Origin of the sequence: Pseudokineococcus lusitanus (assembly GCF_003751265.1) — a bacterium.
Classification (GTDB): Bacteria; Actinomycetota; Actinomycetes; order Actinomycetales; family Quadrisphaeraceae; genus Pseudokineococcus; species Pseudokineococcus lusitanus.
Window position 1 is genome coordinate 228620 of sequence record NZ_RJKN01000001.1, and the last position, 56439, is coordinate 285058.

The following is a 56439-nucleotide window of genomic DNA, read 5'->3' on the forward strand; positions in this document are numbered from 1 at the left end:
ACGGGCGAGCTGGCCGGCGGCACCGCGGCGGTGCTGCAGGTGGACGACCGCTACGTCGTCGTCGGCGAGGGCCTCGAGGACCTGCCGGCCGACCGCGTGTACCAGCTGTGGGCGGTCTCCGGGCCCGACGCCGCCCCCGTACCCGCCGGCTTCCTCGCCCCCGCCGAGGGCGGCGGCCTGTCCGCCGACCTCGAGGACTGGCGCGCCGGCGACACCCTCGCCGTCACGGAGGAGCCCACCGGGGGCTCTCCCGCCCCCACCGGCGAGATCCTCACCACCGTCGCCACCTGACCCCGCGGGCCCGCCGCCCGCCGCCCGTCCGCGTGACCCCCGTGACCCGCCGTGGTCACGGGGGTCTCGTGCGTCCGGCCCCGGGGGGTTGACGGCGACCCTGGTCCCCTGGTTCATTAGTCGAGTAATGAACCAAGGAGGCATCGTGCTCGACGACGGCAGCCCGCTGTTCCAGCAGATCGCCCGCCAGGTGTCCGACGGCGTCCTCGTCGGCACCTTCCCCGAGGGCACGCAGGTGCCCTCGACCACCGAGCTCGCCGCCCTCCACCGCATCAACCCGGCGACCGTCGGCAAGGGGCTCGCGCTCCTCGTCGCCGAGGAGGTGCTCCACAAGCGCCGCGGCCTCGGCATGTTCGTCAGCGACGGCGCCCGGGAACGCCTCGTCGAGCGCCGGCGCGGGGAGCTGGCCACGACGTACGTGCGCCCGCTCGTCGCCGAGGCGCGGTCCCTGGGCCTCGCCGCCGACGACGTCCTCGCGCTCGTCGCGCAGCAGCTCCGCGACGACGGGCCCGCCCCGACCACCCGCCGCCCGCCCGTGCCGACGCCGGCACGGACCACCCCGGAAGGAGCCCGATGACCACCACCGCTCCCGCGGTCAGCGCCCGGGGCGTCGGCCGACGCCTCGGCAGCACGCAGGCCCTGCAGGACGTCTCGTTCGACCTCCCCACCGGCGCCGTGTGCGGCCTCCTCGGCCGCAACGGGGCCGGCAAGACCACGCTCATGGCGATGGTCGCCGGCCACGACCGCCCCGACGCCGGCGAGATCGCCGTGCACGGCGAGCGGCCCTTCGAGAACCCCGCGGCCGCAGGACTCGTGAGCATGGTGCGGGACAACCAGCGCTACCCCGACGACCTGCACCTCGCGCACCTGCTGCGGGTCGGCCCGCTGTTCCACGCGGGCTGGGACGCCGACCTCGCCGCCGAGGTCGTGGACGCCTTCCGGCTCCCGTCGAAGCCGCAGCTGCGCAAGCTGTCCCGCGGCCAGTCCTCGGCCGTGGCGATCCTCGTCGGACTTGCGTCCCGGGCGCCCGTCACCGTCCTCGACGAGCCGACGCTGGGCCTCGACGCGACGTCGCGGCAGGTCTTCGCCGACCTCCTCGTGCGCGACCTCGCCGCCGCGCCCCGCACCGTCCTGCTGTCGACGCACCTCGTCGACGAGCTCGAGGGCCTCCTCGACCACGTCCTCGTCCTCGACGGCGGCCGGCTCGTCCGCGACGCCGCGCTCGAGGACCTGCACGGCAGCGCCTCCGTCGTGCTCGGCCCGGCCGACGCCGTCGAGCGCGCCACCGCGGACGTCGCCGTCCTCGCCTCGCGCCGGGTCGGCGGCTTCCTCGAGCGGGTCGTCGAGGAGCCGGGGGGCTCTGCCCGGGCCGCCGGGGACCCCGCTCTGCAGGTCCGTCCGGCGGGCCTGCAGGAGCTCGTCGCCGCCCTCGGCGCCGGCGACGACGGGGACCGCGCGACCGCCGCCCGTCCCGGCTCCCTCACGGAGGTCTCCCGATGAGCACCGTCCTGCCCTCCTCGACGCCGCGGACCTCAGGGACGTCGCCGGCCCCCGGCGCCCGCCCGTCCCCCGTCCTGGCTGTCCTGCGGCTGCAGTCCGTCAAGCGCTTCGAGACCTGGGCCACGCCCCTCGTCGTGCTGCTGCTCGGGCTCGTCTTCACCGTCCTGCTCGTCCTCGTCGTCTGGCGCGCCACGGGCGAGGGCCCGGGCAGCACCACGCTGGCCGACGTGAGCCGCGGGACCCAGGTGGCGCTGCCGTGGCTGGCCGGCTACCTCGTCTACAACGGCGTCCAGTCCGTCGGCACGACCTTCCCCCTCGCCCTGTCGCTCGGGACGACGCGGCGGGCCTTCGCGCTCGGGACCCTCGTGCACCACGGGCGGGTGGCGGCGTGGGTGGCGGTCGCCGTCCTCGCGCTGCGGGGGCTCGAGGTCCTCACCGGCGGGTGGTTCGCCGGCCTGCCCCTCCTCGCGGGGACGGCGCTCGGCGGCGGCGACCCGGTCCGCCTCGTCGTCACGGTCCTGCTCGTCTCGCTCGTCGCGATGTCCGTCGGCGGCGCCTTCGCCGCGATCTGGCTACGGGGGGGCGCCCGCGCGGCGGGCGCCGCCGGCGTGGTGCTCGGCCTCCTCGTGGGCGCCGCGGCCCTGCTGCTCGTGCCCGCCCTCGCCGACCTCGCCGGCGCCTTCCGGGTCTGGTGGCTCGCGGTCGCCGCCCTCGTCGTCGTCGCGGTCGGCGCGGCCGTCCAGGTCGTCGCCCTCCGCGGGGCGTCCGTCCGCTGACCCCGCTGACGCCACGGGCGCGACGCGGCCCCCGTCCCGGGAGGGACGGGGGCCGCGTCGTGCGGAGGCCGGAGGCCCGAGGGGCCCGGCCGGGCTCAGAGCCCGGCGAGCTCCTCCACCGGCGGGCACGAGCACACGAGGTTGCGGTCGCCGTAGGCGCCGTCGATCCGGCGCACCGGCGGCCAGTACTTGCGCTGCGGCGTCACGCCCGCGGGGTAGACGGCCCGCGCGCGGTCGTAGGCGCGGTCCCACTCCCCCACGAGCATCGCCGCGGTGTGGGGCGCGCCGCGCAGCGGCGAGTCCTCGACCGACCAGCGGCCGTCCTCGACCTCGGCGACCTCGGCCCGGATGGCGACCATCGCGTCGCAGAAGCGGTCGAGCTCGGCGAGGTCCTCGCTCTCCGTCGGCTCGACCATGAGCGTCCCCGCGACGGGGAACGACATCGTCGGCGCGTGGAACCCGAAGTCCACGAGCCGCTTCGCGACGTCCTCGACGGTGACGCCGGTGGACGCGGTGAGCGGCCGGAGGTCGAGCACGCACTCGTGGGCGACGAGGCCGCCCTCGCCCGTGTAGAGGACGGGGAAGTGGTCGCGCAGCCGCGCCGCGACGTAGTTGGCGGTGAGCAGCGCCGCCTGGGTCGCGCGGAGCAGCCCGTCCGGGCCCATGAGGGCCAGGTAGGTCCACGAGATCGGGAGGATGCCGGCGGAGCCGAAGGGCGCCCCCGACACGGGGCCGACCCCGTCGGGCCCGGTGCCCCCCGCGGTGGTGCGCCCGGCGTCGGGACCGCCGGCGACCTCGGCCGACGGCAGGAACGGCGCGAGGTGCGCCCGCGCCGCGACGGGCCCGACGCCGGGGCCGCCGCCGCCGTGCGGGATGCAGAAGGTCTTGTGCAGGTTGAGGTGCGAGACGTCGGCGCCGAACTCGCCGGGCTTGGCGATGCCCACGAGCGCGTTGAGGTTCGCGCCGTCGACGTAGACCTGGCCGCCCGCCGCGTGGACGGTCTCGCACAGCCGCGTGATGCCGGCCTCGAAGACGCCGTGCGTCGAGGGGTAGGTGACCATGACGGCCGCCAGGCGCTCGCCGTGCTGCGCCACCTTCGCGTCGAGGTCGTCGAGGTCGACGTCGCCCGTGGCCGTCGTCGCGACGGTGACGACGCGCAGGCCGGCCATGACGGCGCTGGCGGCGTTCGTGCCGTGCGCGGACGTGGGGATGAGGCAGATGTCGCGCGCCTCGTCGCCGCGGCTGCGGTGGTAGGCGCGGATCGCGAGCAGCCCCGCGAGCTCGCCCTGGCTGCCGGCGTTGGGCTGCAGGCTGACGGCGTCGTAGCCGGTGACCTCGGCCAGCTGGGCCTCCAGCTCCGCGACGAGGGCGCGCGTGCCCGCCTGGTCCTCGGCCGGCGCGAAGGGGTGCACGTCGGCGAAGGCGGGCCAGCTGATGGGCTCCATCTCCGCGGTCGCGTTGAGCTTCATCGTGCAGGAGCCGAGCGGGATCATGCCGCGGTCGAGCGCGTAGTCGGCGTCGGACAGCCGCTTGAGGTAGCGCAGCATCGACGTCTCGCTGCGGTGCAGCGCGAAGACGGGGTGGGTGAGGAACGCGCTCGTGCGCGCGAGCGCCGCGGGCAGGCCGACGGGGGCGCCGTCCACCGCGGCCCCGGCCTCCGGGAAGCACCCGGCCACCCGGTCCACGTCGGCGGGCGTCGTCGTCTCGTCGCACGCGACACCGACGACGTCGCCGTCCACCCGGCGCAGCCAGTACCCCGCCTCGCGCGCCGCGGCGACGACCTCGTCCGCCCGGCCGGGCACCCGCACGAGGACGGTGTCGAAGACGTCCTCGTGGACGACCTCCAGCCCCCGGTCGCGGACCGCGCCCGCGAGCGACGACGCCCGGTCGGCGACGGCGGAGGCGATGCGGCGCAGCCCGTCCGGGCCGTGGTGGACGGCGTACATGCTGGCGATGACGGCGAGCAGCACCTGGGCGGTGCAGATGTTGCTCGTGGCCTTCTCGCGGCGGATGTGCTGCTCGCGCGTCTGCAGCGCGAGGCGGTAGGCGGGGTTGCCGTCGGCGTCCTTGCTGACGCCCACGAGCCGCCCCGGCAGGGTGCGCTGCAGGCCGTCCCGGACGGCGAGGTAGCCGGCGTGCGGGCCGCCGCCGCCGAGCGGGACGCCGAAGCGCTGGCTCGTGCCGAGCGCCACGTCGACGCCGATCTCGCCCGGCGGGCGCAGCAGCGTCAGCGCCAGGAGGTCGGCGGCCACCGCGACGAGGGCGCCGCGGTCGTGGGCCGCCCGGACGAGCGCGGCGTCGTCGCGCACGAGGCCCGAGGCGCCGGGGTACTGCAGGAGGAGGCCGAAGAGGTCTCCCTCGGGCAGCCCCTGCCGGGTGTCGTGGACGACGACGGGCAGGCCGATGGCCTCGGCCCGGGTCCGGACGACCGCGAGGGTCTGCGGAAGGACGTCGGCGTCGACGACGAAGGCGGCGTCGGCCGGCGCCTTGCTGCTGCGCCGCAGGAGCGTCATCGCCTCGGCGGCGGCGGTGGCCTCGTCGAGCATCGAGGCGTTGGCGAGCGCCAGGCCCGTCAGCTCGGCGACGACCGTCTGGAAGTTGAGGAGCGCCTCGAGCCGGCCCTGGCTGATCTCCGGCTGGTAGGGCGTGTACGCCGTGTACCAGGAGGGGTCCTCGAGGACGTTGCGGCGGATCACCGGCGGGGTCACGGTGCCGGAGTAGCCGAGGCCGATCATCGACCGGCGGACCGTGTTGCGGTCCGCGAGCGCGCGGAGCCGGGCGGTCACCCCGGTCTCGCTGCCCGCGGCGGGGAGGTCCAGCGGGCCGTCCGTGCGGATGGCGGCGGGGACGGCGGCGTCGACGAGCGCCTCGAGCGAGGGCTGCCCGACGACGGCCAGCATCCGCGCGACGTCGTCGGCGGACGGGCCCACGTGGCGGTCGGCGAAGGCGACGGCGCCCGTGGTGCCGGCGGGCACGAGGCCCTCGGCGGGCGTGGCGACCGGGTGCTGCGGCGCGGCGGGAGGACGGCTCAACGACGGCTCCGGGGTGGCGGGCGGCGCCCGGTGGGCGCCACGACGGCGTGACCCCGCGGCCGCGGGGCTCCCCCTCTGTCGCCCTCGGCTCCAGAGATGCCTCACCCGCGCGGTCCTGGCGCCTGAGAGGTTCCGGGGAGGTTGCCCCTTCGGCGCCCCACCTCCGCCGGCGGGCCGGCGGTGCGGGGGCTCTCCCGCGCGGGGTCGATCAGCGGCCCCAGGGTAACCCCGGCGGGGGCGCCGTCCGTGGCGCCGTCTCAGGGCGCGGCCACGGCGCGCCGCTCCCCCGCCGCCCCGTCGGCCCTCTCCCCGCCCGCGTCCCCCCGGTCCGGGCCGGGGTCGACCCGGGCCGGCCACCAGAAGCGGCGCCCGAGGAGGAAGGCCGCCGCGGGCACGAGCAGCGTGCGCACGACGAGGGTGTCGAGGAGCACGCCGATCCCGACGAGGACGCCGATCTGCGTCAGCGTGACGACGGGCAGCACGCCGAGGACGGCGAAGACGGCCGCGAGGAGCACGCCCGCGCTCGTGATGACCCCGCCCGTCGCCCGCAGCGCGGCGAGCATGCCGGGGCCGGTGCCCCGGACCACGGCCTCCTCCCGCGCCCGGGTCGTGAGGAAGATGCTGTAGTCGACGCCCAGCGCGACGAGGAAGACGAAGCCGAGCAGCAGCACCGTGCCGTCGAGGGCGGGCTGGCCCAGCGGCCCGGTGAGGACGAGCCAGCCGGCGCCGACGGCCGCGCCGTAGGTGGCCACGACGGCGAGCAGCAGCAGCAGGGGCGCCACGAGCGCGCGCAGGAGCAGCACGAGGACGAGCAGCACCGCGCCGAGGATGACGGGGACGACGACGGCACGGTCGTGCGCCTGCGCGTCCGCCACGTCCGCCGCGCTCGCGACGGTGCCGCCGAGCACCGTCGTCGGGCCGCCGGCGTCCGGCGCCCGCACCGCCGCGCGGACGTCCTCGAGCAGGTCGAGGGAGCGCTGCGAGGTCGGCACGGCGTCGAGGACGACGTCCACCTCCGCGGTGGTGGCACCGGTGCGGACGACGTCGGCGCCCAGCACGCCGTCGACCGCCCGCGCCGCGGCCGCGACGTCGTCGGCCGCCGCCGCGGGGGCGAGGACCTCGACCGGCTCGCGGGCGCCGGCGGGGAAGCCCCGCGCCAGCGTCTCGGCGCCGAGGACCGCCTCGGGCGTCTCCCGGAACTGCTCGGGCTGCGACAGGCCGGTGCGCAGGCCGAGCGCCGGCGCCGCCAGCAGCGCGAGGACGGCGACGCCGGCACCGGCGACGAGCCACGGCCGTCGGGCGGCCCCGGACCCGAGGCGGTGCCACACCCGGCCCTCGCGCCCCACGCTGCCGAGGCGCGGCACGAACGGCCAGAAGGCGGCCCGTCCGAGGAGGACGAGGGCGCACGGCAGGACGACGAGGCCCGCGAGCATCGCGACGACGACGCCGACGGCCGCGGAGACGCCGAGGGACTGCGTGCCCTCGACGTCCGAGAGCGTGAGCGCCAGCACGGCGAGGACGACGGTGCTCCCGCTCGCGAGCACGGCGGAGCCGGCCCGGCGCACCGCCGTGCGCATGGCGTCCGCCGGCCGGGCCTCGACGCGGAGCTGCTCGCGGTAGCGCGCGACGAGCAGCAGCGCGTAGTTCGTGGCCGCGCCGAAGACGAGGACGCTCGTGATGCCGGCGCCGCTCGGGTCGAGCGCGAGCCCGACGCGGGGGACGACCTGCTCGACGAGCGCGAGCACCGTCTGCTCGGCGGCCCCGACGACGAGGAGCGGCACGACGACGAGGAGCGGGCTGCGGTAGGTGACCAGCAGGAGCACCGCGACGACCGACGCCGTGAAGGCCAGGATCGTCACGTCGAGGCCGGCGAAGACCGCGGCGAGGTCGGCGGTGAAGGCCAGCCCGCCGGTCACCTCGACGACGAGCCCGTCCGCGGTGCCCGCCAGCGCGTCGCGCAGCTGCTGCACGAGGTCGCCCTCGTCGGCGGCGTCCGGCCCGGTCGGCAGGGGGACCGGCAGGAGCGCGACGGTGCCGTCCTCGGACGGCTGGGCGGGCGGCGTCGGCCCGGCGGCGACGCCGGCCGCGGCGACCCGCTCCCCCACGGCGGCGAGCTCCTCCGCGCCGAGCGCCCCGCCGTCGGCGCGGCTGACGACGACGAGGGCCACCGGCGCGTCCTCCGTCCCCAGCTCCGCGTCCAGCGCGGCCGCCGCCCGCTCGGCGGCGACCGAGCCGTAGGCGGCCCCGAGGCCCGTCGACGAGCGCGCCTCGAGGGGGGCGGGCGCGGGCGCGAGGGCGGCCGCGGCGACGCCGAGCGCGGCGAGGACGAGGACGAGCGCGGCGGTCCACGCGCGGGCGGGCAGGGCGGCGACGACGCGCACGAGGTCTCCTCAGATCGCTAAGCAGGTGAGGAGACTAGGGCGACGGGCGGCGCGGCGCCACCGGGCCGCGAGGGCGGTGCCGGCGGGGTCGGTGGGATGCTCCCGCCATGAGCGAGCCGCCCCCGGAGCCTCCGGCCACCGGTGCGGGCGGGACGCCGGACCCGCTCGCGGTGGCGATGCGCGAGCTCCTCACCCTCACCGCCCTCGCCCGGACGGTGATGGCCCGGCGGCTCGGGATGTCCGTCCACGACCTCGAGGCGGTGGAGCACGTGATGCTCTCGCCGGAGCCGGTGGGGCCCGCCGACCTGTCCCGCCTGCTGGGGGTCAGCACGGCGGCGGCGACGCAGTCCGTGCACCGCCTGCAGGCCGCCGGCCACATGGAGCGCGAGCCCCACCCCGTGGACGGGCGCCGCAAGGTGCTGCGGGTCACGAGCAGCGGCGCGGACCACGTGGTCGCCGAGCTCCGCCCGCTCCTGCGCCTCACGGCCGCCGCGGCCGACGGCCTCGACGAGCGCGACCGCCGGGCCGTCGCCCGGTACCTCGGCGGCATCAACGACGCCTACCGCACCTTCCTCGGGGACGGGCCCGCCGAGCCGCCCACCTGACCTCCCCGGGCTCTCGGGGCAGCCCGGCGGGCACCGGCATGGTCGGCGCCGCCACGGCGTTGTGACCGCGCCCGTCCCGTCCGCCCGGACGGCGGGCCGGCACGCGCGACGCGAGGAGGGCCCCGTGGCCCAGCACGGACCACCCGCCGGACCGGTCGGCGACCCGCCCGCGGCGCCGGTGGTCGCCCCGCTGGCCCTCGGCACGCCGCGGGCCCGGTGGGTCCTCCTGGCCACGGTCCTCGCCTCCGCCATGGCCTTCCTCGACGCGTCCGCCGTCAACGTGGCCCTCCCGACGCTCGGGACGGACCTCGGTGCCTCCCTGCAGGGGCTGCAGTGGGTGGTCACCGGCTACACGCTCGCGCTGGCCGCGCTCGTGCTCCTCGGCGGGTCGCTGGGCGACCGGTACGGGCGCCGACGCGTGTTCCTCGTCGGCGTCGTCTGGTTCGCCGCGGCGTCGCTGCTGTGCGGGCTGGCGCCGTCGACGGGGCTGCTCGTCGCCGCCCGGGTCCTCCAGGGCGTGGGGGGCGCGCTCCTCACCCCCGGCTCCCTGGCGATCCTCCAGTCCTCCTTCCGCCCCGGCGACCGCGCCCGCGCCATCGGGCTCTGGTCGGGGCTCGGCGGCGTCGCCGGGCTCGGCGGGCCCTTCCTCGGCGGGTTCCTCGTCGACGCCGCGAGCTGGCGCTGGGTCTTCCTCGTCAACGTCCCGGTCGCGGCGGCGGTCGTCGCCGTCACGCTCCGGCACGTCCCCGAGAGCCGCGACCCCGCCGCGCACGGCCGCTTCGACGTCGCCGGGGCCGTTCTCGCGGCCGTGGCGCTCGGCGCGACGACGTACGCCCTCGTCGACGCGGGCGGGGCGGGCACCTGGCCCGCCGCGGCCGTGGGGCTCGCGGCCGGCGTCGGCTTCGTCCTGCGGGAGCGGCGGGCCCGCGACCCCCTCCTGCCGCTCGCCGTCTTCGCCGACCGCACCTTCAGCGGCGCCAACCTCACGACCCTCGCCGTCTACGGCGCGCTGGGCGGCTTCTCCTTCTTCCTCGTCCTGCAGCTGCAGACGGTCCTCGGGTACGGCGCGCTGCAGGCGGGCGCCGCGAGCGTGCCGCCGGTCCTCGTCATCTCGCTGCTGTCGGCGCGCGCCGGCGCGCTGGCCACCCGGGTCGGGCCTCGGGTGCCGATGACCGTCGGCCCCCTCGTCGCGGCGGCGGGGGTGCTGCACCTGTCGGCCGCCGACGCCGGCGACCGCTTCGTCACCGCCGTGCTCCCCGGCTCGCTCGTCTTCGGGCTGGGCATGGCCCTCACCGTCGCGCCGCTGACGGCCGCCGTGCTGGCGGCCGCCCCCGACCACCTCGCCGGCGTCGCGAGCGGCGTCAACAACGCCCTCGCGCGGGCGGGGCAGCTGCTCGCCGTCGCGGCCCTGCCCGTCGCCGTCGGCCTCTCCGGCGACGACTACGCGCGCCCCGACGCCCTCTCCGACGGCTTCGCCTCCGCGCTGCGGGTCTGCGCGGGCCTGCTCGCGGCCGGTGGGGTCGTCGCCTGGCTGACGGTGCGTGGCGACGTCGTCGCGTCGTCGACGTCGGAGCGTCCGGCCTGACGGCCTGACGGCTGACGGCCCACCGGGCGCGACGGCGGAAAGCCCTGGCCGGGGGACGTGGCGGTGGTCCACCCTCCGCGGGTGCCCCCCGCCACCGCCCCGCGCGTCACCGTCGTCCACCTGCCCCCCGCCGCGCTCGACGCGCTGGCGGCCGGCGACCTCGCCGCGGCCTCGGCCGTCAGCCCGGTGCCGCTGCCCCCCGCCGTCGGCGCGCCCGACCTCCGGTGGCTGTGGCGCCTGCGCAGCGAGCAGGTCCGGGCCGACCCGGCCGCCGCGGCGTGGGTGACGGGGGTGCTGCGCGCCGGCGACCTCGGCCTGGTCGTGGGCCACGCCGGCTTCCACGGACCGCCGGACGAGCACGGCACGGTCGAGGTGGGTTACGCCGTCGCCCCCGAGCACCGACGTCGGGGGTACGCGCGGGCGGCGCTGGGCGCGCTGCTGCGGCGCGCGGCGGAGGAGCCGGACGTCCGGACGGTCCGCGCCACGGTCTCGCCGGACAACGTCGCCTCGCGGGCGCTCGTCGACAGCTGCGGCTTCGTGGCCGTGGGCGAGCAGTGGGACGAGGTGGACGGCCTCGAGGTGGTGCTGGAACGAGCCGTCTGAGGTCTGGCGGGGGACGGGCTGCGGTCAGCCGGTCTTGCGGGCGGCGCGCCGGGCGGACAGCTCGTCGGCGGCGTCGGGCGCCGGCGGTCCGGCGCTCTCGCCCTCGTCGGCCCGCTCCCCCGGCAGGGCGGCGAGCGTGCCCTCGACCTCGCGCCAGACGCGGCCGACGGCGATGCCGAAGACGCCCTGGCCGCCCTGCACGAGGTCGATGACCTCGTCGGCGGACGTGCACTCGTAGACGCTGGCGCCGTCGCTCATGAGGGTGATCTGGGCCAGGTCCTCGACGCCCCGCTCGCGCAGGGCGGCGACGGCGGTCCGGATCTGCTGGAGCGAGACGCCGGTGTCGAGCAACCGCTTGACGACCTTGAGGACGAGGACGTCTCGGAAGCCGTAGAGGCGCTGGGTGCCCGAGCCGGTGGCCGGGCGCACGCTCGGCTCGACGAGCCCGGTGCGGGCCCAGTAGTCGAGCTGGCGGTAGGTGATACCGGCGGCGCGGCACGCGGTGACGCCGCGGTAGCCGACCTCCTCGTCGAGGACGGGCAGGTCCTCCGTGAACAGCACGCCCTGGGCGGGCTGCGCCGGGGCACGGCGCGGGGCGGCCCCGCCGGTGTCACCCGTGCTGCTCATGGAGACCTCCATCGGGTCCGCGGGCCCCGCGGGTCGCGGGGCGGTGCTCCGGGCGTCGGGGTGGAGCCGTGCCCGCCGCTGACCTCGTCGTCCGGGGTCGTGCGCGAACGTACGGCCGGCTCCCAGCCGGGTCAACGACCACGGCCCCGGACGGCTCCGGGCGTGTCGCGGACCTCGGCGTCATCGCCACCCCGCCCCTCGGTCTCGACCTGAGGTCGAGGGTCGAGGGTCGGTCACGGCCTCGGCTCGGCCGGCCCCCCGGGCGGGGTCCCGTCGTCGCCCGTGGGCTCGAAGTCCTCGGCGCTGACCTGGTCGAGGAACTCGCGGAAGCGCTCGACCTCGTCCTCGGCCTCGCCCTCCTCCTCGGGGACGCCCACCGCGCTCGCGTCGAGCACCTCCTCGGCGCCGAGGATGCTGCAGCCGACGCGCAGGGCGAGGGCGATCGCGTCGGACGACCGCGCGCTGACGACAACGCCGCCGTCGAGCACCAGCTCGGCGTAGAAGACGTCGTCCCGCACGGCGACGATCCGCACCTGCTCGAGCGTCCGCCCCAGGGCACCGATGACGTCGGTCATGAGGTCGTGCGTGAGGGGCCGGGGCGGCACGACGCCCTGCTGGGCGAAGGCGATGGCGCTGGCCTCCGGGGCGCCGACCCAGATCGGCAGGTAGCGCTCGCTGCCCGTCTCGCGCAGCAGCACGATCGGCTGGTTGGACGGCATCTCGACCCGGACTCCGACGACCTCGAGCTCACGCACGTCCTCACGGTAGCCCCGTCGGCCGGGACGGGGCTCCCCCGACGCCCCCCGCGTCCGCGGGCGGGCGGCCGGAGGGGTCGCTCACCCGAGGCGGTCGAGGCCCGCCCGCACGAGGGAGGTGTGCAGGCGCAGGCAGAGCGCGGCGATCTCCGACGCGGCGTCGGCCGCGCGGGCCGGCGCCCCGGGCGACGGGTGGTGCCGCAGCGGGCTGACGACCTGGTCGACGAGGCCGACCTCGCGCTCGGCGGCGGTCCGGAAGGCCCGCAGGTGGCGGGCGCCGATGCCGTAGGCCGCGAGCTCCCCCGCCGCGCGGGCGACCTCGAGGTCCTCCGCGCCGAAGTGGCCGTCCTGCGCCGCGACGAGCCCGAAGCCCTCGAGGTCGGACAGCAGCTGCTCGTCGACGCCGGCGGCCTCGCGCAGCTCCGAGCGGCGCAGCCGCAGACGCGCCGGGGCCGCGAGGCGGACCGGCGCCGGCTCGGCCGCCGCCTGGGGCACGAGGACGGGCCGCCCGGGGGCGCGGCGCTCCTCGAGGCCGCGGTCCATCGCGTCGAGGTGCTCGGCGATGGCCTTGAGCGGCATGTAGTGGTCGCGCTGCAGCTGGAGGACGGTGCGCAGGCGCTCGACGTCCGCCGGGGTGAACTTCCGGTAGCCCGCCGGGGTGCGCTGGGGCTCCACGAGCCCGCGCTCCTCGAGGAAGCGGATCTTGGAGTGGCTGATCTCGGGGAAGTCGCCGACGAGCTCCCCGAGGACCTCGCCGATGCTCAGCAGCCGCCCCGGGGGCTGGCCGCCGGGCCGCTCCCCCGGGCGCGCGACGGCGCTCACGCGCCGTCCCCGGCGTCGACGGGCGACGGCGAGAAGACGAGCCGGTACTTGCCCACCTGGACCTCGTCGCCGGCCGAGAGGCGGACCTCCTCGACCCGGTCGCGGTTGACGTAGGTGCCGTTGAGGCTGCCGGCGTCGCGGACGCTGAAGGCGGTGGCCGGGCCGGTGCCCTCGCGGAGGAACTCCGCGTGCCGGCGGGAGACCGTCACGTCGTCGAGGAAGATGTCGCTGTCCGGGTTGCGCCCGGCCGTGGTGCGGCCCGCGTCGAGGAGGAAGCGAGCCCCCTGGTTGGGGCCCCGCTGGACGACGAGCAGCGCCGTCCCCGGCGGCAGCGCCCGGACGGCCGCCTGCTCCTCGGTGCTCAGCAGGGACGCCGCACCGGCGGCGTCGGGCACGTCCACGGCGGGCCGGGAGGTGGTGCGGTCGACCTCGGGCAGCGCGTGGCTCGAGGTGGTCAGGTCGCGACCGGTGCCCTCCGGGGCGGGGCCGCCGGCCGACGCCCCCGGGTCCTGCGTGCTCATCGGTTCCTCCTCCTGACGTCGCCTACCGACCACTGCGAGCCACCGCTCGCCGCGGAGCGTGGCAACCCTAGTGCTGCACCGGGGCAGCGTTCCCCCGTCGACCGCGACCGGTGCACCGGTCGCGTCCGGGACGCGCGACCGCTGCCGGCCGCCGCGGTCAGGACGTCGTCGCGCGGTAGCCGTCGGCGTCGAGGAGCGCCTCGACGGCGGCGGGGTCCACGCCCTCGAGCTCGAACATCCACCCCTCGCCGTACGGGTCCGAGTTGACGAGCTCGGGCGAGGCCTCGAGGGCCTCGTTCACCGCGCTGACCGTGCCGCCGAGCGGGGCGTAGACCTCGCTGACGCTCTTCGTCGACTCCACCTCGCCGATGCTGTCGCCCGAGGTGACCGCGGCCCCCGCGTCGGGGAGCTGGACGAAGACGACGTCGCCGAGGGCGTCCTGCGCGAAGTCGGTGATCCCGACGCGCACCGCGCCGTCCGGGCCGGCCGGGCGGACCCACTCGTGCTCGGCGGTGTAGCGCAGGTCGGCGGGGAGGGCGTGCTCGGCCACGGTGCTCCAGGGGTCGGGCGCGCTGGTGCGCGACTGGGAGGGCGGCCGCCGGCGACCGGCGGCCACGGCGGTGGGCAGATCATGCCAGCCGGCGACCGTCCCGGGCAGCACGGGGACGAGGGCCGGGGACGGCGGGACGACCCGCCGGTCAGCCGCCGTCGGACGGGGCGTCGTCGCGACGGGCGACGCCGTCCTCGGGCAGCTCCGCCAGGGCGTCGACGCGGACCTCCTGGCTGGCGCGCACGGTGACCGCGGCGCCCCGGTTCTCCAGCAGGTCGAGCACCCCGCCGGGGATGCCGGCCGTCGCCTCGAGGCGGCTCGGGTCCCCGATCGCCAGCACCGAGAAGGACGGCCCCAGCGCCGTGCCGTCGACCTCGACAGTGCCGTCGGCGTCGACGAAGGCGGACGACGCGACGACCCGGACGTCGCCGACGGAGATGACCTCGGCCCCGGCGTCGCGCAGCTCCTGGACGGCGCCCAGCACGTCGCGCGCCATGACGTCGGACGCCTCGTCGACGCGCAGCTCGACGCCGGGCCCGACCGCCGGCTCGGTGCCCGCGAGCAGCGCCAGCGAGCGCTCGCGCTCCCGGGCCGAGGCCAGGGCCTCCGCCCGGCTGGCGCCCTCGGACTCCAGGGCCCGGCGGGACTGCTCGAGCTCGGCCAGCTCGGACTGCAGCCGCTGGCGCTGGTCCCCCAGGTCGTCGACCGCCCGGACGAGGTCGGCCTCGCGGAGCTGGCCGAGGCCGGACTCCTGCGTCGAGCGGAGCTGGACGACGAGGGCGAAGCCGAGCGCCAGGCACAGCAGCCCCGCGAGCACCTGCCCCCGCGTGGCGCGCGGCAGGAGCGCCGTCGCGAGCCGCCGCCAGGGCGACGTCCCGTCGTGCCGCCGCGGTGCGCCCGGCGGCGTCGACGTCCCGGGCTCGCCGGCCCCGTCGTCGGGGCGCTCGACGGCCGGCCGGTCGGGCTCCCCGGGACGGGCGTGCCGCGGGCGCGGCGAGGTCTCGTCGGCCACGGTCAGGCCTTGAAGAGGTGCCGGCGGATGGCGGCGGCGTTGGAGAAGATCCGGATGCCGAGGACGACGACGACGCCGGTGGACAGCTGCGCGCCGACCCCGAGCTGGTCGCCGAGGTAGACGACGAGCGCGGCGACCACGACGTTCGAGAGGAACGAGACGACGAAGACGCGGTCGTCGAAGACGCCGTCGAGGACCGCCCGCAGGCCGCCGAAGACGGCGTCGAGCGCGGCGACGACGGCGATCGGCAGGTACGGCTGGACGGCCGGCGGCACGGTCGGCTGGAGGACGAGGCCGAGGACGACGCCGGCCACGAGGCCGAGGACGGCGATCACGGCGCGTCCGTCGCGGCGTCGTCGGGGACCCGGGCGAGCTCGGGGCGCAGGCCGGCGGCGGCGGGCAGGTGCAGCTCGTCCTCCTCGGTCGTCGTGACGCGGATGCCGTAGTCGGCGAGGCCGGCGGCGTACCGGCCGCCGGCCGAGAGGGCGAAGCCGGTGGCGAGGTCCGCCGGGTCCCCGACGGCCTCGACGGTGTAGGGCGGCGCGAGCGGCTGGTAGCCGACGAGCACGGCCTCCCCGGCGCCGCGGACGGCGGTGCGGGCGGTCAGCCGCTGCCCGCCCACGGAGACGGCCTCGGCCCCGGCCACCCAGAGGCCGTTGACGACGGTCTGGAGGTCGCGGTCGCGCACGCGGCCGGCGTCGGCGGCCTCGTCGGTGCGGGGCGAGCCGGAGGCGTCGGCGGCCGCGGAGGGCGCGTCGGCGACGACGACCCGCAGCCCGGGTCCCGTGACGGGCAGGTCGCCGGTGAGGACGCCGAGGCGCTCGGTCCGCTCGGACGTGGCGGCGGCTCCCGGCCCCAGGGCCGCCTCCTCGGCCGCCGCCACGGCGGCGCGGCTCTCCTCGACGGACGCGGCGAGCCCGTCGACCTGGGCCTGCCGGTCCTCGACCTCGGCGCGCAGCGCCCCCGTCGTGCCGGCGGCGGCGGGCGCCCGGAGCGCCACGACGCCGACGGTGGCCACGAGCCCGGCGGTGGCGGCCAGCGCCAGCGTGAGGACGAGCCGGCGGCGGCGCGGGCCGGGTGCCGTGCCGTCCGCGCGGGCCCGGGCGGCGGCGGCGTAGCCCGGGTCGAGCGGCCGCTCCATGACCTCGCGCAGGAGCGTCATGGAGGCGTCGGGCCGCGGCCGGGCGGGGGTGCTCACGCGGTCCCCGGGGGGCTCGCCGCCGTCGCCGCGTCGCGCCCGCGGCCGGCGGCCCGGTCCTCCTGCACGAGGCGGCGGACCTGGTGCACGTAGAGCAGCCCGGCCCACCAGTACAGGCCGGTCCCCCACCACGCGAAGGCCCAGCCGAGCGGCTCGGCCACGACGCCGACGGACTCGCCCACCTGCGCGAGGAGGATGAGCGGGAAGGCGTAGAGCAGGCAGAAGGTCGCGGCCTTGCCGAGGTAGTGGACCTCGAGCGTCCCGTAGCCGTGCCGCTGCAGCACGGGCACGGTGGCGGTCAGGACGACGTCGCGCAGCGCGATGAGGACCACGAGCCACCACGGCACGATGTCGCGCCACGCGAGCCCGACGAGCGTGACGGCGATGTAGAGCCGGTCGGCCGCGGGGTCGAGCACGCGCCCGAGCCGGGAGGTCTGGTGCCACCGGCGGGCGAGGTAGCCGTCGACGTAGTCCGAGATGCCGGAGACGAAGAGGACGACGAGGGCGGCCAGGTCCCGCTCGGTGACGATGAGGACGGCGAAGACGGGGACCAGCAGCAGCCGGGCGGCGCTGATGGCGTTGGGGATGGTGAGGACCTCGTCGGTGTCCATCTCGTCCGCCGTCGAGCCGACCGGCCGGCCGACGAGGGTGTCCTCGCGCCGGGCTGCCCCCGGCGCTCGCTCGGGCCGTTGCGGCACGGCGGGCCCTCCTCCACGACGACGTCCGGTCGGGCACGGGAGGACCCGGCCCACGCGCCGCAGCGTACGGGGCGGGGCCGACGGCGGAGGGCGCCCCGGGGCGCCGGGCGGGTCCCGCGAGGGGGTGGTGGCCGGACACGGCCGGGACGAGACGGGGACGAGACCGGGACGACGCCGGAACGGGGCCGCAGACGACGAGAGGCCCCGGTGGGTCTCCCCACCGAGGCCTCGTGCGTCGGGATGACAGGATTTGAACCTGCGACCCCTTGACCCCCAGTCAAGTGCGCTACCAAGCTGCGCCACATCCCGAGCTGCTGCCGTCCTCGGCCCGACGACCCCGGCAGGGGCCGCGCACCGATCACCGCAGCGGGAGGAACCCTACCGCAGCGCGGGCGGGCCCCGCCCCCGCCTCGGCGGTCAGCGCTTGCGGCGCTCGCGCACGCGGACGCTGACCTCGACGGGCGAGCCCGTGAAGCCGAACTCCTCACGCAGCCGGCGCTCGAGGAACCGGCGGTAGCCCGCCTCGAGGAACCCGGACGCGAAGAGCACGAAGCGCGGCGGCTGCGTGGACGGCTGGGTGCCGAAGAGGATGCGCGGCTGCTTCCCGCCGCGGACGGGGTGCGGGTGCTCGGCGACGACCTGGCCGAGGAAGCTGTTGAGCCGCCCCGTCGGCACGCGGGTGTCCCACGACTCGAGGGCGACGTCGAGGGCGGGGACGAGTCGCTCGAGGTGCCGGCCCGTCAGCGCCGAGACGTTGACGCGCGGCGCCCACGTCACCTGGACGAGCTCCTTCTCGAGCTCGCGCTCGAGGTAGTGGCGGCGCTCCTCGTCGAGGAGGTCCCACTTGTTGATCGCGAGGACGAGCGCGCGGCCGGCCTCGACGACGGAGGTGATGACGCGGACGTCCTGCTCGGCGAGCGGCTCCGAGCCGTCGACGAGCACCACCGCGACCTCGGCCTTCTCCAGCGCCGCCTGCGTGCGCAGGGAGGCGTAGAAGTCGGCGCCGGACGTCTGGTGCACCCGGCGGCGGATGCCGGCGGTGTCGACGAAGCGCCACTCGCGCCCGCCGAGCTCGACGACCTCGTCGACGGGGTCGCGCGTCGTCCCCGCCGTCGCGTCGACGACGACGCGGTCGGAGCCGGTCAGCTTGTTGAGCATGCTCGACTTGCCGACGTTCGGGCGGCCCAGCAGCGCCACGCGGCGCATGCCGGGGGCGTGCTCCTCGTCGCCGAGGAGCTTCTCCGGGACGGCCGCCATGACGGCGTCGAGCAGGTCGCCGGAGCCCCGGCCGTGGACCGAGGAGACCGGGTAGGGCTCCCCGAGGCCGAGCGACCAGAGCATCGCCGCGTCGGCCTCGCCGCGCTGGTCGTCGACCTTGTTGGCGGCCAGGACGACCGGCTTGCCGGAGCGCCGCAGGAGCCGGACGACCGCCTCGTCGGTGCCCGTGGCGCCGACCGTCGCGTCGACGACGAAGACGACGACGTCGGCGAGCTGGACGGCCACCTCGGCCTGCGCGGCCACGCGGGCGTCGAGGCCGGCGGCGTCCTTCTCCCAGCCGCCGGTGTCGACGACCATGAAGCGGCGCCCGGCCCAGTCGGCGGGGTAGGCCACGCGGTCGCGCGTGATGCCGGGCACGTCCTGGACGACCGCCTCGCGGCGGCCGAGGATGCGGTTGACGAGGCTCGACTTGCCGACGTTGGGCCGCCCGACGACGGCGACGACGGGCAGCACCTCCGCCGGCTCGACCGGGGCACCGGTCTCGTCGACGTCGAGGAGGGCGTAGTCCTCCGGCGACAGCTCGTAGTCCTCGAGGCCGGCGCGCAGCGCCGTCTCGCGGTCCGGGCCGCCGAGGTCGTCGTCGAGGACGTCGTCGTCGTCCTCGGGCGCCTCCTCGACGTCGTCCACGTCGTCGCCGAGGGCGGGCGCCGGCTCGAGGTCGCGGACCTCCTCGGCGGCCGCGACGTCGTCCGTCGGGTCGTCGGCGGGTCGGGGGGCGGTGGGCTCGCTCACGGGTGGGACCTCCCGGCGCCCGGGGCGCCGTCGTCGGTGGTGCGCTCGGCGTCGGCGCGCTCGGCCGCCTCGGCGGCGACCTCGCGGCCCTCCTCGGCGGAGCCGGGGCCCGCGTCGGGCAGGGGCATGCCCGTGAGGGCGACGGCGGCGAGCACGTGCTCGGTCATGGCCACGCGCAGGTCCTCGGTGGCCTGCGCCAGGGCGGTGCGGCGCGGGACGCCCGCGGGCGCCGTGAGGTGCACGGGCGCGCCGAGGACGACGTGGACGTGCTGGCGGAAGCGCGGCAGGGACGACGTCGAGCGCCCCGCCGGCCGGGTCCCCAGCAGCGCGACGGGCACGACCGGCGCACCGGTCTGCAGCGCGAGCCAGGTGACGCCGGACTGGAGGGACGCGACGTCGCCGCGGCCGCGCGTGCCCTCGGGGAAGACGCCGACGGACCCGCCGCGCCGCAGCACCTGGACGGCCGTGACGAGCGCGCCCCGGTCGCCGGTGCGGTCCACGGGGATCTGCCCGCAGCCGCGCAGGACGGCGCCCAGCCAGCCCCGGAACATCTCCTTCTTCACGAGGAAGTGGGTGCCCCGCGGCGCCATCCCCATGAGGAGCGGCCCGTCGAGGAAGCCGAGGTGGTTGCTCGCGAGCAGCACGGGGCCCTCGGCGGGCACGTGCTCGGCGCCGTGGCGCGTCACCGACCACAGCCCCTTGGACAGGACCCAGCCGACGGGCTTGCCCCATTTGGGCCCGAAGGTGCCGGGCACCTCGCGCGACGGCGCGGCCTTCTGCGGCGCCGCCGCCCCGGGGAGGCGGCGGGCCAGCGGGCCGGGCAGCGCCTCCCGCAGCCGGCTCACGGAGCCACCGCCTGCGCCGCCCGGTCGGCGACCGACGTCGGCGGCTCGGCGCCGGGCGGCAGCGCCTCCGGGACGGCGCGCAGGACGAGGGCGAGGACGGCGTCGACCGTCTCCTCCAGCGTCAGCGCGGAGGAGTCGACGGTGACGACGCCGTCGGCGGCCACGGAGAACTCCGACACGGTCGAGTCGTCGCGGTCCCGGCGGACCACCTCGTCGCGGGTCCGCTCGCGCGCCGCGGCGTCGTCGGTGCCGTGGACGTCGCGGGCGCGACGGCGCAGGCGTGCGTCCTCGTCGGCGACGAGGAGGACGCGCACGTCGGCGTCGGGCGTGACGACCGTCGTCGTGTCCCGCCCCTCGAGGACGACGCCCCGGCCCCCGCGGGCGGCGTCGACGACCTCGCGCTGGCGGCGGCGCAGCTCGGCGCGGACGTCGAGGTTGGTGGCGACGGCGCTGACGGCGGACGAGACGCGGCTCGTGCGCAGCTCCTCGGCGACGAGGCGCCCCTGCACGCGGACGGTGGGGCCCGTCGGGTCGGTGCCGAGCTCCAGGTCGAGCTGCCGCGCGGCCTCGGCGACGGCGGGGCGGTCCTCGAGGTCGACGTCGTTCTCGAGGCACCACCAGCACACCGCGCGGAAGGTCGCGCCGGTGTCGAGGTACTCGGCGCCGAGGCGGGCCGCGACGGCCCGGCTGACGCTCGACTTGCCGGAGCCGGAGGGACCGTCCACGGCGACGACGACCGGGCGGTGAGCGGGCATGACGGTCCCCCGTACGGCTGAGGATGGAGGCGGTCTGCCGTGGCAGGCCGCCGGGTGCGGCGGCCACGCGGGCGCCGGCCGTCCGGCCCGCGGCGTCGTGGCCGGGGGCCAGGGTAGTCGCCCGGCCCCCCGGGCCCCGCCGCCCGCGCCGGGACCCTCGCTGCCGACGACGATCCCTGAGGCCCCCCTCCACGACTTCGCTGCCGAAGACGATCCCCGATGCCCCCTCTCGCCGACTTCGCTGCCGAAGGCGATCCCCGAGGGCCCCTCTCGCCGACTTCGCTGCCGAAGGCGATCCCTGAGGGCCCCTTTCCACGACGTCGCTGCCGACGTGGGCGCTCGGGACCCGTTCTCCACGACGTCGCCGCCGACGTCGCCCCGCGACGGCCCCCCGCGTCGTCAGCCGGCGACGCGCCACCCGCGGCGCGGCAGCTCGGCCTCGAGGCGGGGGCGCTCGGCCGGCAGGACGGAGATCTCCGCGAGGCCGACGGGGCGGCCCTGGGCGTGCTCGAGGACGAGGTCCTCGAGGTTGACGCCGATGTCACCCACGTCGTGGAGGAGCTGCGCGAGGCGGCCCGGCTCGTCCGGGACGAGGACGACGACGACCTCGTAGGGCACCGGCGCCCGGCCGTGCTTGCCGGGCACGCGCGCCACGCCCGCTCCCCCGGCGTCGATGGCCCGGGCCACGCGGGCACGGGCGCCCACCGCGCCGTCGACCGGCCCGGCCGGCGCGACGTCGGCCGTGGCGGGCGTGTCCGCGGCGAGGGCGTCGAGGGCGCCGAGCACCTCGTCGAGGTCGTCGCGCAGGGCGTGCAGCGCCCGCGCGACGGGCGCCGCGTTCGCCCCGAGGATCTGCACCCACAGCCGCGGGTCGCTCGCGGCGATGCGCGTGACGTCCCGGAGGCCCTGGCCGGCGAGGGCGACGGCCTCGTCGCGCGCGTCGAGCAGCCGGGCGGCGACGAGGCTCGCGGCCACCTGCGGCACGTGGGAGACGACGGCGACGGCCTCGTCGTGCTCGTCGGCCGCCATGACGACGGGCACGCCGCGGCAGTCGTCGACGAGCGCGCGCACGCGCTCGAGGGGGTCCGGGCCGCCGTCCGCCCGGGCCCCCGCGGCCGGCGGCACGAGCACCCACGGGCGGCCGACGAAGAGGTCGGGGCGGGCGCTCGTCGCGCCGGAGCGCTCCCGGCCGGCCATCGGGTGCCCGCCGACGTACCGCCGGGCCTCGGCCGGGTCGGCCCCGGCCCGCTCGAGCGCCGTCGCGACGCCCTGCAGGACAGCGCCCTTGACGCTGGCGACGTCCGTGACGACCGCGCGGGGGTGGGCGAGCAGCCGCGCGGCGACGACGTCGGCCGTCACGTCCGGGGGCGCGGCGACGAGGACGAGGTCGGGGTCCTCGTCCGGGCCGGCGAGACGGCCGGCGCCGACGTCACGGGCGAGGGCCCGGGCGGTGGGCGAGGGGTCGTCGAGGGCCACGTCGACGCCGCGCGCCCGCAGCGCGAGCCCGGCGCTGGCGCCGAGGAGGCCCGCGCCGACGACGAGGACGGTGCCGCGCGTCCGGGCGGGGGCGGCGGCGTCCGGGACGGCGCTCACTGGGCGATGTCGCGCCGCAGCGCCACGGCCCCGCGGAGGTAGACGTGGCGCACGTCGGCGCGCGGCACGTCCAGCTCGGCGTGCGCCATGAGCCGCACGACCCGCGGCATGGCGCCGGGGACGTCGATCTCGGTGCAGCACAGCAGGGGCACGTCGCCGAGCCCGAGCTCGCGGGCGGCCACGGCGGGGAACTCCGACCGGAGGTCGGGGGTCACGGTGAAGACCACGGAGATGAGGTCCTCGGGGCCCATGGGGTTGGCGTCGAGGACGGCCTGCACGAGCTCGCGCGTCGAGGACAGCAGGTGCTCCCGCTCGTCGACGTCGAGCTGGGTCGCCCCGCGCACCGCACGCACCGCCACCGGGTCCTCCTCGCCTCGCGCCGCCCGGCCCGGACGGCCCGGCGGCAGGCCGGGCCCGCGCCCCGCCGTCGCCGAGGCTAACGACCGGCGCCCGGGGCGACGTCGTCGTCCCGCGCGTCGGACCGCGTCGTCGCGACCGGCGCGGGCGGACCGGGGAGCACGGTGCACGACCGTGCGGCGCGCTCCCCGGCCGACGCCCGAGGGGCCGACCGGGGAGCGCGACGGCTCAGAGGCCGACGTCCGCCATGAGCCTGCCCAGCTCCGGCGCCGCGAGCGGGCGCGAGCGCCCGGGGAGCATGTCGCCGAGGACGACCGGCCCGATCCGCGTGCGGACGAGCTGCTCCACGGGGTGGCCGACCTCCGCCATGAGGCGGCGGACGATGTGGTTGCGCCCCTCGTGGAGGACGAGCTCGACGAGCGCACGACCCGGCTGGCTGTCCACGAGCCGGAAGGAGTCGACCGTCACGGGGCCGTCCTCCAGCTCGACGCCGTCCCGCAGCCGCTGCCCGAGGTTGCGCGGGATGGGCCCCAGCACCTGCGCGAGGTAGGTCTTGGGCACCTCCCACGAGGGGTGCTGGAGCCGGTTGGCCAGCTCGCCGTCGTTCGTCACGAGGAGCAGGCCCTCGGTGTCGACGTCGAGGCGGCCGACGTGGAACAGCCGCTGCTCGCGCTGCTCGAGGAGGTCGCCCACGCACGGACGCCCCTGCGGGTCCGACATCGTCGAGACGACGCCGAGCGGCTTGTTGAGCGCGAGGTAGACCTTCGTCGTGTCGAGGACGACGCGCAGGCCGTCGACGTGGACGGGCTGGCGTTCCGGGTCGACGCGCAGGCCGAGCTCGGTGACGACGACGCCGTCCACGCTCACCCGCCCTGCGGCGATGAGGTCCTCGCACTTGCGGCGGGACCCGACGCCGGCCTGCGCCAGCACCTTCTGCAGGCGCACGCCGTCGGCGACGTGGACGTCGACGTCGCCGCCCTGCGGGACGACGGGCGGGGTGCCGCGGCGGCCCGTGCCCGCGGGACGGCGCGACGAGGCGCCGCGGGCGGCGACCCCCCGGCCGCTCGTGCCCTGCTGCCCGCGCCCGAGGCCCGAGCCGCGCTGGGCCGCCTTGAGGTTGCGGCGGCGCTCCTCGGCGATCTCCTCCGGCGTGCGCCGGCGGTCGCCGGCCCGGCCGGAGGGACGGCGCTCGGTGTCGCCCGGGCGCGGCCCGGTCCGGGGGTAGCCGGTGCGGGCGGGACGCTCGCCGTCCCGCGGGGGACGCCGGTCGCCGTCACGCGGCGGACGCCGGTCGCCGTCACGCGGCGGACGCCGGTCGCCGTCACGCGGCGGACGCCGGTCGCCGTCACGCGGCGGACGCCGGTCGCCGTCGCGCGGGGGACGACGGTCGCCGTCGAAGGACGGGCGCCGGTCGCCGTCGCGCGGGGGACGACGGTCGCCGTCGAAGGACGGGCGCCGGTCGCCGTCGCGCGCGGGGCGACGGTCGCCGTCGAAGGACGAGCGCCGGTCACCGTCGCGCGCGGGACGACGGTCGCCGTCCCGCGGCGGGCGCCGGTCGCCGTCGCGCCCGTCGGACCACGAGCCCGACCGGCCGCCGTCGGTCCGACCGCCGGCGCGCGGACCACCGGTCCGGGGCCCCTGGCCCGCTCGGCCCTGCGCGGGGCGGCCCTGCGCCGGGCGGCCCCCCTCGCTCCGGCCCCGGGGGCCGCCGGGGCGGCCCGTGGAGGATCCGCGGCTCCCGCCGGGTCCTCCCGCGGGGCGGCTCCCGCGGCCCCCGGGCTCGCGCCGTCCGTCGTCGCTCACAGCTGTCCTTCCGTCAGGTCGTCGAGGTCGGCGCCCTCCGGCAGGAAGGGGGCGAGCGGCGGCAGCTCGTCGAGGCTGCGCAGGCCCAGCCGCTCCAGGAAGGAGGGCGTCGTCCCGTAGAGCATCGCACCCGTGACGGGGTCCTTCGCGACCTCGACGACGAGCCCCCGGGCCAGGAGGGTCCGGACGACCCCGTCCACGTCGACCCCGCGGACGGCCGAGACGCGGGCGCGGCTCACGGGCTGGCGGTACGCGACGACCGCCAGCGTCTCCAGCGCGGCCTGGCTCAGCCGGGCGCTCTGGCCGTCACGGAGGAAGCGGCCGACGACGTCCGCGAGGTCGGCCCGGCTGTAGACGCGCCACCCGGTCCCGGTGCGGCGCAGCTCGAACCCGCGCTCCTCCCGCTCGTACTCGCGCTCCAGGTCCTCGACCACCCCGCGGACCCGCTCGAGGTCGACGCCGACGGCGGCGGCCAGCGCCGCCTCGTCGACGGGCTCGTCGACGACCATGAGCACCGCCTCCACCGCGGCCCGCAGCCCTCCCGGCAGGTCCTCCGGCGCCGGGGCGCCCGCCCCGCCCGCCGGCTGCGCGTCCGGGCCGGGGTCGGGGGCGGGGTCGGGGCGCGGGGCGTCGTCCTGGCTCACGGGGCCGCATCCTCCCCCGGCTCGGCGACGCCGCCGACGAGCGCCTCGAGGACGGCCTCGTCCTGGGCACCGCCGGGCTCCTCGTCCGCCCCGTCGGCCGCGGTCGCGCGGGCCCAGCGCACCGTCAGCTCGCCGAGCGCGTCGGCCTGGTCGAGGCCGAGCACGCCGTCGCGGTACAGCTCGAGCAGCGCGAGGAAGCGGGCGACGACGACGAGGCGGGAGCCCGCGTCGGCCGTGAGCTCGCGGAAGGTCGCGGCACCGGCGCGCCGCAGCCGCCGGGCGACGACGAGCGCCTCCTCCCGGACGCTCACGCCCGCGTCGTGGAGGTGGGCGAGGTCGACCTCCGGCGGCCCCGGCCGGCGCTGCCCCGAGAGGGCGCGGGCCGCGAGTGCGGCGAGCTGCTCGGGGCTGGTGCGCCACACCAGCTCCGGGAGCAGACCGGCCAGCGCCGGCTCGAGGGGCGCGGCCCGCGCCACCCGCCCGCCGAAGCGCTCGAGGCGCTCGGCGAGGACGCCGGACACCTCCTTGTAGGCGCGGTACTGCAGGAGCCGCGCGAAGAGGAGGTCGCGCGCCTCGAGGAGGGCGAGGTCCTCCTCGTCCTCCACCTGCGCCTGGGGCAGCAGCCGCGCCGCCTTGAGGTCGAGGAGCGTGGCCGCGACGACGAGGAACTCGCTGGCCTGCCCCAGGTCCCACTCGCCGTCCTCGCCGTCCGTGCCGCCGGGGCGCTCGTCCCCGTCGGCGCCGCGGTGCTCCGACGCGGCCCGCAGGTGGGCGACGAACTCGTCGGTGACGGCGGCCAGCGCCACCTCGGTGACGTCGAGGCGGTGCCGGCTGATGAGCTGGAGCAGCAGGTCGAACGGCCCCGTGAAGACGGGCAGGTGCACCTCGAAGGGGCGCTGCCGTCCCCCGGGGCGCCGCGACGACGGGACGGGCGCGGCCGCCGCGGGGCCCGGCGCGACGTCCGGCGCGCCCCCGGCGGGCGGCACGGCCGGGACGTCCGGCGGGGCGGCGTCCACGGGCGGGCCGCTCAGGCGGCGGCGCCGCGCGCCACGAGCTCGCGCGCGAGCTGGCGGTACGACGCGGCGGCGGGGTGCCCGCTGGCGTAGGTCGTGACGGGCTCGGCGGCCGCGCTCGCGTCGGGGAACTTCACCGTGCGGGCGATGACGGTGTGGAAGACGTCGTCGCCGAAGGCCTCGACGACCCGGGCCACGACCTCGCGGCTGTGCAGCGTCCGGGAGTCGTACATCGTCGCGAGGATGCCGTCGACCTCGAGGCGCGGGTTGAGCCGGTCCTGCACCTTCTCGATCGTCTCGACGAGCAGCGCCACCCCGCGCAGCGCGAAGTACTCGCACTCCAGCGGCACGACGACGCCGTGGGCGGCGGTGAGGGCGTTGACGGTGAGCAGCCCGAGCGACGGCTGGCAGTCGACGAGGACGACGTCGTAGTCGTCGAGCACGGGGCGCAGGGCCCGCGCGAGGAGGTTCTCGCGGGCCACCTCGGCGACGAGCTGGACCTCCGCCGCCGACAGGTCGATGGTCGCGGGGAGCACGTCCATGCCCTTGATCCGCGTGGGCCGGATGGCGTCACGCGTGCTGGCGTGGCGGTCGACCAGCAGCGTGTAGACGGTCGTCTCGAGGTCGTGCGCCGGGACGCCGACCCCGGCGCTGAGGGCGCCCTGCGGGTCGAAGTCGACGAGCAGGACCTTGCGGCCGAGCTCGGCGAGCGCGGCGCCGAGGTTGATCGTCGTCGTCGTCTTGCCGACGCCGCCCTTCTGGTTGCAGAGGGCGATGACGCGCGCCGGGCCGTGGGACGCGAGCGGCGCCGGCTCCGGGAAGTGCGGCAGCGGGCGGCCCGTCGGGCCGGTCACCTCGGAGGTGGCGACGTCGAGCGAGGTCTGGCCGGGAGCGCCCCGGTCGTCGTCGGCGTCGCTGGTCACGCTGTCCTCCGGGTCGGCGGCTGCCCGTCTGCGCCCGTGGGCCGGTGGCCCCGGGCGGCGGCGCGGGGGCCGCGCCGGGCGCCGTCGACCCTAGCCGCGCCCCCGGACGGGCGTCGATCGGCGCCCCCGCCGGGCGGGCCGCGGGGCCACGTCGGGCGGCAGGACCCAGCGGTCGCCGAGCTCGCGGTCGAGCTCGGGGTGCTCGCGGAAGTCGGTGAGGCCGCTGCCGGGGTAGACCGTCAGCTCGCCGAAGACGACCCGGTCGGGACCGGTCCCGTCGGGGACGAGGTAGAGGTCCACGCGGACGTAGTCCCACCCCGCCGCCAGCCGCCGCGCCGTGGCGAGCAGCGCGGGCAGCGCGGCGGGCGGGGGCACGAGGTCGGCCGACCGCGTCGCCGCGACGGTGACGTCCGTGGGCGTCCAGTCGGGGCGGTACCAGCGGACGCGGTGGTCGCCGAAACGGCCGGTGTGCACCTGGACGAGCACGGGCTCGCCGCCGATGACGTGGACCTTCCAGTCGGCGAGGTCGGCGCCCGGGTCCCCGAGCCGCTCCTCGACGAGCAGGACGCGGCGGGCCCCCGAGTAGGCCCACTCCCCCATCCGCTGCTCGTCGGTGCCCGGGTCCAGCCAGCCGTGCGTCGTCCTCGCGAGCGCCTCGAGCGCGTCCCGGTCGGGCGCGCCGTGGCCGAGGTGGACGAGCCCGCCGCTGCGGTGGTTGGGCTTGAGCACCCAGTGCGCCCCGAGGTCGACGTCGGCGAGCTCGCGGACGTCCGAGCCCACCCACAGCGTCCGCGCCACGGGGACGCCGGCCGCCGCCGCCGCGTCCTTGGCGGCGAGCTTGTCGCAGGCGGTCACGAGGCGGGGACGACGGTCGGCGAGCAGCCGACGGTCCAGCTTCTCGTTGAAGGTGCGCGGGTCGGAGCGGCGGGGGAAGGCGCCGAAGGCCCGCCGGTAGGCGAGCGCCCGGCGGGCGCCGACGGGCAGCGACCGCCAGGCGCGGCGGGCGAGGCCGGCCGCGGCTGCGGGGACGGGCACGGGGTCTCCTGCGGTGCGGGCCGGGCGGCGGCTGCTGCACCGCGGACGCCGTCGGCCGGGGGTCCGGGCGCCCGCCGCGAGTGAAGCACCCGGCCGCGCACGGCGCCCGGGGTGCCCGCCGTCAGGCCGCTTGGGCGGTGCCCGGCAGCACCCACCGCCGGCCGAGCTCGGCGTCGACGACCGGGTCGTCCCGGAAGTCGGTGAGGCCGCTGCCCGGGTAGACGGTCAGCTCGCCGAAGGCGACGCCCTCCGGCAGGTCGTAGAGGTCCACGCGCACGTAGTCCCACCCGGCCCCGAGACGCCGTGCGGCGGCGAGCATCTCGTCGAGGTGGGCGGGAGGCGGCACGACGTCCGCCATGGGCGCCGCCCGGGCCGTGATGGCGGTGGGCGTCCACCGCGGCCGGTAGTAGCGGACCCGGTGGTCCCCGAAGCGCCCGTGGTGCACCTGCACCAGCACCGGCTCGCCGCCGAAGACGTGCACCTTCCAGTCCGGCAGGTCCTCCCCGGGGACCCCGAGCCGCTCCTCGACGAGCAGCGTCCGCCGGGCGCGGGAGTAGGCCCACTCCCCCATGCGGACCTCGTCGCTGCCCGGGTCGAGCCACCCCCGCGAGACCTCGGCGAGGCGCCCGGCGCCGGCCGCGTCGACGACGCCACGGCCCAGGTGCACGAGGCCCCCGCCGCGGTGGTTGGGCTTGAGCACCCAGTGCTCCCCGAGGTCGAGGCCGACGAGCTCGCGCAGGTCCGTCCCCGACCACAGCGTGCGCGCCGGGCGGACGCCCGCGGCCGCGGCCGCGTCCTTGGCGGCCAGCTTGTCGACGGCGGCCACGAGCGCGGGCCGGCGGTCGTGGAGGAGGCGGTGGTCGACCTTCTCGTTGAAGGTCAGCGGGTCCCGCCGACGCGGGAAGGTGCCGAAGGACCGTCGGAAGGCGAGGGCGCGCCGGGTGCGCACGGGCAGCGCCCGCCACACGAGGCGGCCGGCGGCGGTGGCCGCGCGGCGGGCGGCGGGGTCGGGGGTGGCGAGCAGCACGTCAGGGCTCCGGACGGGTCGGCGGTGGTCGGCGGGCGCCCCGGTGGCCCCCGCCCCGACGTCGCCCGTCGTCCTTCGGCGCCCCCCGGGTGCCGGATGGGCCCGGACGGGCTCCCGGGCGCCCCCGGACGGGTGGTCCTCAGCGGGCGCGGGGGTGCGCCGCCGCGAAGACCTCGCGGAGGGCGTCGGCCGTGACGAGCGTGTACGCCTGCGTCGTCGTGACGGAGGCGTGGCCGAGGAGCTCCTGGACGACCCGCACGTCCGCCCCGCCCTCGAGGAGGTGCGTCGCGAAGCTGTGCCGCAGCGTGTGCGGCGAGACCGGACGGGCCAGGCGGGCGCGCTCCCCCGCGGCGTGGAGCACCGACCAGGCGCTCTGGCGCGACAGCCGGCCGCCGCGGGTGTTGAGCAGCAGCGCGGGCCCGCCGCGCCCCGCGGCGGCCAGCGCCGGCCGCCCCCGGACGAGGTAGGCGGCCAGCGCCCGCCGGGCGTAGCGGCCGAGCGGCACCAGCCGCTCCTTGTCGCCCTTGCCGCGCAGCCGCAGGAGGCCGGGCGGCGGCCCGTCGTCCGGCTCCTCCGCCGGGCCGTCCGGCGGCAGCACGTCGAGGAGGTCGTCGACGTCGAGCGCGACGACCTCGGAGATGCGGGCGCCGGAGCCGTAGAGCAGCTCGAGCAGCGCCCGGTCGCGCAGCGCGGTCGGGCCGTCGCCCACGGCCGCGGCCGCGAGCAGCCGCTCGACCTCCGCGACGCCGATGGCCTTGGGCAGCCGCCGGGGCTCGGCCGGCGGACGGACGTCGCGCGCCGGGTCGGCGGGCGTGAGGCCCTCCTCGGCGAGGAAGCGGTGCAGCCCCCGGACCGCCACGACGGCGCGCCGGGCCGACGAGGCGGTCAGCGCGGTCCCCCCGTCGTCCCCCGTGGCCAGGACGACGGCGTAGGCCGACACCTCGGCCGGCGTCACGTCCTCCGGCCGGAGGCAGCCGCACGAGGCGAGGAAGGCGGTGTAGCGCAGGAGGTCCCGGCGGTAGGCCGCGAGGGAGTTGGCCGCGAGCCCCCGCTCGACCCGCAGGTGGGCGAGGTAGCCGGCGACCGCCGCCTCGACGGCGGGCGCGACGGGGCGGGGCGACGTCGTCGGCCCCTCCGCGCGCAGCTCCACGCCCGCCACGCTAGCGGCGGGCGGCCGGCCGCCCCGGCGACGCCGCGACCGTCCGCCCCTCAGTCCTGCAGGTAGTCGCCGTACAGCCGGTGGCCCTTCCCCGCGACGAACCCGAAGGACACCTCGCCGTCCCCGACCGGCTCGCCGGCGGGCTCCGCCGGCTGGTCCGCCGGCACGCCGAGCAGCGCGCGGGTCACCTGCTGGGTGCTGTCGAGCAGGTCGTCCAGCGCCCGGCGCAGCTGCTCGCCGCGGACGGGGCGCAGCTCGCCGTCGTGGTCGTGGAGGGACTCGAGCACCGCCCGGCGCAGGAGCTCCTTGACGAAGGAGGCGGTGACGCCCTCGGTCCGGTCGACGGCCTCGTCGACGTCCGCGGCGGTGAGGTCGGTGGGCACCCCGCGGGCGTAGAGGTCGAGCAGCCGTCGCCGGCCGTCCGCGTCCGGCAGGCCCACCTCGACCGCCACGTCGACCCGCCCCGGACGGGCGGCGAGCGCGGGCTCGAGGAGGTCGGCGCGGTTAGTCGTGAGGAGGAAGAGGAGGTCGGCGTCGGCCGCGGCGCCGTCCATCGCGTCCAGCAGCTCGAAGAGGACCGGGCTGCTCCCGTGGTGCCCGCGCTCCTCGGCGACGAGGTCGACGTCCTCGAGGACGACGACCGACGGCGCCAGGTCGCGCGCGAGGGCGGCGACCTGGCCGACGAGCCCGAGCGAGCGCCCCGCGAGGAGCAGGACGGTGGCCCCCGGGACGTGCTGCACGACGTACCGGGTCGTGTGGGTCTTGCCCGTGCCGGGCGGCCCGTGGAGCAGCAGCCCCCGCTTGAGGTGCTGCCCGGCGGCCCGCAGCGCGGTGCGGTGGCGGGCCACCTCGATGCTGTGCCGCTCCACGCGGCGGAGCACCTCCTCGGGGAGGACGACGTCCTCGCGCCGGGTCGGGGGGAGGTCGGCGAAGCGCAGGACGAGGCCGCCGGTGTCCCCGGTCGTCAGCTCGACCACCTGGCCGCGGTGGACGTCGAGCCGCGAGCGCAGCACGTCGAGCTCGTCGAGGAGGGCCTGCGCGGCGGCGGTCGGGAGGCCGCCGACCTCGAGGCGCAGGCCCGGGTCGTGCGGCGACGGGCCGACGAGCCGCAGGACCCACGCGCCCTGGGCGTCCGTGACGAGGAGGAGGGCCGACCGCCAGCACGCCGTCGTCCGCCCGCCGGGGCCCGAGGGCAGGTCGACGAGGTCCGGTGCCACGAGGCGGACCGGGGTCGGGTCGCCGCCGTGGAGGAGGTGGTGCAGGTCCACCCCGCCGTAGTGCGGCGGGAGCGCCACGCCGAGCACCTCGACCGTGCGGCCCTGCGCGGCCGACCACACCTCGAGCGCGAGCTGGAGGTTGACGTGCTGGAAGGGCGGGAGGTCGCGCGTCACGACGGACCGCTCCCGCGCCGCGGCCGGCACGTGCTCCTGCAGCCGCGCGGTGACGGGGTTCGTCGTGCCCTCCTGGGCGGTCGCGCCGGCCCACTCGACGAGCTGCTGCAGCGCGCGGGCCAGGGCGCGCGCCTCGTCGTCGCCGCCGCGGCCGCTCGTCGTCGGGCCGGGACGCTCGGGGGTCGCCATGCCGCGACCGTAGGCACGGCCCGGCGCCCGGTCGAGGGAGATCGCCCGGGAGGACGGACGACCCGCCCGCCGGGCATGCTCGGCAGGTGCCCCCGTCCCCCGCCCCGGCGCCGCGCCCCGAGGGCGACGGCGCCACGGGCGACCTCCGGGTGCGCGTGCCGGGGCGCCGCGAGGTCGTCCTGCCCGCCGGGGAGCTGCGGTGGCGCTTCAGCCGCGCGGGCGGCCCCGGGGGCCAGGGCGTCAACACCGCCGACAGCCGCGTGGAGCTGCGGTGGGACCCGGAGACGTCGCGGGCGCTGCGGCCCGAGCAGCGGGAGCGCCTGCGGGAGAGGCTGGCCGGCCGGCTCGTGGGCGGCGCCCTCCTCGTCGTCGCGGCCGAGCACCGCGAGCAGCGCCGCAACCGCTCGGCCGCCCGCGACCGCCTCGCCGCGCTCGTGGCCGAGGGGCTGGCGCCGCCGCCGGCGCCCCGCCGGGACACGGCGCCCTCCCGCCGTGCCCGCGCCCGGCGCACCGACACCAAGACGGCGCGGGGGCGCACCAAGGCGCTGCGGCGCCGCCCCGACGACGGCTGAGGTCCGGGCGGGCCGGCGGGCGGCGGCACGGCGCGGCGGCTGACAGGCTGCCCCCATGGCCCGCGAGAGCTCGAGGCACCGCCGGGGCGACCGGGCCCCCTCCCCCGAGCCGGGGACCTGGTCGACGAGCAGCGGCGTCGTGGAGCTCGCGCGCAGCGGGTCCGACGAGCAGGCGTGGACGGTCTTCGTCAACGGCGTGGCCAGCTCCTCGGTCCACACCGGCGACCCGACGCTCCTGGAGTTCGAGTACCTGCGGTGGATGGCCGACGTCCTCGACGTCGGGTGGCCCGAGGGCGCGCCGCTGGAGGTCGTGCACCTGGGGGCCGCCGGCTGCGCGCTCGCCCGCTACGTCGACGCGACCCGCCCCGGCTCGCAGCAGGTCGCCGTCGAGCTCGACGAGGACCTCGCCCGGCTCGTCCGCGAGTGGTTCGACCTCCCCCGCTCCCCCGCCCTGCGCCTGCAGGTCGGCGACGCCCGGGAGCGCCTGGCGACCCGCCGGGACGCGAGCGCGGACGCCGTCGTGCGCGACGTCTTCGCCGGCGACACGACGCCCCGGCACGTGCGGACGGTCGAGTTCGTGGCCGACGCCGCGCGGGTCCTGCGGCCGGGCGGGACCTACCTCGCGAACGTGGCCGACCGCCCGCCGCTCAAACGGCTGCGCGCCGAGCTCGCCTCCGTCGCAGCCGTCTTCGACCACGTCGGGCTCCTCGCCGAGACGGGGCTGCTGCGGGGCCGGCGCTACGCCAACGCCGTCGTCGTCGCGTCCGACGCCCCGCTGCCGGCCGACGCCCTCGTCCGGCGGGCCGCCCGGACCCCGGTGCCGACCCGGTGGGTCGACGGGGACGCGCTCGTCGACCTCGTCGCGGGCGCGTCCCCGGAGCACGACCCAGTGCCCCCGGGCGAGCCGCTGCCCTCCTGAGAGCGCGGGACCGCCTCAGCGCCAGGGCTCGACGACGACGACGCCCGGTCTCGTCCGGCCGGGCAGCCCCGCCAGGGCGGCGCCCGCCGCGTCGAGCGGCAGGACGTCGCCCACGAGGTCGGCGGGGCGCAGCGCGCCGGTGGCGACGAGCGCGAGCAGGCCCGGGTAGTCCGCGGCGGCGAGGCCGTGGCTGCCGAGGAGGTCCAGCTCGTGGGAGATCACCCGCTCGACCGGGACCCGTGGCCGCCCGGCGCCGTCCCGGCCCGGCGGCAGGAGCCCCACCTGGACGAGGCGCCCGCGGCGGCGGAGCGACCAGAGCCCTTGCGCCAGCGTCGCCTCCGACCCCAGGGCCTCGACGGCGACGTGCGCGCCGCCGCCCGTCGCGTCCCGGACGGCCTCCGCCACCGCCGAGTCGGCGTGCGGGGGGCTGCCGGGGTCGCCGCCGTCGCGACGCACCGGCACGACGACGTCGGCGCCGAGCTCGCGGGCCCGCCCCAGGGCGGCGTCGGAGACGTCGACGGCCACCACGGTGCCCGCGCCGAGGGCCCGCGCGAGGACGACGGCGGACAGCCCCACCCCGCCGCAGCCGAGGACGACGACGTGCTCGCCCGCGACGAGCGACGCCCGCTGGGCGAGGGCGCGGTAGGCGGTCGCGGTGCGGCAGCCGAGCGCGGCCGCGGCGACGTCCGTCGGCCCGCCGTCGGCGACGTCCGGCAGCGCGACGAGGTTGGTGTCGGCGTGGTGGAGGGCGACGAGCTCGGCGAGCGAGCCGTCGTCGGTGAAGCCGGGCTGCCGCTGGTGCGGGCACACCTGGGGGTCGCCGCCCCGGCACGTGGCGCAGGTGCCGCAGGCGCAGACGAAGGGCGTCGTCACGCGCTCCCCGCCCCGCCACCGGCGCACGTCGGCGCCGACCGCCTCGACGACCCCGACGAGCTCGTGACCCGGGACGAGGGGCAGGACGACGTCCGGGTCGTGCCCGGCCAGGGCGTGCCAGTCGCTGCGGCACACGCCGCTCGCCGTCACCCGCAGGACCACGCCGTCCCGGGGCGGCATCGGGTCGGGGACGACCTCGACGACGGGCGCGACGCCGTGCTCCCGCACCACGAGGGCCCTCACGGCAGGACCACCCGGCAGCGCACAGGCGGACCGTACGCGCCGCCGTCCCCAGGCGCTCCGCCCGTGGTGCCCGGTGTCGGCGCGCGCCCGTAGCGTCGTCGCCCGTGGACACCCCCTCGGCCGTCGTCGACCCCCGTCCCTCCGGCACGGCGGAGGCGGCCGCCGCGGTGCTGCGCCGGCTCGTCGGGCGCGAGGACGCCGCGCTGCGCGACGGGCAGGGCGAGGCCGTCGAGGCCCTCGTCGACCGCCACGCCCGGGCGCTCGTCGTCCAGCGCACCGGCTGGGGCAAGTCCGCCGTCTACTTCGTGTCCACGGCGCTGCTGCGCGAGCGCGGGGCGGGGCCCACGCTCCTCGTCTCCCCGCTGCTGGCGCTCATGCGCGACCAGGTGGCCGCCGCGGCCCGCGCCGGGGTGCGCGCCGTCGAGATCTCCTCGGCCACCGCCCACGAGAACGACCTGGCCCTGCAGGCCCTGGCCGCCGACGAGGTGGACGTCCTCCTCATCTCCCCCGAGCGCCTCGTCAACCCGGCCTTCGCCGAGCAGGTGCTGCCCGGGCTGCTCGCCCGGACCGGGCTCCTCGTCGTCGACGAGGCGCACTGCATCTCGGACTGGGGGCACGACTTCCGCCCGGACTACCGGCGCATCCGCGACCTGCTCGGGCGCCTGCCCGAGGGCACGCCCGTGCTGGCCACCACGGCCACCGCCAACGCCCGGGTCGTCGAGGACGTCGCCGAGCAGCTCTCCGCGCCGGCACCCGGCTCGGCCGCGCCCGTCGAGGTCCTCACGGTCCGCGGGCCGCTGGCCCGCGACTCGCTGCGGCTCGGCGTGCTCGAGCTGCCCGACGACGCCGCGCGGCTGGCCTGGCTCACGGCGCACCTGCCGGACCTGCCGGGGTCCGGCATCGTCTACACGCTCACCGTGGCCGCCACCGAGGACACCGCGGCGGCGCTGCGGGCCGCCGGGCACGAGGTGCTCGCCTACACGGGCCGCACCGACGACGCCGAGCGCCGCGAGGCCGAGAGGGCGCTGCGCGAGAACCGCGTCAAGGCGCTCGTCGCCACCTCGGCGCTCGGGATGGGCTTCGACAAGCCCGACCTCGGCTTCGTCGTCCACCTCGGCGCCCCCTCCTCCCCCGTCAGCTACTACCAGCAGGTGGGCCGCGCGGGCCGCGCCGTCGACCGGGCGGACGTCCTGCTCCTGCCCGGGCGGGAGGACCGCGCCGTGTGGTCGTACTTCGCCACCGCGAGCATGCCGCGCCAGGCCGACGCGGACGCCGTGCTCGCCGCCCTGGCCGACGCCTCCCGCCCGCTCAGCGCGGCGGCGCTGGAGCCGGTGGCCGACGTCCGGCGCACGCGCCTCGAGCTGCTGCTCAAGGTCCTGGCGGTCGACGGCGCCGTCGAGCGCGTCCGCGGCGGCTGGACGGCGACGGGACGGCCGTGGACCTACGACGCCGAGCGCTACGAGCAGGTGGCGGCCACCCGGACCGCCGAGCAGCAGTCGATGCTCGACTACGAGCGCACGCCGGGCTGCCGCATGGCCTTCCTGCAGGAGGCGCTCGACGACGCGACGGCCGCCCCGTGCGGGCGCTGCGACCGCTGCGCGGGGCCCTGGTACCCCACCGACCTGCCCGACGACGCCCGCGAGTCCGCGGCCGGCGCGCTGCGGCGGGCGGGCACGGTGGTCGAGCCCAGGGCGCAGTGGCCCACGGGCGCGGACCGCCTCGGCGTCCCGGTGCGCGGCCGCATCCCCGCCGACGAGCAGGTCGGTCCCGGACGCGCGCTGGCGCGCACGAGCGACCTGGGCTGGGGCACCCGGCTCCGCGCCCTGCTCGGGGAGCTGGGCGGTGGCGAGGGCGCGCTCGACGGCCCGCTGCCCGACGACGTCCTGCGCGCGTGCGTACCGGTCCTCGCCGGGTGGGACTGGGGACGGCGGCCCGTCGCCGTCGCCTCGGTGGCCTCCCGGACCCGCCCCGAGCTGGTGCGCGGGCTGGCCGAGGGCATCGCGGGGCTGGGCCGCCTGCCCTACGTCGGCGAGCTGCCGCTCGTGCCCGGGCACCCGCGGCCCCGGCCCGGGTCGGGCAACAGCGCCTTCCGCCTCGCCGCGGTGTGGGGCTCCTTCGGCCCCGCCGACGACCTCGTGGCCCGGGTCCCCGCCGGGCCGGCGGGGCCCGCCGGGCCCGTGCTGCTCGTCGACGACGTCGTCGACACCCGCTGGACGATGGCGGTCGCCGGCCGGCAGCTGCGGCTGGCGGGCGTCGAGGTCCTGCCCTTCGCGCTCGCCGTCGTCGGCTGACGGCGCCGGATGTCCGCGGGGGCCGGGGCGTCCGGCGTGGGTGGCGTCGGCTCGGGTGGCGTCGCCTCAGGTGGCGTCGGCGCCGGGCGAGCGTCGACGGCCCAGCCCCCGGCGGGCGGCGAGCGGGGGCGTGGCGGCACCCCGGCCGTCGGACATCGCGTCGAGCAGCTCGACGAGCGCCGTGGCGGCGCCGACGCGCGGCGCCCAGCCCAGCTCGTCGCGGGCGAGGGCCGAGGACAGCAGCGGCACCTGCGTGAGCAGGTCCACCCAGCCGACGTCCGTGGGCTGCAGCCGGGCGCGCCAGGTGGCCGACGCCAGGGCGCGCACCGCCCCGACGGGCACGGTGGCCACCCGCTGCACGCGCAGCGCCTGAGCGACGTCGAGCGGGCCGAGCACCGGTCCCGTCACGAGGTTGAAGGGCCCGGTCGCGCCGGTGCGGAGCACGCGCACCACGGCGTCGGCCACGTCGTCGGCGTGCACCACCTGGAAGACGGCCTCGGCCGGCAGGGGGAAGGCCGGCAGCGCGACGCGGCGCACGAGGCCGAGGGGCACGAGCCCGCCGAGGAAGTAGCGGCCGATCTCCGAGCCCGCGGCCGCCTGGAGCACCAGGCCGGGTCGCAGCCGGGCGACCCGGGCGTCCGGGCGCTCGCGGACGAGGTCGTCGAGCAGCCTCTCGGCGGCGACCTTCTGCCGGCTGTAGAGGGACGTGGGGACGCCGGTGGTGGGCCAGTCCTCGCCGACGGCGTCGCGCGGGTCGCCGGCGGCCGCCCCTCCGGGACCGTCGGCGCCGCCGCCGGTCGGCGTGCCGTCGGGGACGGGCACGGCGCGGGGGGCGTAGGCCCCCACGGAGGAGGCGTGGACGAGGTGCGCCCCGGCCGCGAGCGCGGCCGCGGCCACCCGGCGCGTCCCCTCGACGTTGGCCGCCTCGAGCAGCTCGGGTCGGTGGCTCGGCTGGAGCAGCCAGGCGAGGTGGACGACGGCGTCGGCACCCTCGACCGCCCGCTCGAGCACGGGGACGGCGGCCGGGGTGGCGAGGTCGGCGGCGACCCAGCGCACGCCACCGGCCTCGCGCGGGGGCCGGCGGACGACGCCGACGACCTCGACGTCGTCCTCCGTCCGGAGGCGCCGCAGCAGCGCCGTCCCGAGGTTCCCGGTTGCTCCCGTGACGACGACGCGCATGCCGCCACTCTGGCCGACCCCACGACGGGGCGCGCAGCGACGCGCGGGTCCCGCCTGCCCGGCGGCGCCGCCGGCGTGGCGCAGGGTGGCCGCGTGAGCAGCGGGACGGGCACGGCGGCACGGGGCGACCGGGCGGGCGGGTGGCGTCCGTCCCTCCCGGGCTCCCCGGCCTCCCCGTCGGGCGGCGCGCGCCCCGGCGGGTCCGTGGCGGCCTCCCGCCCGCCCGCCGGCCGTGCGCTCGGCCCGCGCCGGGTGCGCGGGGCCGGGCGGCCGCGGTGACCACGGGCCCCGGGCCCGACGGCCCGCTCCCCGGCGACGAGCCGGCCACGCCCGGCGTCGCGGGCACGGCCCTGCCGGCAGCCGCGGCACCCGGTCCCCCGCCCCCCGCGGCGGGCAGCGGCGTCGACCCCTCTGCGCCGCTGCTGGCGACGGCGCGGACCGCCCGCGGACCGGTCGACCCCGCCTCCGCCCCGCTCCTCGCGACGAGCTCGGCCGGCGAGGACGGCGCAGCGCCCGCGCGGGCGCTGCTGCCCGACGCCGTGCGCGGCTTCTCCGCCGCCGTGGACGACGCCGCCCGCGCCGACGCCTGGGCGGCGCCGACGCCCTGCGGCTGGGACGTGCGGGCCGTCGTCGCCCACGTCGTCGCGCAGCACCGCCGGGTGCCCGCGGTGGTCGGCGGCCGCACCGCCCTCCCGCGGCCGGCGGGCGACGGCCTCGGGGACGACCCGCGCGCGGCGTGGCGTTCCGCGGCCGCCCTCTCCACGGTCACGTGGGCCACGGCGCCCGCCGACGCGACGGTCGACCTGCGCGGCGAGCGTGCCCCGGCCGCCGAGCTCGCCGAGCGGCTGCTCCTCGACCTCGTCGTCCACGCCTGGGACGTCCGCCGGGCGGTGGCGGCGGCGGGCGGCCGCGTCGCGGAGCCGTCGACCGCGGGCCCGCCGGTGGTGCACGGGCTGGCGTGGGCGCGCGCCCACGCCGACCTGCTCGGCGGCTCCGGGCACTTCGGGACCCCGCAGCCGGCGGCGTCGGAGGACCCGTTGGACCAGCTCCTCGCGCTGACGGGTCGCCGCGCCTGACCGGTGGGGCCCCGCCCCTCGCTGCACCACCGGGACGACGTCCTGCCCGGACGAGCCCGCGCGGCTACGGTGCGTCGATGCCCGTCACCGTGCGCGTGCCGCACCTCGAGGACGCCGAGGTCCTCGCCGCGCTGGCGGTGGCCAACCGCACGTTCCTGGCCCCGTACGAGCCCCACCGCGACGAGGGCTACTACACGGCGACGGGCCAGCGCGCCCTGCTCGCCCGGACGCTCGCCGCCTGCGAGGCCGGCACGGCCCTGCCCTTCCTCGTGCTCGACGACGGCGAGGTCGTGGGCCGGGTGACGGTCAACGACGTCGTCCGGGGCCCCTTCCTCTCCGGGCACCTCGGCTACTGGGTGGCCGAGGACGCCGGCGGCCGCGGCGTCGCGACGACGGCGGTGGGCCTCGTCGTCGCGGCGGCCCTGGGGCCCTTCGGGCTGCACCGGGTCCAGGCCGCCGTCATGCCCGACAACGCGCGGTCCCTCGCCGTCCTCGCGCACCACCGCTTCGAGCGCATCGGGCCCGCGCCGCGCTACCTGCGCATCGCGGGCGCGTGGCGTGACCACCTCCTCCTGCAGCGCGTCGCGGACGAGGACGGCAGCTGAGCGACGGCGGCTGACCGACCTGCAACGACCGGCACGGACCGGCGGCGGGCGGCGAAGGGCCGGACGGGCGGTCCGTCGGCGGACGGCTCCCCGGGCACCGCGTCCGCGTCCGCCGGCACGCCTACCGTCGGGTCGGCGGGCCGCCGGCCCGCCGCGACCGGACGGTCGCACCGCCCGACCCGGGGGAGCCCCGTGCCGTCCCGCCGCCCCGCCGCTGCCGCGCTCCTCCTCGTCCTCCTCGCCGGCTGCAGCGCGCCGTCGACCTCCCCGACGCCCCCGCCCGACGAGGTCGTGAGCCCGGTCGGCGGCTCCGCGCTCGCCCCCGCGGAGGGTGCCTACCTCGGCCTGTACTACGGCGACCGTCCGCCGGTGGAGACCGACGCCGCGGTCGGCCGGACGCCGCAGGTCCACCTCACCTACGTCGGCTGGGAGGACGACTGGCCCCGCTCGGCCGAGGTCCGCGGGGACGTGGACCGGGGGCAGGTGTCGCTGGTCAGCTGGGAACCGTTCGGCGTCGACCTCGCCGACGTGGTCGCCGGGCGGCACGACGCGATGCTGCGCGAGCGGGCGCGGGCCGCGGCACGGCTCGAGCGGCCCGTCCTGCTGGACCTCGCCGCCGAGATGAACGAGGAGGAGGGCTGGGGCGGCCACGACCCCGGCCTCTACGTCGCCTTCTACCGGCACGTCCACGACGTCGTGGCCCCCGTGGCCGGCGACCGCGTCGAGTGGGTGTGGGCCCCGAACAACGTCGACAGCCCGGGCGCGCCGCCGGCTCTCGACTACTACCCCGGTGACGCGTACGTCGACTGGACCGGCATCGACGGCTACAACTGGGGCACCGAGGACGACGACCACGCGTGGGAGTCCTTCGCCGACGTGATGGGCCCGATGTACGAGGAGCTCGAGCCCCTCGGCAAGCCCGTGATCGTCGCCGAGACCTCGTCCGCCGAGGACGGCGGCTCGAAGGCCGCCTGGGTCGCGGAGGTCGTCCCGTCCCTCCGGGAGGAGATGCCCGCCGTCCGCGCCCTCGTCTGGTTCGACGTCGACAAGGAGCGCGACTGGCGGATCGGGTCCTCGCCGGGCGCGGAGGCCGCCGTCCGCGCCCTGGCCGCCGACCCGTACCTCGCCGCCGAGGTGCCCTGAGCCGGACGCACGACCGCCCCCGGCGCCGCGGGGCACCGGGGGCGGGACGTCGGGGGCGTCAGGCCAGCGCGGCCACGGCCTCCTCGACCGGGACGTCGCCGGAGACGAGCTCGAGGGTCTGGCCCGCCGTCCCCGGCGCCTCGAGGAGGGCCAGGAGGACGGCGGCGACGTCGGCGCGGGGGACGCCGCCGTCGACCGCGTCGGTCGTGCTGCGGGTGAGGGCCACGCGACCCGTCGCGGGCTCGTCGAGCAGGTGGCCCGGACGCAGCGACGTGAGGTCGAGGGACGGCCGCGAGCGCAGGGCGTCCTCCGCCTCGAGCTTGGCGCGGAGGTAGGCGACGAAGCCCTCCTCGACGCCGTCGGGCGTCGCACCGTCGACGACGGACTGCAGGCCGATCGACGAGACGAGCAGGTAGCGGCGGACGCCGGAGACCTCGGCCGCCTCCGCGAGCTTGACGGCGCCGTCGCGGTCGACGTGCTGCTTGCGCTCGGGGGCACCCTTGCCGCCCGCGCCGGCGGAGAAGACGACGGCGTCCGAGCCGCGCACGTGCTCGGCCAGCTCGGCCGACGTGGCGCTCTCGATGTCGAGGACGACCGGCGTGGCGCCGTCGGCCGCCACGTCGGCGGTGTGGTCGGGGTTGCGGACCACGCCGACCGCCTCGTGCCCGCCCGCGACGAGCAGCGGGACCAGCTGACGGGCGACCTTGCCGTGGGCTCCCACGATGGTGACCTTCATGCCGGTGCCAGCAGGCGGCACGGCCGCGGCATTCCGCCCGGGCGGCGTCCACGTCCCGGACCCGCGCGCCGGGCACGTCGCGGGCCGCGCGATGATCGGGCCCATGGCGCGCGCCCTCCTGCTAGAGAACCTCCACCCCCAGGCCTCGACCATCCTCGGCGCGGCGGGCGTCGACCCCGAGGCCCGCGCCGGGGCTCTCGACGAGGACGAGCTCGTCGCGGCCCTCGCGGGCGTGACGGTCCTCGGCATCCGCTCCAAGACGCAGGTGACCGAGCGCGTCCTCGCCGCGGCGCCCGACCTGCGGGCGGTGGGCGCCTTCTGCATCGGCACCAACCAGATCGACCTGGCCGCCGCCGCCGCGCACGGCGTCGCCGTCTTCAACGCCCCGTTCTCCAACACCCGCAGCGTCGTCGAGCTCGCCCTCGCCGAGATCATCGCGCTGACGCGCCGCCTCACGGTGAAGGACTCCACGCTCCACGCCGGCGTCTGGGACAAGTCGGCCGAGGGCAGCCACGAGGTGCGCGGGCGCACGCTCGGCATCGTCGGCTACGGCAACATCGGCAGCCAGCTCTCCGTCGTGGCCGAGGCGCTCGGCATGTCGGTCGTCTACTACGACACCGCGGAGAAGCTGGCCCTCGGCAACGCCCGCCGGGCGCCCGACCTCGAGAGCCTGCTGCGCCAGAGCGACGTCGTGACGCTGCACGTCGACGGGCGCCCGGGCAACGCGGGCTTCTTCGGCCGCGAGCAGCTGGCGCAGATGCGCGAGGGGGCGATCTTCCTCAACCTCTCGCGCGGCTTCGTCCTCGACCACGACGCCCTCGCCGAGCAGGTGCGCGCCGGCCACCTGTCGGGCGCGGCGATCGACGTCTTCCCCGAGGAGCCGAAGACCCGCGGCGACGCCTTCTCCTCGCCGCTCCGCGGTCTGCCCAACGTCATCCTCACGCCGCACATCGGCGGCTCCACGGAGGAGGCGCAGGAGGACATCGGCCGCTTCGTCGCCACCAAGCTGCGGGACTACCTGTCCACCGGCAGCACGAGCCTGTCGGTCAACCTCCCGGCCGTGGCCCTCGAGCGCGTGCCCGGCTCGGCGCGGCTCGCCCACCTGCACCGCAACGTCCCCGGCGTCCTCGCGACGGTCAACCGCGTCCTCGCCGAGCACGACGTCAACGTCGAGGGCCAGCTGCTGACGACCCGCGGCGAGATGGGCTACGCCGTCACCGACGTCCCGGGCGGCGTCACCGACGAGGTCGTCGCGGCGCTGCGGGCGATGCCGGAGACCGTCCGCCTGTCCGTCGTCTGACGCACCGCCCCCCTTCCCGGCCGCCCGCGCGGGCCGGCCGGGACGAGGCGGCGGGTCAGGGCGGGCAGCTGCCCCGGTGGGCGGTCGTCGTGGCCACCGAGGTGCAGCGGAAGGCGGAGGGGTTGACCTCGGCCGGCGGCAGCCAGGCGTCTGCCGCCGCCTCGTAGCCCGCGGCCAGGGACAGCAGCTGCGCCTCCTCCCACGCCGAGCCGAGGAAGACGAGCGACACGGGATCGCGGCCGAGGTCGGTGTACCCCGCGGGGACGCCGACCGACGGGTAGCCCGCCCGTGCGCCCGTCCCCGTCGTCCGGCTGTTGGAGACCACGGCGCCGAGGTCGTCGGCGGGGTCGTCGGTGAGGCGCCCGAGGGCCGTGTCGACGGCGGCGCGCGTCTCGGCGAGGCCCCGGTCGCGCGCCTCCTCGTACCGGGCCCGCTGCGCCGGGTCGGACAGGTCGACGGCGAGGGACTGCTCGAGGAGCGTCTGGCCGAACTTCAGCGCCTCCCGGGGGTGCGCCGCGTTGTAGGCGACCACGTCCTCGAGCGAGCGGACGGGCGCGTTCTCGGGCAGGCGGTCGAGGTAGGCGTCGAGGTCGCGCCGGAACTCGTCGACGAGGATCCCCGGCGCCCCGGTCCCGCCGACGGTGACGGGCACGAGCTCGGCCCCCTCGGCCCGCAGGACGTCGAGCGCCCGCAGGTAGACCTGGTCCGCCGCCGAGGGCGCGGCCGGGTCCGCGGGCGGCACGTAGCCGAGCCGGGCGCCGTCGAGGGCGCCGGGGTCGAGGGCGGCGAGGTAGTCGGTGCCGGCCACCGGGGCGCTCGCGGCCGTCGCCGGGTCCTCCTCGTCGACGCCCGTCATCGCGGTGAGGAGCGCGGCGGCGTCACCGACCGTGCGCGTCATGGGGCCGGCGGTGTCCTGGCTCGCCGAGATCGGCACGATCCCGCTCCGGCTGACGAGGCCGACGGTCGGCTTGACCCCCACGAGGCTCGTCGCCCGGGCCGGGCTGAGGATGGAGCCGGAGGTCTCGGTGCCGACCGCGGCGGCCGCGAGCCCGGCGGCCGTGGCGCTGCCCGAGCCGGAGCTCGACCCGCTCGGCGTGTCGGCGAGGTCGTAGGGGTTGAGCACCTGGCCGCCCAGCGAGCTGTACCCGCTCGGCATGCCGGCGGTCGTGAAGTTGGCGAACTCGGTGAGGTTGGTCTTGCCGAGGACGACGGCGCCCGCCGCCTCGAGCTGCGCGGTGACGAAGGCGTCGCGGTCGGGGACGGACCCGGCCAGGGCCACCGAGCCGGCCGTCGTCGGCAGCCCGGCGACGTCGACGTTGTCCTTGAGGAGGACGGGGACGCCGTGCAGCGGGCCGCGGGGCCCGGAGACCCGGCGCTCCCGGTCGAGCGCCCGGGCCTGCGCCGCCGCGTCGGGGTTGAGGCCGCGGACGGCGTTGAGCGACGGGCCCCGGCTGTTGAGCGCGCCGATGCGGGCCAGGTAGGCGCGGACGAGCCGGGCGGAGGTCACCCGGCCGGAGTCCATCGCCGCGGAGACCTCGAGGAGGCTCGCCGAGCCGAGGTCCAGCCCGCCGACGTCGGCGAGCGCGGCGGCCCGTCCCGTCGAGGAGGACACGGCCGCGGGGGCGGCGGCGCCCGCCGCGGCCCCCGCGAGGAGCAGCGCGGCCACGGCGGCGCCGGCGGCCCGGCGCCCGGAGGGAGCGGCGGGGGCGGCCGCGTGCCGCGCGGCGGGTCGAGGGGACGGGCGTCGGGGCTGTCGGTGCGGGCTCACGGTGGCTCCTGCCGGCGGGACCGGGGCCCGGGGGCGGCGGTCGGTGGGTGCTTCGTCCGCATCGTGCGGGTCGTCCCGCCGCCGTGGGGGCGCCGCGACGAGATCCGGGTCACCCGTCCGGGACCTCGGGGGCGCGGAGCCCGACCGGACGGCCGCGGTCGCGGGTAGCGTGCGGACGTCCGCGACGGGGCGGGCGCAGCCTCGCGGGAGGTCGACGTGGCGGTGGTGCAGCGGGCGCGCGAGCGGCGGTCCGCCCTGGCGCGGGCCCGCGACCGGGTCACCGCGACCGGCGCGGGCGCACCCCCCGGCGAGGACGCCGTGCGCGACGTCATCCGCGCGAGCTGGGGCCGCAGCCGCCGGTCCGTCCACGACGACCTCGCCACCGCCCCCCTCGACGACGCCGGGGCCACCGACGAGGCCTGGCGCACGTCGCCGCTCCAGCGGGCGGTCACGGCGCTGCAGGCGGACCTCCGCGACGTCGCCGACGACGGCGACCTCGTCGTCGCGGTCACCGACCCCTCGGCGCGCATCCTCTGGACGGCCGGGGGCCGGGTCATGCGACGCCGCGCCGAGGCGGTCAACTTCGTCCCCGGCGGGCGCTGGGACGAGGCGAGCGTGGGCACCAACGCCCTCGACCTGGCCCTGCGCACCGGGGCGCCCGCCACGGTGTGGTCCGCCGAGCACTTCGCCCCCGTCGTCCAGGGCTGGGTGTGCTGGGCGGCGCCCGTCCACGACCCGCAGGGGCGGGCGCTCGGCGTCCTCGACCTGTCGACGACCTGGGAGCGGTCCCACCCCCTCGGCCTGACGACGGCGCGCAGCCTCGCCGCCCTCCTGTCCCACGAGGTCGCGGCCGCGGCGGCCGCCGACCGGCGCCGGGCCGCGGCGGACGCACCCGACGAGCCGCGGCCCGGCCACCTCCGCCTGCGCCTGCTCGGCCGCGGCGGGGCCGACCTGGACGGCGAGCCCCTCCCCCTCACCCGGCGGCAGCTCGAGCTCGTCGCGCTCCTGGCGCTCGCCCCCGGGGGCCTGTCGGCCGACGCGCTGCACGACGCTCTCTACGGCGACGCCCCGGTGAGCCGGTCGACCCTCAAGGCCGAGGTGAGCCACCTCCGGACGCTGCTGCGGGGCGGGATCGGCTCGCGCCCCTACCGGCTGCTCGGCACCTGCTCCAGCGACGTCGAGGAGGTCCGGCGCCGGCTGCGCGCCGGCGACGCCGCCGGCGCGGCGGAGGCGTGGGGCGGCGAGCTCCTGGCCGGGGTGGGCGGCACGGACGCCCCGGGCCTGCGGCGGGTGGACGCCGAGCTCGCCGCCGGGCTGCGCCAGGCCGTGCTGGGGAGCACGGACCGGGCGGCCGTCCTGCGCTACGCCGCCACCGCCGGGGCGGACCCCCACGTGGTGCGGAGCCGGCTCGACCTCGCCTGACCCGGTCGGGTCGACCACGACCCGGCCCACGCCCGACGGCGGACGCTGCCGCGGGCTCCGGGTGACGAGACGACCTGGTGGACTGCGGCCGTGAGCCCCGCGGTCCTGCCCCCCGCCCTCCTCGTGCTCGCGTTGCTCGTCGCCTCCGCCGGCAGCGCCTCCCTGGCCGTCACCCGCCGTGGCGGGCCGGGCGCCGTCGTCGGCGCGGTCGTCCTGGGCGGCGCCGGCGTCGCCGTCGCGGTCCTCTCGCTCGTGCCCGCGGTCACCGGCGGGTGACGCCCGGCCGGAGCTGCTGCGTCAGGCCGGCCACGACCGGAGGTCGTCGCGCTGGCGCACCAGCTCGGGCTGCTCGCCGTGGACCCGGAGGAGGACGTCGACCGCCTTCCGGGTGTCCGCCAGCCCCTGGTCGTCGAGGCGCCCGGTGAGGCGGAGCAGCGTGAAGCCGGCGCCGAGGACGGTGGTCGCGGCGTCGACCAGGCCGTCCGGCGTCCGGTGCGGGTCGGTGATCGGGAGGTCGAGGTCCTGCAGCATCTCGCCCGCCCCCTCCTCCTCGAGGAGGTGCGCGAGCGTGGACGACGGCCCGAGCTCGTCGCGCCGGTCCGCCCACTCGTGGAGCAGGTCGGCCCCCTCGTCGGTGCCGAAGGGCGCGTACTCGGACGCGGGGTCGTCGTAGAGCGGATCGGTGAAGTGAGCCGCGAAGGCGGGCGCGGGGGTGGGCAGGCGGTCGTCGTCCGTCACGGGCTCTCCTCGGTCGGGCACCGGCTGCCGGCGCACGCGGATCCTCACCTGCCGGGTCTGCCGCCGTCCACCACCACGCCCCGGCGCCCAGCCGACCCACGGCCGGGGCCAACCTCCCACCAACCTCCGGCTCCTAGCGTCCTGCGCGTCGGGAGCACACCTGCTCCCCGCGGACGCCCGTCGACGAGGACGGGCGAGGACCGAGAGGACGCCCACCATGGCCAGCACCCCTTACCTCCGTCCCGGCGCCGACGGGGCGGTCGTCTCCGTCCCGGAGCGCTACGAGAACTTCATCGGCGGCAAGTGGACGCCGCCCGTCCACGGCGAGTACTTCGACGACATCTCCCCCGTCGACGGCAAGCCCTTCGTGCAGGTGGCGCGCGGCACGTCCGCCGACATCGACCTCGCGGTCTCGGCCGCGCAGGGGGCCGCGCAGGTGTGGGGCCGCACGTCGACGACGGTGCGCTCCAACATCCTCCTGGCCGTCGCGGCCCGGCTCGAGGAGCACCTCGAGGAGCTGGCCGTCCTCGAGACGTGGGAGAACGGCAAGCCCGTGCGGGAGACCCTCGCCGCGGACCTTCCTCTGGCCGTCGACCACTTCCGCTACTTCGCCGGCGCCATCCGGGCGCAGGAGGGCTCGATCGGCGAGATCGACGCCGACACCGTCGCCTACCACTTCCACGAGCCGCTCGGCGTCGTCGGCCAGATCATCCCGTGGAACTTCCCGATCCTCATGGCGTCGTGGAAGCTCGCGCCCGCGCTCGCGGCCGGCAACTGCGTCGTCCTCAAGCCGGCGGAGCAGACGCCCGCGTCGATCCTCAAGGTCGTCGAGCTCATCGCGGACCTGCTGCCCGACGGCGTCCTCAACGTCGTCAACGGCTTCGGCGTCGAGGCCGGCAAGCCGCTGGCCCAGCACACCGGCATCCGCAAGGTCGCCTTCACGGGCGAGACGACGACGGGCCGGCTGATCATGCAGTACGCCAGCCAGAACATCATCCCGGTCACCCTCGAGCTGGGCGGCAAGAGCCCCAACATCTTCCGCGCCGACGTCATGGCCGAGGACGACGCCTACCTCGACAAGGCGCTCGAGGGCTTCACGATGTTCGCCCTCAACCAGGGCGAGGTGTGCACGTGCCCGTCGCGGGCGCTCGTCCACGAGTCGATCTACGACGCGTTCATGGAGAAGGCGATCGCGCGGGTCGAGGCGATCGTCACGGGCGACCCGCTCGACCCGGCGACGATGGTCGGGGCGCAGGCGAGCAACGACCAGCTCGAGAAGATCCTCAGCTACCTGCAGATCGGCCGCGACGAGGGCGCGACCGTGCGCACCGGCGGGTCGCAGCGGACGGTCCAGGGGCTCGAGGGCGGCTACTACGTCGAGCCGACGGTCTTCGAGGGCTCCAACTCGATGCGCATCTTCCAGGAGGAGATCTTCGGGCCGGTCCTCGCGGTGACCCGGTTCTCCGACGACGCCGACGCGCTGCGTCTCGCCAACGACACCCTCTACGGCCTCGGCGCCGGCCTCTGGACGCGCGACACCAACGCCGCCTTCCGGCTCGGCCGCGGCATCGAGGCCGGACGCGTGTGGGTGAACAACTACCACGCGTACCCGGCGGGGGCCGCCTTCGGCGGGTACAAGGCGTCGGGCATCGGCCGCGAGAACCACAAGATGATGCTCGACCACTACCAGCAGACGAAGAACATGCTCGTCTCCTACTCCCCCGACAAGCTCGGCTTCTTCTGATGGCCGGCGGTCCCGGGGGCGCCGCGGCGGACGCCGCCCCCGGGACGCCGCGGACGGCGGCGTCCCGCGTCGACATCACCGAGGCCGCGCGGGAGCTGCTCGACCGGCTCCGCGCACGGCACGGACCGTTGATGTTCCACCAGTCCGGCGGCTGCTGCGACGGCAGCTCGCCGATGTGCTACCCGGAGGGCGAATTCCTCACGGGGGCCGGTGACGTCCTGCTCGGCGACGTGGCCGGCGCGCCGTTCTGGATGTCGGCGTCGCAGTACACGTACTGGCGGCACACCCACCTCACCGTCGACGTCGTCCCCGGCCGGGGGTCGGGGTTCAGCGTCGAGGCGCCCGAGGGGGTCCGCTTCCTCATCCGCTCTCGGCTGCTCACCGACGAGGAGGACGCGCTGCCGGAGGTGCTGCCGGGCGGCTGAGTCGCTGCGGCGGAGACGGTCACGCACGAGGGGGAGGGCGCGGTGCGCCCTCCCCCTCGTCTCGTGACCGGGCGGCGTCAGCCGGTGGTGGCGGGCGCCTGGCCCCCGGCCACGGCCTCGAGGGGCACGGTGTCCGTGGGCTCCTCGACGGTGACGTCCTGCCCCCACCCCGTGTAGTCGACGGTGGAGGTCGCGGTGACCGCCGTCCCCTGCACCTCGGTGTCCAGGGTCGTCACCACGCGCAGCGGCAGGCCGTCCTCGCCGACGTGGAGCTCGAAGGGCAGGCTCGTGAGGCCGAGGGCCTCGAGCTGCTGGGCGGCCTGGCCGCCGTCCGCGCCGGACGCCTCGAGGGCCGCCGCGAGGTCGACGGAACCGCGGTAGCCCGTGGCCTGCACGCCGTCCAGGTCGGTCGGCCCCGTCTCCTCGACGTCCTCGCCGACCTGCTCGAGCAGTGCCAGCTGCTGGGAGGGGTCGGTGGTGTCGAGGCCGCCCGAGCCGAGCCCCAGGTCCTCCGGCGTGGCCTCGACCCACTGCTCCGCCGGCAGGCCCGGGAAGCCGCCGATGAACGTGCGGTCCCCCAGCTGCCGGACCGTGAGGGTGACGGCCTCGGAGCCGGGCACCTCGGTGGTGACCTCGACCTGGGACACCCCGGCCTCGCCGTCGAAGACGCCCTCGCCCGAGCTCGAGCTCGTGACGTCGCCCGCCACCGTGTCGGTCGTCAGCGTGAAGGCGCCGCTCCCGGCCTCCTGCGCGGCGACGCCCGCGGCCGCGACCGCCTCCGTGGCGCTGCCGGAGCCCTCCGCGCCCTCCGGGCTCCCGGTCGTGGCCTCCGTGGCCGGGGCGGACGACGGCGCGGTGCTCGCGGGGCCGGCGGGGGCGGTCGACGGCTCGTCGGCGTCGCCGCCGCAGCCGGCGAGGACGAGTCCTCCGGCGGCGACGAGGACGGCGGCACGGCGGGCGGCGGACCGGCGCACGCCGGCGGGTCGGCGGACGGGGATGCTCATGGGTGGGGCCTCCTCGGTTCGGTGGTCCCGGGCACGTTTCCACGGCCGTCGCCGCGCCGCCCGGTGGGACGGCCCGGGACGAGCGGGACCACCCGGACGAGACCGCCTCAGGCCGTGGCGGTCGCGCGCCGGGCGGCCGTCCGCAGCGGGAGGTCGTGCAGCGCGACGTCGACGAGCGCGCCGTCGGCGGCCGTGGCCGTGAGGTAGGTGCAGCGGGGCTGCCGGCGCCGGTCGGTGGGCGACCCCGGGTTGAGCAGCCGGCGACCGCCGGGCGTCGTCGTGTCCCACGGGATGTGGCTGTGCCCGAAGACGAGGACGTCCGCCCCGGGGTGCGCGGCGTCGCACCGTGCCTCCCGGCCGTCCTTGCCACCGGTCTCGTGGACCACCTCGAGCCGGACGCCGGCGACGACCGCCCGGCCCACCTCGGGGAGCCGCGCCCGCAGTCCCGCGCCGTCGTTGTTCCCCCAGCAGGCCAGCAGGAGCCGGCTCGCCGCGAGGAGGTCGTCCAGCGCGGCCTCGTCGACCCAGTCCCCCGCGTGGACGACGAGGTCGGCGCTGACGACGGCCGCGAGGACCTCGTCGGGCAGCACCTTCGCGCGCACCGGCAGGTGGGTGTCGGCGAGCAGGACCAGCCGCAGCGGCCCGTCGAGGTGCTCGTCCTGCTCGACGAGACGGCCCACGGGTCAGGCGCTCTCGAGCAGGTCGTGCTCCTCGACGAGGCGCACGCCCAGCGTCTTGTAGCCCTCGTCCTCGAAGAGGACCGTCACCGTGTTCGTGTCGACGGACGCCACGACCCCGTCGCCGAAACGGCCGTGGTGCACGCGCTGGCCGCCGTGCCAGCCGGCGTCCTCGACGTCGCGGGCGGTGCCGGCGTCGCAGCTGTCGCAGGCACCGCACCGCTCGGGGTGCTCCTCGCCGAGGAGCTCCAGCAGCAGGCGACGGCGGCAGTCGTCCGTGCCGGCGTAGCGCTCGACCATCTCGACCGCGGACTCGTCGAGACGGCGCCGGCGCTCCTTCTCCGCCTCCACCCGGTCGGCGATCTGGGTCCCGGTCTCGTCGCCGTCGACCCACACGCTGCGTCCGCCCTGCCCCGCGGAGACGACGCCGACCTGGGTCAGCGCGCCCAGCGTGCGGGAGAGCGTCCGCGGCGAGACGTCGGCCTGCTCCGCCAGCTCCGCCCGCGTCAGCCCCTCGGCCCCCGCCGCCTGCAGCGCCGGCACGACCGCGCGGATCGTGGCCCGCTTCGGCCCGCCGCCGGCGGCGTAGAGGCGCCCGAGCGAGGTGTCGGTCCCGGTGTGCACGAGCAGGGCCCACGCCGGCTCGCCGTCGCGGCCGGCCCGCCCGACCTCCTGGTAGTACGCGTCGAGCGAGGGGGCCGGCCCGCTGTGGACGACGAAGCGGACGTCCGCCCGGTCCACGCCCATGCCGAACGCGCTCGTGGCGACGACGAGGTCGCGCTCCCCCTCGAGGAAGGCGTCGCCGACCCGCGACCGCTCGGCCGCGGGAAGACCGCCGTGGTACCGCAGCGGCTCCAGGCCGCGGCGCTCGAGGAGCACCGCCAGCTCGTCGACCTCGGCCCGCGTCTGCACGTAGACGATGCCGCAGCCGCCCGCCGGGCGGTCGGGCCGCGCGTCGTCGTCGGTGTCGTCCTCGCCGGTCCCGGCGCCGCAGGCGGCCGCCACCTCGTCGGCGACGACGAGCGCCCGGGCGTGCGCGTCCTCGGCCGCCCGGACGGCCAGGTGAATGTTGGGGCGGTCGACGTCGTCGACGACGACCTCGGCGTCCCGGAGACCGAGCCGCTCGACGACGTCGCGCCGCACCGCCGGCGACGCCGTCGCCGTGAGGGCCAGCACCCGGTCCGCGCCGAGACGCCGTGCGGCGGCGCCCACCTGGAGGAAGTCGGGACGGAAGTCGTGGCCCCAGTCGCTGACGACGTGCGCCTCGTCGACGACGAGGAGCCGCACGTCCGCCCCGGCCAGGGCCTCCGCCGTCTGCTCGCGGACGAGCTGCTCGGGGGCGAGGAGCAGGAGGTCGAGGTCGCCCTCGACGGCGCGCCGGAGCACGTCCCGTCGGCGGGCCGCCGACAGCGTGCTGTTGAGGACCTCCGCCCGCTGGCCGCCCTCGACGAGCGTGCGGGCCTGGTCGCGCTGCAGGGCGATGAGGGGCGAGACGACGAGCGTGAGACCGCCCGCCACCCGGCTGGCCACCTGGTAGACCGCCGTCTTGCCGGCGCCCGAGCGGGCGACGAGGAGGGTGTCCGCGTGCTCGAGCGCCGCCAGCGCGCGGGCCTGCGCCGGGCGCAGCTCGGCTCCCTCGCCGAGGACCTCCTCGACGGCCGCCTCGACCACTTCCCGTTGCGCGGCAGCCCCTGTCGTGCTCCGACCACCCCGGCGCCCTGCGCCGCCCCCCTGCTCGCTGCTCACCCGGCGACGCTACGTCGGGCCCTCGCGGCCCGCCCGTCGGACGCCGGGAGGGCGTCCAGCGCCGTCGCCGCCGGCCCGACGTGGCCACCCATCGGATCTCTTCACGCCCCGACGACCCCGACGAGGCCACGCGTCGGGCGAGGATGGAGGGGCCCGGACGCGACGACGGCCGGCACCCCCCGCGAGGGGTGCCGGCCGTCGGCCGAGAGGCGGTCGCTCAGACAGCGGGGACGATGAGCCCGGCGGTCTGGGTGCGGGCGCGGGTGAAGCGCTCGGTGACGTTGGCCCAGTCGACGACGTCCCACCAGGCCTTGACGTAGTCGGCCTTGACGTTGCGGTACTGCAGGTAGAAGGCGTGCTCCCACATGTCGAGCATGAGCAGCGGCACGAGGCCGATCGGCAGGTTGCCCTGCTGGTCGTACAGCTGGACGTTGAGCAGCTTCTGGCCGACCGAGTCCCACGCGAGGATCGACCAACCGGAGCCCTGGACGCCGAGGGCGGTGGCCGTGAACTGGGCGCGGAAGCCGTCGAAGGAGCCGAAGTGCTCGTCGAGCGCCGCGGCGAGCTCGCCGGTGGGCTTGTCGCCGCCGTCCGGGCTGAGGTTGGTCCAGAACACCGAGTGGTTGACGTGGCCGCCGAGGTTGAAGGCCAGGTTCTTCTCGTAGAGGTTGACCGCGCCGAGGGAGTCCTTCGAGCGGGCCTCGGCGAGCTGCTCGAGGGCGGTGTTGACGCCCGCCACGTACGTGGCGTGGTGCTTGGAGTGGTGCAGCTCCATGATCTCGCCGCTGATCGCGGGCTCGAGCGCGGAGTAGTCGTAGGGCAGGTCCGGCAGCGTGTACTCGGCCAAGGGTCCTCCTCGTAGGCGGTGGCGCGTGCGCCCGCGCGCGGGGCGGGGACGCCGGTCGCGATCACCCTGCCCCCCTCCCCCGGCGCCTGCAAGATGGCCCGGACGCCGGCGGACGCGCCCGCCGGCACCCGCCGAGCGCAGGAGGACACCGTGGCGAAGGACACCCCCGACCCGGCCGACGTCGAGCTGCCGAGCACGCTGGAGCGCTCCGACGAGAAGGCCCGCGAGACCTACGCCGCGGCCAAGGCGTCGGCGGTCGGCTCGTACGGCGACGGCGAGCGCGCCAACCGGACGGCGTGGGCCGCGCTCAAGCACACGCACGAGAAGGTCGGCGACCACTGGGAGCCCAAGGACGGCAAGGGGCCCTCCGACGCGCAGGCCGAGGGCGGCGCGGGCACCGACCGCCCGACGGCGGGCGGCGTCGACGCCAACGCGTCGAAGGAGCACCTGCTCGACCTGGCCCGGCGCCTCGACGTCCCGGGCCGTTCGTCGATGACCAAGGACGAGCTCGTCGAGGCGCTGCAGAGGGCCAACGACGCCGAGACGCGGCGCAGCCGCGGCTGACCGCCCGCTCCGGGTGCCGTCGTCGCCCCTCCCCCCTACGCTCGAACACATGACCGAGAACTCGAGCACGGCGGGGAACGGCACGGACGACACGCGGGGCGCGCACGGCGACGGGCGCCCCGAGGACCAGACCCCGGGCACCTCGCCCGCGGACGCGGAGAAGGACCCCTCGGACTGGGTCACGGGCGGCGAGCCGGCCACCGGCCCGCAGCGCAGCTACCTGTCCACGCTGGCCCAGGAGGCGGGCGAGGAGGTGCCGGAGGACGTGACGAAGGCGCAGGCCTCCGAGGAGATCGACCGCCTGCAGGACAAGACCGGCCGCGGCTGACCCCGCCGCCCGGTCCCGGGCCTGACGCCCCGCACCGCTCGTCGGTGCGGGGCGTCGTCGCGTCCGGGCCCGGGTCGGCGCCCGGCGCGCGCCGGTGGCTCAGCCGTCGGTCAGCACCCAGGTGTCCTTCGACCCGCCGCCGGCCGAGCTGTTGACGACGAGGCTGCCCTCGCGCAGCGCCACCCGCGTCAGCGGGGCCGGCGAGACGACCGGCCGCGCGGGGTCGGCCGTCCCCAGCGCGAAGACGCGCAGGTCCACGTGCCGGGGCGCCAGCGCGTCGCCGCAGAGCGTCGGGTGGGTCGTGAAGGTCACCGGCTGCTGCGCGACGAAGCGGTGCGGGCCCGCCTCGACCTCGGCCCGGAGGTCCGCCAGCCCCCGCTCGTCGAGCAGGGGGCCGAAGACGACGCCCAGCCCGCCGTACCCGTCGACCGGCTTGACGACGAGCTCGCCCAGGCGTGGCAGGGCGTCCGCGAGCATCTCGGGGTCCGCGAGCACCCACGTCCTCACGTCGTCGAGGACGGGCTCCTCGCCGAGGTAGTACCGGACCATCGCCGGCACGTAGGCGTACGTCGCCTTGTCGTCGGCCACGCCGTTGCCCGGGGCGTTGGCCACCGAGAGCCGTCCCGCGCGCACGGCCCGCAGGAGGAGGTCGTCGAGCGGGGTGCCCTCGAGGCCCCGGAGCCCGCCGAGCGCGTCCTCGTCGGTGCGCCGGTAGAGGACGTCGACGGGCACGTCCCCCGCCGCCGTCCGCGCCCGCACGCCGCTGCCGTCGACGCCCAGGTCGGCCGGCGTGACGACGGGCACGCCCATGCCGGCGGCGAGGAGGACGTGCTCGAACCAGGCGCTGTTGCCGGGCCCGTCGGACAGGACGACGACGGACGGCACGGCACGCCGGCACCGCGGCGGGGCCAGCGCCAGCAGGCCCTCGAGCAGCAGGGCCGGCGCCTCCGACGGCTCCAGCATCGCCGGGGCGCGCTCGAGCAGGCCCGGCTCCGCCGCCGCGACGCCGGCCCGGTTGGCGATGGCGTAGCCCATCCCCGACGGGATCCGGAGGTTGTCCTCGAGGACGCGCCAGGGCCCGTCGCCGTCCTTGAGGAGGTCGAGGCCGCTCACGGTGATGCGGGGCACGCCCGGCGCCGCCCACTGCGGGCCGCGGGGCCGCAGGCCCGGGCTCTCGGTGACGACCCAGGCGGGCACGACCCCGTCGGCGACGACGGCGGGCGGACGGCCGTCCCGGGCGCCGTAGACGTCGCCGAGGAAGGCCTCGAGCGCGCGGGTGCGCTGCACGACGCCCTCCGCGAGGTGGCGCCACTCGTCGGCGGGCACGACGCGCGGCAGGACGTCGAGCGGGAAGGGCTGCTCGACGTCGACGCCGTCCACCGTGGCCGTGAAGACGACCCCGTCCGCGACCCGGGTCCCGTCGAGCCGCGCCGCCGTCCCGGCGAGCGCCTCCGGCGTCGACCAGCCGTCGACGACGTCCGTGTACGCGCCCCGCCACCCGGGGCCCCCGGCCCCGGCGGCCCGGCCGTCCTCGACCGCCTCGTCGACGAGCGGGACGCCCAGGCGCGTCGTCCCGGCGGTGCGGCGGTAGGTCTCCAGCAGCGTCATGAGGGCGTCCCGGGGTCTCGTGTCTCCTCGACCAGCAGGTCGACGACGTCGCGGAGGGAGCCGCGGCGGGCGAAGGCGGCGCGCTGGCGGGCGGCGCTGCTGCCGCGGGCCAGGGCCGCGTCGAGGAGGTGCTCCACGAGAGCGAGGTCGCCCTCCGCCTCGAGCTCCTCCCGGACGTGGTCGAGCACGGCCGCGAGCACCACGCGCGCCGGCCGGGGGTCCCCGGCGGTGGGGTGGAGCAGGTCGCCCTCGAGGCCGGAGCGGGCGGCCCGCCACCGGGCGGCGTCGACGACCTCGCGCGGCGTCCCCGCGCCCGCCGGGTCGCCCGCGGCGAGGTCGGCGAGGCCGCGCCGGACGAGCGCGCGGCTCAGCGCCGTGAGGAGGAGGACGTCGTCCACGAGCGGCGCGGAGTCGCAGAGCCGGACCTCGAGGGTCGGGTAGTGGTGCTGCGGACGGACGTCGAAGTAGAGCATCCCCTGGTCCGACACCGTCCCGGACGCGACGAGGGCGCCGACGAGGGCGTCGTACTCCGCCGCGGAGGCCAGCGCCGGGGGCGGGCCGGCCGTGGGCCAGCGGCGCCAGAGCTGGCTGCGGAAGCTCGCGTAGCCGGTGTCGCGCCCGCACCAGTACGGCGAGCTGGCGGAGAGCGCGAGCAGCGGCGGCAGCCACGGCCGGAGCCGGCCGAGGACGGCCACGGCCGCGTCCCGGTCGGCGCAGTCCACCTGCGCCTGGACGCCGCAGATGAGCTGCTCGTCGACGAGGACCTTGTAGTCCTCGCGCATCCGGTCGTTGCGGGGGTGGGCGACGACGCCGACGTCCGAGGGGTCGGCGAGCGGCACCGTGCCGGCGGCGACGGCGGCCCACCCGCCCCCGGCGGCCACCTCGGCGACGGCGGCGCGCGCGGCCACGAGGTCGCGCCGCATCTCCTCGA

At 77.9% G+C, this 56439-nt stretch carries 55 protein-coding genes, 1 tRNA gene and 1 riboswitch (2 of these 57 only partly in view); of the genes, 20 read left to right on the forward strand and 36 right to left on the reverse strand.

Features of this window, described 5'->3' with window-relative positions; genetic code table 11:
* From EDC03_RS00995 to EDC03_RS01010, 4 genes are all read left to right on the forward strand, one after another.
* On the forward strand, positions 1–291 hold the 3' end of the coding sequence (locus EDC03_RS00995) for an anti-sigma factor (RefSeq protein ID WP_148057975.1). 411 nt of this gene lie to the left of the window's left edge; the window shows 291 of its 702 coding nt (coding positions 412–702); the start codon falls outside the window, past its left edge; it ends in the stop codon at positions 289–291.
* 88 nt (positions 292–379) lie between these two features.
* Positions 380–868: a GntR family transcriptional regulator gene (locus EDC03_RS01000; RefSeq protein WP_199719829.1), complete on the forward strand. Its 489-nt coding sequence runs from the start codon at positions 380–382 to the stop codon at positions 866–868.
* On the forward strand, positions 865–1791 hold the full coding sequence (locus tag EDC03_RS01005; protein ID WP_123378346.1) for an ATP-binding cassette domain-containing protein: 927 nt from the start codon (positions 865–867) through the stop codon (positions 1789–1791). The genes EDC03_RS01000 and EDC03_RS01005 overlap by 4 nt, the downstream gene beginning before the upstream one ends.
* On the forward strand, positions 1788–2567 hold the full coding sequence (locus tag EDC03_RS01010; protein WP_123378347.1) for a hypothetical protein: 780 nt from the start codon (positions 1788–1790) through the stop codon (positions 2565–2567). Before EDC03_RS01005 ends, EDC03_RS01010 begins: the two co-directional genes overlap by 4 nt.
* A gap of 95 nt (positions 2568–2662) precedes the next feature.
* Here EDC03_RS01010 and gcvP read toward each other — a convergent pair whose 3' ends face one another.
* Complete coding sequence (gcvP, locus tag EDC03_RS01015) at positions 2663–5467, reverse strand: aminomethyl-transferring glycine dehydrogenase (RefSeq protein WP_422393780.1); 2805 nt, start codon at positions 5465–5467, stop codon at positions 2663–2665.
* A 232-nt stretch (positions 5468–5699) separates the two neighbouring features.
* Positions 5700–5806: riboswitch (glycine riboswitch) on the reverse strand.
* Between the two features lie 50 nt (positions 5807–5856).
* Entirely contained in the window at positions 5857–7980 is a 2124-nt protein-coding gene (locus EDC03_RS01020) for an MMPL family transporter (RefSeq protein WP_199719830.1), read from the reverse strand.
* Positions 7981–8087: 107 nt separating this feature from the next.
* Between EDC03_RS01020 and EDC03_RS01025 the strand changes: the two genes are divergently transcribed.
* The 3 genes from EDC03_RS01025 to EDC03_RS01035 all read left to right on the forward strand — a co-directional run bounded on the left by EDC03_RS01025 (position 8088) and on the right by EDC03_RS01035 (position 10773).
* Entirely contained in the window at positions 8088–8585 is a 498-nt protein-coding gene (locus EDC03_RS01025) for a MarR family winged helix-turn-helix transcriptional regulator (protein WP_123378349.1), read from the forward strand.
* Positions 8586–8709: 124 nt separating this feature from the next.
* A complete protein-coding gene (locus EDC03_RS01030; protein WP_199719831.1) occupies positions 8710–10170 on the forward strand; it encodes an MFS transporter in 1461 nt (486 codons plus the stop codon).
* Positions 10171–10251: 81 nt separating this feature from the next.
* The gene (locus tag EDC03_RS01035) at positions 10252–10773 is read left to right on the forward strand and encodes a GNAT family N-acetyltransferase (RefSeq protein WP_199719832.1); all 522 of its coding nucleotides are present in this window, start codon (positions 10252–10254) and stop codon (positions 10771–10773) included.
* Positions 10774–10797: 24 nt separating this feature from the next.
* On the opposite strand, the gene EDC03_RS01040 is transcribed toward EDC03_RS01035, so the two are convergent.
* The 23 genes from EDC03_RS01040 to EDC03_RS01150 all read right to left on the reverse strand — a co-directional run bounded on the left by EDC03_RS01040 (position 10798) and on the right by EDC03_RS01150 (position 31700).
* Positions 10798–11400, reverse strand: a complete 603-nt coding sequence (locus EDC03_RS01040; protein ID WP_199719833.1) for a MerR family transcriptional regulator — start codon at positions 11398–11400, stop codon at positions 10798–10800.
* A 233-nt stretch (positions 11401–11633) separates the two neighbouring features.
* The gene (locus tag EDC03_RS01045; protein ID WP_123378352.1) at positions 11634–12155 is read right to left on the reverse strand and encodes a bifunctional nuclease family protein; all 522 of its coding nucleotides are present in this window, start codon (positions 12153–12155) and stop codon (positions 11634–11636) included.
* An 81-nt stretch (positions 12156–12236) separates the two neighbouring features.
* The gene (gene ftsR / locus EDC03_RS01050; RefSeq protein WP_241966952.1) at positions 12237–12977 is read right to left on the reverse strand and encodes a transcriptional regulator FtsR; all 741 of its coding nucleotides are present in this window, start codon (positions 12975–12977) and stop codon (positions 12237–12239) included.
* Positions 12974–13498, reverse strand: coding sequence for an FHA domain-containing protein (locus EDC03_RS18325; protein ID WP_123378353.1), 525 nt, complete (start codon positions 13496–13498; stop codon positions 12974–12976). The genes ftsR and EDC03_RS18325 overlap by 4 nt, the downstream gene beginning before the upstream one ends.
* Before the next feature lie 157 nt (positions 13499–13655).
* Positions 13656–14048, reverse strand: a complete 393-nt coding sequence (gene gcvH, locus EDC03_RS01060) for a glycine cleavage system protein GcvH (RefSeq protein WP_123378734.1) — start codon at positions 14046–14048, stop codon at positions 13656–13658.
* A 148-nt stretch (positions 14049–14196) separates the two neighbouring features.
* Positions 14197–15060, reverse strand: a complete 864-nt coding sequence (locus EDC03_RS01065; protein ID WP_158674158.1) for a DUF881 domain-containing protein — start codon at positions 15058–15060, stop codon at positions 14197–14199.
* Positions 15061–15062: 2 nt separating this feature from the next.
* Positions 15063–15395, reverse strand: coding sequence for a small basic family protein (locus tag EDC03_RS01070; protein ID WP_123378355.1), 333 nt, complete (start codon positions 15393–15395; stop codon positions 15063–15065).
* Positions 15392–16258: a DUF881 domain-containing protein gene (locus tag EDC03_RS01075; RefSeq protein WP_199719834.1), complete on the reverse strand. Its 867-nt coding sequence runs from the start codon at positions 16256–16258 to the stop codon at positions 15392–15394. Before EDC03_RS01075 ends, EDC03_RS01070 begins: the two co-directional genes overlap by 4 nt.
* Entirely contained in the window at positions 16255–16956 is a 702-nt protein-coding gene (gene clsA, locus EDC03_RS01080; protein WP_123378356.1) for a cardiolipin synthase ClsA, read from the reverse strand. Before clsA ends, EDC03_RS01075 begins: the two co-directional genes overlap by 4 nt.
* 235 nt (positions 16957–17191) lie before the next feature.
* Positions 17192–17265, reverse strand: a tRNA-Pro gene (locus EDC03_RS01085).
* Between the two features lie 108 nt (positions 17266–17373).
* Positions 17374–18966, reverse strand: coding sequence for a ribosome biogenesis GTPase Der (gene der / locus EDC03_RS01090; protein WP_123378357.1), 1593 nt, complete (start codon positions 18964–18966; stop codon positions 17374–17376).
* Positions 18963–19811 (reverse strand): lysophospholipid acyltransferase family protein, encoded by an 849-nt coding sequence (locus EDC03_RS01095; protein WP_123378358.1) that lies wholly within the window; start codon positions 19809–19811, stop codon positions 18963–18965. The genes der and EDC03_RS01095 overlap by 4 nt, the downstream gene beginning before the upstream one ends.
* Positions 19808–20566: a (d)CMP kinase gene (cmk, locus tag EDC03_RS01100; protein WP_123378359.1), complete on the reverse strand. Its 759-nt coding sequence runs from the start codon at positions 20564–20566 to the stop codon at positions 19808–19810. Before cmk ends, EDC03_RS01095 begins: the two co-directional genes overlap by 4 nt.
* Before the next feature lie 399 nt (positions 20567–20965).
* Complete coding sequence (locus EDC03_RS01105; protein ID WP_123378360.1) at positions 20966–22159, reverse strand: prephenate dehydrogenase; 1194 nt, start codon at positions 22157–22159, stop codon at positions 20966–20968.
* A complete protein-coding gene (aroH, locus tag EDC03_RS01110; RefSeq protein ID WP_123378361.1) occupies positions 22156–22518 on the reverse strand; it encodes a chorismate mutase in 363 nt (120 codons plus the stop codon). Before aroH ends, EDC03_RS01105 begins: the two co-directional genes overlap by 4 nt.
* A 226-nt stretch (positions 22519–22744) precedes the next feature.
* Positions 22745–24319: a pseudouridine synthase gene (locus tag EDC03_RS18015; RefSeq protein WP_123378362.1), complete on the reverse strand. Its 1575-nt coding sequence runs from the start codon at positions 24317–24319 to the stop codon at positions 22745–22747.
* On the reverse strand, positions 24316–24963 hold the full coding sequence (scpB, locus tag EDC03_RS01120) for an SMC-Scp complex subunit ScpB (protein WP_241966953.1): 648 nt from the start codon (positions 24961–24963) through the stop codon (positions 24316–24318). Before scpB ends, EDC03_RS18015 begins: the two co-directional genes overlap by 4 nt.
* Positions 24960–25979 carry a segregation and condensation protein A gene (locus tag EDC03_RS01125; protein ID WP_241966954.1) on the reverse strand — a complete coding sequence of 340 codons (1020 nt, stop codon included), beginning with the start codon at positions 25977–25979 and terminating at the stop codon, positions 24960–24962. Before EDC03_RS01125 ends, scpB begins: the two co-directional genes overlap by 4 nt.
* 11 nt (positions 25980–25990) lie before the next feature.
* Positions 25991–26830, reverse strand: coding sequence for a ParA family protein (locus EDC03_RS01130; RefSeq protein WP_241967000.1), 840 nt, complete (start codon positions 26828–26830; stop codon positions 25991–25993).
* Between the two features lie 159 nt (positions 26831–26989).
* Positions 26990–27934 carry an ATP-grasp fold amidoligase family protein gene (locus tag EDC03_RS01135; RefSeq protein ID WP_123378364.1) on the reverse strand — a complete coding sequence of 315 codons (945 nt, stop codon included), beginning with the start codon at positions 27932–27934 and terminating at the stop codon, positions 26990–26992.
* A 121-nt stretch (positions 27935–28055) separates the two neighbouring features.
* On the reverse strand, positions 28056–28961 hold the full coding sequence (locus tag EDC03_RS01140; protein ID WP_123378365.1) for an ATP-grasp fold amidoligase family protein: 906 nt from the start codon (positions 28959–28961) through the stop codon (positions 28056–28058).
* A 139-nt stretch (positions 28962–29100) separates the two neighbouring features.
* The gene (locus tag EDC03_RS01145) at positions 29101–30105 is read right to left on the reverse strand and encodes a site-specific tyrosine recombinase XerD (RefSeq protein WP_123378738.1); all 1005 of its coding nucleotides are present in this window, start codon (positions 30103–30105) and stop codon (positions 29101–29103) included.
* Positions 30106–30170: 65 nt separating this feature from the next.
* Positions 30171–31700: an AAA family ATPase gene (locus EDC03_RS01150; RefSeq protein WP_123378366.1), complete on the reverse strand. Its 1530-nt coding sequence runs from the start codon at positions 31698–31700 to the stop codon at positions 30171–30173.
* Positions 31701–31786: 86 nt separating this feature from the next.
* On the opposite strand from EDC03_RS01150, the gene arfB reads away from it, so the two are divergent.
* Together arfB and EDC03_RS01160 are read left to right on the forward strand one after the other, a co-directional pair.
* On the forward strand, positions 31787–32272 hold the full coding sequence (gene arfB, locus EDC03_RS01155; protein WP_241966956.1) for an alternative ribosome rescue aminoacyl-tRNA hydrolase ArfB: 486 nt from the start codon (positions 31787–31789) through the stop codon (positions 32270–32272).
* Between the two features lie 55 nt (positions 32273–32327).
* Positions 32328–33191, forward strand: a complete 864-nt coding sequence (locus EDC03_RS01160) for a spermidine synthase (RefSeq protein ID WP_123378367.1) — start codon at positions 32328–32330, stop codon at positions 33189–33191.
* Between the two features lie 15 nt (positions 33192–33206).
* Here EDC03_RS01160 and EDC03_RS01165 read toward each other — a convergent pair whose 3' ends face one another.
* Positions 33207–34307 carry a zinc-binding dehydrogenase gene (locus tag EDC03_RS01165; RefSeq protein ID WP_199719835.1) on the reverse strand — a complete coding sequence of 367 codons (1101 nt, stop codon included), beginning with the start codon at positions 34305–34307 and terminating at the stop codon, positions 33207–33209.
* A gap of 104 nt (positions 34308–34411) precedes the next feature.
* Between EDC03_RS01165 and EDC03_RS01170 the strand changes: the two genes are divergently transcribed.
* A complete protein-coding gene (locus tag EDC03_RS01170; RefSeq protein WP_123378368.1) occupies positions 34412–36598 on the forward strand; it encodes a RecQ family ATP-dependent DNA helicase in 2187 nt (728 codons plus the stop codon).
* Positions 36599–36664: 66 nt separating this feature from the next.
* Here the strand turns inward: EDC03_RS01170 and EDC03_RS01175 are convergent, their stop codons facing one another.
* A complete protein-coding gene (locus EDC03_RS01175) occupies positions 36665–37777 on the reverse strand; it encodes an NAD-dependent epimerase/dehydratase family protein (protein WP_123378369.1) in 1113 nt (370 codons plus the stop codon).
* A 275-nt stretch (positions 37778–38052) separates the two neighbouring features.
* On the opposite strand from EDC03_RS01175, the gene EDC03_RS01180 reads away from it, so the two are divergent.
* The 3 genes from EDC03_RS01180 (at position 38053) to EDC03_RS01190 (ending at position 40601) form a co-directional block, all read left to right on the forward strand.
* Positions 38053–38853, forward strand: a complete 801-nt coding sequence (locus tag EDC03_RS01180; RefSeq protein ID WP_148057976.1) for a TIGR03086 family metal-binding protein — start codon at positions 38053–38055, stop codon at positions 38851–38853.
* A gap of 77 nt (positions 38854–38930) precedes the next feature.
* A complete protein-coding gene (locus EDC03_RS01185) occupies positions 38931–39458 on the forward strand; it encodes a GNAT family N-acetyltransferase (RefSeq protein ID WP_123378371.1) in 528 nt (175 codons plus the stop codon).
* Between the two features lie 192 nt (positions 39459–39650).
* Positions 39651–40601, forward strand: a complete 951-nt coding sequence (locus EDC03_RS01190) for a glycoside hydrolase family 26 protein (protein WP_123378372.1) — start codon at positions 39651–39653, stop codon at positions 40599–40601.
* A gap of 58 nt (positions 40602–40659) precedes the next feature.
* On the opposite strand, the gene EDC03_RS01195 is transcribed toward EDC03_RS01190, so the two are convergent.
* Positions 40660–41337 (reverse strand): SDR family oxidoreductase, encoded by a 678-nt coding sequence (locus EDC03_RS01195; RefSeq protein ID WP_123378373.1) that lies wholly within the window; start codon positions 41335–41337, stop codon positions 40660–40662.
* A gap of 103 nt (positions 41338–41440) precedes the next feature.
* On the opposite strand from EDC03_RS01195, the gene serA reads away from it, so the two are divergent.
* Positions 41441–42637, forward strand: coding sequence for a phosphoglycerate dehydrogenase (serA, locus tag EDC03_RS01200; RefSeq protein ID WP_123378741.1), 1197 nt, complete (start codon positions 41441–41443; stop codon positions 42635–42637).
* 55 nt (positions 42638–42692) lie between these two features.
* On the opposite strand, the gene EDC03_RS01205 is transcribed toward serA, so the two are convergent.
* Positions 42693–44405: an amidase family protein gene (locus EDC03_RS01205; protein WP_199719836.1), complete on the reverse strand. Its 1713-nt coding sequence runs from the start codon at positions 44403–44405 to the stop codon at positions 42693–42695.
* A 216-nt stretch (positions 44406–44621) separates the two neighbouring features.
* On the opposite strand from EDC03_RS01205, the gene EDC03_RS01210 reads away from it, so the two are divergent.
* The gene (locus tag EDC03_RS01210) at positions 44622–45827 is read left to right on the forward strand and encodes a sigma-54-dependent transcriptional regulator family protein (RefSeq protein WP_123378374.1); all 1206 of its coding nucleotides are present in this window, start codon (positions 44622–44624) and stop codon (positions 45825–45827) included.
* Positions 45828–45917: 90 nt separating this feature from the next.
* Positions 45918–46103, forward strand: coding sequence for a hypothetical protein (locus tag EDC03_RS01215; RefSeq protein WP_123378375.1), 186 nt, complete (start codon positions 45918–45920; stop codon positions 46101–46103).
* A 21-nt stretch (positions 46104–46124) separates the two neighbouring features.
* On the opposite strand, the gene EDC03_RS01220 is transcribed toward EDC03_RS01215, so the two are convergent.
* A complete protein-coding gene (locus EDC03_RS01220) occupies positions 46125–46565 on the reverse strand; it encodes a hypothetical protein (protein WP_123378376.1) in 441 nt (146 codons plus the stop codon).
* Between the two features lie 217 nt (positions 46566–46782).
* Here EDC03_RS01220 and exaC point away from each other — a divergent pair, with 217 nt between their 5' ends.
* Together exaC and EDC03_RS01230 are read left to right on the forward strand one after the other, a co-directional pair.
* A complete protein-coding gene (gene exaC, locus EDC03_RS01225) occupies positions 46783–48309 on the forward strand; it encodes an acetaldehyde dehydrogenase ExaC (RefSeq protein ID WP_123378377.1) in 1527 nt (508 codons plus the stop codon).
* Positions 48309–48734 carry a DUF779 domain-containing protein gene (locus tag EDC03_RS01230; protein ID WP_123378378.1) on the forward strand — a complete coding sequence of 142 codons (426 nt, stop codon included), beginning with the start codon at positions 48309–48311 and terminating at the stop codon, positions 48732–48734. Before exaC ends, EDC03_RS01230 begins: the two co-directional genes overlap by 1 nt.
* Positions 48735–48811: 77 nt before the next feature.
* Here EDC03_RS01230 and EDC03_RS01235 read toward each other — a convergent pair whose 3' ends face one another.
* The 4 genes from EDC03_RS01235 to EDC03_RS01250 all read right to left on the reverse strand — a co-directional run bounded on the left by EDC03_RS01235 (position 48812) and on the right by EDC03_RS01250 (position 53008).
* A complete protein-coding gene (locus tag EDC03_RS01235; protein WP_123378379.1) occupies positions 48812–49738 on the reverse strand; it encodes an SCO4651 family lipoprotein in 927 nt (308 codons plus the stop codon).
* A gap of 107 nt (positions 49739–49845) precedes the next feature.
* Positions 49846–50376: a metallophosphoesterase family protein gene (locus EDC03_RS01240; RefSeq protein ID WP_123378743.1), complete on the reverse strand. Its 531-nt coding sequence runs from the start codon at positions 50374–50376 to the stop codon at positions 49846–49848.
* Between the two features lie 45 nt (positions 50377–50421).
* Complete coding sequence (locus tag EDC03_RS01245; RefSeq protein WP_199719837.1) at positions 50422–52161, reverse strand: RecQ family ATP-dependent DNA helicase; 1740 nt, start codon at positions 52159–52161, stop codon at positions 50422–50424.
* A gap of 217 nt (positions 52162–52378) precedes the next feature.
* Complete coding sequence (locus EDC03_RS01250) at positions 52379–53008, reverse strand: superoxide dismutase (protein WP_123378381.1); 630 nt, start codon at positions 53006–53008, stop codon at positions 52379–52381.
* A 150-nt stretch (positions 53009–53158) separates the two neighbouring features.
* Between EDC03_RS01250 and EDC03_RS01255 the strand changes: the two genes are divergently transcribed.
* Both EDC03_RS01255 and EDC03_RS01260 read left to right on the forward strand, forming a co-directional pair.
* On the forward strand, positions 53159–53572 hold the full coding sequence (locus EDC03_RS01255) for a ChaB family protein (RefSeq protein ID WP_241966958.1): 414 nt from the start codon (positions 53159–53161) through the stop codon (positions 53570–53572).
* A 49-nt stretch (positions 53573–53621) separates the two neighbouring features.
* A complete protein-coding gene (locus tag EDC03_RS01260; RefSeq protein ID WP_123378382.1) occupies positions 53622–53900 on the forward strand; it encodes a DUF3072 domain-containing protein in 279 nt (92 codons plus the stop codon).
* A 99-nt stretch (positions 53901–53999) separates the two neighbouring features.
* Here the strand turns inward: EDC03_RS01260 and EDC03_RS17730 are convergent, their stop codons facing one another.
* Together EDC03_RS17730 and EDC03_RS17735 are read right to left on the reverse strand one after the other, a co-directional pair.
* Entirely contained in the window at positions 54000–55508 is a 1509-nt protein-coding gene (locus tag EDC03_RS17730; protein ID WP_199719838.1) for a circularly permuted type 2 ATP-grasp protein, read from the reverse strand.
* On the reverse strand, positions 55505–56439 hold the 3' portion of the coding sequence (locus EDC03_RS17735; RefSeq protein ID WP_199719839.1) for a carboxylate-amine ligase. 196 nt of this gene lie beyond the right edge of the window; 935 of the gene's 1131 nt are visible here — the last part of the coding sequence; the start codon falls outside the window, past its right edge — the gene reads right to left on this strand; its stop codon occupies positions 55505–55507. Before EDC03_RS17735 ends, EDC03_RS17730 begins: the two co-directional genes overlap by 4 nt.

Coding starts and splice junctions, on each gene's coding strand:
- EDC03_RS01005 (WP_123378346.1), top strand. CDS start 865: ATGACCACCACCGCTCCCGCGGTCAGCGCCCGGGGCGTCGGCCGACGC.
- EDC03_RS01010 (WP_123378347.1), top strand. CDS start 1,788: ATGAGCACCGTCCTGCCCTCCTCGACGCCGCGGACCTCAGGGACGTCG.
- gcvP (WP_422393780.1), bottom strand. CDS start 5,467: ATGCTGGCCGTCGTCGGGCAGCCCTCGCTCGAGGCGCTCGTCGACGCC.
- EDC03_RS01025 (WP_123378349.1), top strand. CDS start 8,088: ATGAGCGAGCCGCCCCCGGAGCCTCCGGCCACCGGTGCGGGCGGGACG.
- EDC03_RS01040 (WP_199719833.1), bottom strand. CDS start 11,400: ATGAGCAGCACGGGTGACACCGGCGGGGCCGCCCCGCGCCGTGCCCCG.
- EDC03_RS18325 (WP_123378353.1), bottom strand. CDS start 13,498: ATGAGCACGCAGGACCCGGGGGCGTCGGCCGGCGGCCCCGCCCCGGAG.
- cmk (WP_123378359.1), bottom strand. CDS start 20,566: ATGCCCGCTCACCGCCCGGTCGTCGTCGCCGTGGACGGTCCCTCCGGC.
- EDC03_RS01150 (WP_123378366.1), bottom strand. CDS start 31,700: ATGGCGACCCCCGAGCGTCCCGGCCCGACGACGAGCGGCCGCGGCGGC.
- EDC03_RS01160 (WP_123378367.1), top strand. CDS start 32,328: ATGGCCCGCGAGAGCTCGAGGCACCGCCGGGGCGACCGGGCCCCCTCC.
- EDC03_RS01175 (WP_123378369.1), bottom strand. CDS start 37,777: ATGCGCGTCGTCGTCACGGGAGCAACCGGGAACCTCGGGACGGCGCTG.
- EDC03_RS01185 (WP_123378371.1), top strand. CDS start 38,931: ATGCCCGTCACCGTGCGCGTGCCGCACCTCGAGGACGCCGAGGTCCTC.
- EDC03_RS01195 (WP_123378373.1), bottom strand. CDS start 41,337: ATGAAGGTCACCATCGTGGGAGCCCACGGCAAGGTCGCCCGTCAGCTG.
- serA (WP_123378741.1), top strand. CDS start 41,441: ATGGCGCGCGCCCTCCTGCTAGAGAACCTCCACCCCCAGGCCTCGACC.
- exaC (WP_123378377.1), top strand. CDS start 46,783: ATGGCCAGCACCCCTTACCTCCGTCCCGGCGCCGACGGGGCGGTCGTC.
- EDC03_RS01230 (WP_123378378.1), top strand. CDS start 48,309: ATGGCCGGCGGTCCCGGGGGCGCCGCGGCGGACGCCGCCCCCGGGACG.
- EDC03_RS01235 (WP_123378379.1), bottom strand. CDS start 49,738: ATGAGCATCCCCGTCCGCCGACCCGCCGGCGTGCGCCGGTCCGCCGCC.
- EDC03_RS01260 (WP_123378382.1), top strand. CDS start 53,622: ATGACCGAGAACTCGAGCACGGCGGGGAACGGCACGGACGACACGCGG.
- EDC03_RS17730 (WP_199719838.1), bottom strand. CDS start 55,508: ATGACGCTGCTGGAGACCTACCGCCGCACCGCCGGGACGACGCGCCTG.